A 57,671-nucleotide genomic window follows, 5' to 3' on the forward strand; every position below is an offset into this window, starting at 1 on the left:
GCACCATTTTCCAGAAGCTGCCCTACAACCAACTCCCTTTCATGTTCAGGACACAAGACCAGCAACTTCGCGATGCACACTGCTCATTGGCGACGAGAAGACCTTCGTGCCGGGGGGACAAGCGGACCGTGCTGTCCTTCTTCTCCGTCGGCTGCGGCGAATGCGCCACCGGCGCCAAGTCCCCGGCCAAGGCGGGCAAAGCCCTGAACGGCAAGGCAGGCATCCCCGGGGTGGACATGGAAACGGCCGAGTCGCCGCAGACCATCCGGCAGTACCTCGACTACATCAAAGCCCCGAACTCTCCGCAGCCCTCGACGAAGGGGCCGTCCTCTCCCAGAAGTACAGGATCGCCGCGATGTCCACGCCCGACTGCTCAGGCCCGGCATCCCCAGTGACGATGTAGGCAGAAAGCGGAATCTGACCCAAAATGCGAGCGCCGGGCCTGCGGCAACGCCTCCACTCCGCGCCGCGTGGTGAACCAAAGCCTGCTGCCCCGTAGGCGGCAACCGCAGCGTCGAATGACCGTGGAGGGCTAGTCTGAGCTGGTGATCCCGGTAGATGACACGGCCGCTGCCGCGGAAGTTTCGCCGTACGCATCAGGCGGCGGAGGAACGGTGTTGGAGCACCGCTACGCAGCCGTTCTCCTCGCCTCGCTGCTGACCGGCGATCCTCCGGAAGAGCTCGGCGACCCAGTGCTCGTACCGGTAGAGATCAAGCTCCAGGCGAGCCAGTTCAGCAAGGTCGACGACATTCTGATCACCGCCCGGCCGCGCCAGGGCGGTGAAGAGTTTCGGGTAGCCATCGGAGTCCGGCGCGACCCCAACGTGGTGCCGTCCAGCGACGCGACCGTGGCGTTGGTCGGCTCTTACCTGCGGGAGGTCACCGAACATTGGGGCGAGATCCAGGCGGGCCGCTACCGGGTTGCACTCGCGGTCACCGACCGGAATGCCCATGGCCACGAGGTAGCCAGGCTCGCCCGCATCGCTTCGGGACGGGGGCCGGAAGAGTTCCGCGCTGAGGCTTCTCGCCCAGGTCCCACAAACAGCAAGATGCGGGCCAGGCTGGATCAGTTGGACCACGTTGTGGCTGAAGCCGTGGCCCGCGGTATCGAAACGCACGGGGTGCCGACGCGGGAGTTGACCTGGCGTTTGCTGTCTGCCCTGAGGGTTCATCACCTTCGTCTGGAGGACGGCGACGAGCGGGACTACACCCAGGCGGTCGGCAGCCTGCGCAGTGAGGCTGTGGAGAACACCGCTGGGGCGGCGGAGCAGGTCCTGAGCCGCATCGAGCATCTTGTCGGTGGATGGGCCCCGACTGCCGCTCAGGTCACCGAAGTCATGCTGCGCCGGGAGCTGGCTGCCCGGCTCAAGCCCCGTTTCTCTTCAGTCGGCGCGGAGGTGCAGCCGGTTGAAGTCGAACCTGATGCCCTGATCCGGGGCCCGGTCGCGCACCTTGGGCTGGCCCTGGACTTTCAGGAGGCCCAGAGGCTGGAGGCCGCCGATCCCGCTTCTGCGGCTCGTCTCTTTGCGCGCATCGCGGACGCGCTGGAGACCTCTGTGTGGGCTCCGCTCGCGCTCTCCCTTCGCCAACGGCAGGCCAAGGCTCACCACGATGCCGGTGACCACTCGGAGGGCGTGGCCGCGGATGTGACCGTTCTGGCCGCCGCGCTGCCAATGGGTGAGGTCTGGCGTGCGATGTCGGTTGTCCGCCGGCTCGTCAATGACCAGATCGAGGCAGCTGACGAGCTCATCCGCGCGGCCAATGCCCTCGGTGACCTCGCCGCCTTCGAGTACCACCACGATGTCTCCCTGGATGACATCACCGCCAGCATCGACGCCCTCCAGATCAGTGACCCGCACTGTCTGATGGCCGTCACCTGGTTCGCCGAGCACGCTGTCGCTTCGGGCCGGACGGATCTGCTGCGGTCGCGGGTTGAGGGCTTGACCGATCTCTCCGCCTCGGCAGAACAAAGTGATCAACTATGGCGGGCTCGCCTGCGGGCTTGCCTGGCTGACACCGACCGGTCCGGCGCCAGGTGGATCGCTCTCGCCGGATCTGCTCGATCCGAGTATCCCCCTGCGGTCACGGCGCTGCTTTTCGCGCGCCACGCCCGGTACCTGGCCGACACCGGGCGGGCCCAGGATGCTCTCGATCGATATGACGATGCCATCGAGCGTGCTGTTCAGCGCCGTAATCATGACGACGCTGCGGCATGGACCGAGGCCCACAACCTTGTGCGCATCCGTTACGGCCTGCAAACCGCACGAATCGGTGAAACCTACCCCACCGCCACCGCACTGCGTGCCGCAGGAGGCGGCAGTGTCCTGCCCGAGCCCTTCTCGGCCCGTGAACGCGCTCTTGGACGAGTTGCAAATCACGCTCGGCCAGCCGAGACCCTTCAGGCCCTCGCCCAGTACCTCCGGCAGGCTGTCGTGACGGCAAGCTGGTTGGAGGAACACGAGGCCCACGAGGTACTTGGACGCTTCCACCTGGATCACGACGAGATCAATGCCGCCGTCAACCACCTCGTCGCCGTCGGCGCCCATGAACTCCTCGACACGCTCGACGCCCAACTGCCCGAGGAGCCGTTCCATCTTCCCGTCCCCGACGACTGGGCTGCCCACCCTCGGTGGAGACGGCACAGCGCGCTTACCGCAGTGCGGGCGACGGCAGACCTGCTCCCCGACGAGCAGGCGCGGGCCTGGGTTGACGTCGCCCTTGCCGAGATCTCCGATGACCAGGAAGTACCTTTTGGTACCCGCAATGTGCGTCGAGCCGCCTTCAGCGCCTTCGCCGGCCTTGCTGACGCTGCCGACACGCAGCAGGCCCAGCGCTTCCTCGACCTCACTGGTCTGGTACTCACCGGCCCCGGACGTCGCCACCGCGGTGCGGAGCAGGACTACGCCCAGGCACTCATCCATATCGCCATCCGCCATCCCGGTCTGCAACGCGTCGAAGCAGTCGACCGGATGTGCCAGGTTCTCCTGACGGATGCGTTCTCCGCCAACGTGATCCTCGGCCGTGGCGAAGACGCGCTCCGCCTGCAGCCCTCGGTGGTTAGTGAACGCTGCACCGCGGCGGCGGCCAACGGCAATACCGAGGCTGCCTTGGTTCTCATTCTGGCCAACGCTCCCGCCGACAGCGCCCGGCCTCTGGCCCAGACGCTGCTCGACCGCAGCCTCGGCCGGCATACCGAAACCAATCCGAACATCGATGCATCGCCGTCGCAGGCGGCCCTTCTGATCGGCTGCCTCCTGCCCATGGCCGATGGCGAGTCGTTTGCCGACGCTCTCACTCGGAGAATCCGGAGTCACCATCACACGGCTCAACAGCGGCAGGATGCCCTTGACGCCCTCACCATCCTCAGCGGCTACCTTGGGCCCGAACAGCGCGCCCGCTATCTCGACGTGACGTTGGAGGCGTCCCGGGGACGCCTCGACGGCAGCGCCCAAGACGATCTCAACGCCACACACGTCTACGACCGTTTCCAGCTGGATATGGGGACGACGACCCTCCGCTACCACGGCCTGAGCGCGGCAGCCCACATGGCCCAGACCCCCAGCGACGAAGAGACGATCACCGGAATCACTCTTCCGCTCCTTGCGCAGCCAGAGGGCCCTGCCGACAGTCTCCTCGTAGACGCTCTCGCTCAACTGCCGGGCAGCCAGCACCTGCTTCCGCTGCCGGTACTAGCCGGGCACTCCTCACCCTGGGTCCGTGCCCTGGCCGCCCACCTCTGGTGCGCTACCGGCCAGACAGCGACAACAGCCCACCTCGGCACCCATCTTGCGGCCGATGCCAGCCCGCGCATCCGGTGCACTCTGGCCCGCGAGCTCCCCGATGATGAGAAGCACGCCGCCCTGCGCGAAATGCTCCGCGGCGACTGCCGCCGGTCCGTACGAAGCGCTGCGGGCCACCCAGCGCATCGATAATCCCCGTGACAGTGATTCGGTCCGGAGAGTCAATGCATGGCGTAAGAGCCCACATCGAGTCGCCAGGGAGCAGCTACACGACCATCGAAGTCACGTCCAAAGCAACGTAGTTGATCGGCTTCGCTGGACCGCCCCATCCTCAGGAGCGTCGCCACCGCGGTGTTGCGGTCGTCATGTCCAGCAACGGCAGCACGCCGTAGCCAATCGAGTGCCTCGTCCGGTCGGCCCGCAAGGTCCAGCGCCAAGCCCGCCCGGCTCAGCGCCTCGACATCTCCATGGGCGGCCGCACGCTCGTACCAGAGAAGCGACTCGTCCAGGCGGCCGTAGTGGGACAGCCGCTCCGCTGTCTGTCTAAAGCCGTGGGTGTCACCACCGGCGACGGCACGCTTGAACCAAGCAAGCGCGTCCTCTTCACGGCCAGAAGAGACCAGTTGGTCGGCTATCTCGCTCAAAATTCGGGCTCGGCCAGCAGCAACAGCCCGATCGGCCCATGACCACGCCTCTTCCACACGGTCGTCAAGTAGCAGCAGCTCGATCAACTCCCCCAGGGCGTCATCGTCCCCCGAGTCCACAGCGCGTTCACACCAGGCAACTGCCTCATCCAATCGCCCGGCACCGGCCAACCGACGGGCGGCCGTGCGAAGAGCTGTGGCATCCCCCAGGGCAGCAGCACGGTCGAACCAGGGGAGCGCCTCGTCGATTCGGCCGACATCGACCAGTTGGCCTGCGATGGCCCGCATCGCGTATTTGTCTCGAACCGCCCCGCTGCTCTCAAGGCTGGTCAGCGCTTCTGTCGTGCGTCCGGCTGCCTGCAACCAGTCCGCGGCCATCATCGGAGCCAGCGCGTCGCCGTGCGCAGCGGCGCGCTCGAACCACACCAGGGCATCATCCAAGCGGCCCGCAGCCGCGAGCGACTCCCCTGCGGATCGGAGTGCTCGGGTATCGCCACATGCGACAGCACGCTCGAACCACACCAGGGCATCATCCAGGCGATCCGCAGCCGCGAGGTAGCTCCCGGCTGCGCGGAGTGCGTGCTGGTCACCGACCTGGGCGGCTCGTTCGAACCAGATGAGACTCTCTTCAACGTGCCCAGCGTCGGCCAGCAACTTGCCCACTTCTGTTTGTTCGTTCAGATCTCCAGCCGCTGTCGAACACTCGAAGAAGGAGAGTGCCTCCTTCACCCGGCCCGTGCGTACGAGTTCGCTGCCCTGTCCCAGCAAAGCCTCGCTCGATACGCCCTCCGGGTGAGCCAAGAGTTCATCGACCTGGATTCGGTCGGGCACGCTGCCGCTCGCGAACCGCGCGGCCAGGCGCTCTCCGCTGCCTCGCGCAACCAGCTCTTCGGCCATCTCAGCCGCAAATGGGTCTCCAGAAGCACTGGCGCGCTCGTACCACGCCAACGCTTCTTCGTGCCGGCCTGCCGAGGCAAGCCAGTTGGCTGCGATAAGGAAAGTTCCGGTGTGGCCCACTGCGGCAAGGCGCCCAAGCCACTCAAGGGCCACCTCCAAGTGACCTCCCTGCGCTAGCCGATGACCCACACTCACCAGCAGATAGGGGTCCGCCCTCTGAAGGACCTGCTCGTACCAGACGAAGGCTTCCTCTACGCGCCCGTCCGCCAGGAAACCGTTCCCGCGGCGCACGCAAGCCTGAGGGTCCCCGGCGTCGGCTGCCCGATCGAACCAGGCCCGGGCCTCCTCCTTTCGATCAAGTGCCTCCTCCAGAACCCTGCCGACTTGAGAGAAATCACCGGACTTTGCCCAGAGGCGGCAAGCCATCTCCATGAGGCTTCGATTTTCTGCTGCTCTTGCCAAAGCATCAGCGGCATCGCCCTCGCAGTGCTGCAGGGCTGCTTGCCAGAAAAGCCCGGGGACGGGGTCGAGGCGGCGTGAGGCCCGCCCGTGGGCCTCAAGGAAATCTGCGAGCCGATACGTTTGACCGCTCGTGGCAGCTGAGGCGGACGCGCCCCGACGGCGGCGTTGGGGATGCAGAGGCCCACGTGCGCCCTTCACCGGCTTGGTCAGCTGGGCCAGGGAGAGCTCAAGCCAATTGTCCGGAAGCAGATCCCACTCAGTGTCAGTCAGATACGCCTCGGCGGCCGAGGCGAGAAACGCAAGATTCAGATTGTTGGGGTGCCCGATCCTCCGGGCATCCATTCCGGCGTCGAGCAACGCCCTCGGGCCTGGGGTCGCCGCCGCGTACATGCCCATCAACTCGAAGCCAGCCGCCAAGTACTGGGTGATCTGTCCCTCTTCAGCCGAAGCCGCGGCGGCGGCAAGTCGCGGATCTCCCGCCCCTCTGAGCCCCGCGACCTCGGAAGCGGCGAAGGCGGACGGCACGTGGAGAACCCGCCCTGTCAACAGCACACGAGCCTGGGCGTGCGGATCCGGCGAGCCGGGTGGGGGCGTGATCCTAAGGTCTTCGTAGTAGCCGACACCTGGCCAGATGGTCCCCAGGACCAGGACAGGAGCCCGGCTCACATCGCTGAGCAGCGTGCGCATACCTGCAGCAAGGGGTTCGCCGTGCTGAGGATGCAGCAGATAGTGGTGAGCCTCATTGAGCCAGATCACCGTCTTGGGACCGACCCTGGAGAGATCGGCGAGCGCTGCCTGAGGACGCTCCGGGTCGATCGGGTGCCACAGCCGCCAGTCGTCCGGCAGATGCTGGACGGCTTCGAAGCAGGCGCGGGTCTTGCCGGTCGATGACGTACCGACCAACATCACCAAGCGGCTCGCCCCAGCAGCGGTCTCGGCTACCAAGCTGCGCAGCGCGACGTCATGCGTGCGCTCCACATAGTCGGGAAGCCCTGTCGCGCCGTCCACCGTGATGGCGTGATGCACCTCCAAGTCGTACGCATCAAGCCCCTTGATAGGTCGGCCCAGGCGCTCGGTCAACTGAATCCGCGTCCAAAGTGCAGCCGCGTCCCGGCCTCCTTGCTCGCCGTCACCACCGCTGATCCTGGTCAGCGCCGTGACGAGGGCAACGACGTCCGCCTGCTTCGGGGGAACTGTCGCCTCGCCGATCAACCGGTTGATCGTGTCCCGGGACGGACTGCCGGACAGCGTGTCATCTTCGGACACGGCTCTCGCCATCTCGTTCAGGGTCGGCGCGCCGGCGGCGACGTACACCTCGTAGATCAACGTCTTCAGCGTGCGCAGCGGGCCGGGCGGCAGCGTCGGTCGAGGAATAAGGCGCTTGGCTGTCGTCATCCGCCCACCACCCGAACTGCCCTCCCGTCGCGTCTCATCGCACCATCGTGCCTGCCCCGTCCGTGATGCGTCTCTGAACTGGGAAAACCCCAGCCGGGAATCGGCCCCCATCGCAACTCAGCGCGGGGTGCTCCACGGCGCCAAAGGTGAAACGCAAGCCGGCCGGCTGTCCCAACCGACACGACGTCAGGAGACCACCATGCTCCGACCCGACCCCGAGTCCCAGCGCAAACAGATCCGTGAGGTTCTAATCGGCGCGGCCATCCGCGGTCTGTCCTCCGGCATCGTCCGGTTCCTGCTTGACCGGCTCCACGAGCTGCTCTGACCGCACGCAGTCGGGGGTCACGTTCGCCGAGGTGGTCGTCATTACACCACTGCAGCGGACGTGACCCTGGGGGCACGACGGGGACGCGGTCCTTGGTGATGATGTGGCCGCAGCACTCGGCGCTCTTAGGCACGGTCAGGACGCGGCAGTTCTGGGTAGCGGATGCTCGATGGTCCAGCGGCGTGCGATGTTCCGGTCCGGCGGAAATACCGGGTACTCGATCGCGTACTGCGGAGCCGAGTGCGCTTCTCCGGCCCAGGGTCTTGGCTGGCGGGGGCTATTCGGCTTCCAGTGCAGCCACGGGTCGTGGCGGGGATGATGGACGACAAACTGGTCCGCCACGGTGCCAGCCAAGCTTCGGCGCTCTACTTTGCTCTGTTCGATATCAGAGAGATCTCACTGGGATCCTGGTCGGTTCGAGCCGACGATCCGATTCCAGTACCCGCCCTAGGACGGCCCACAGTCTCACGGAATCCGGCGCCGTGCGGACGGCCGACTCTCGTGCAGGAGTCAGGCGCTCTCTGAGCATGCTTCGCCAGGTGGACGTGACCGTCGGCGCGATACGGACAGCCGTATCGGTCCTCAGAGGGCACAGCCGACACCAGAACGGGCACTTCTGGCGTCACCGCGCACCTGGCGTTCTGGAGGTACAGAGAGCCACTGCTCGCGCGCAGGTAGACGCAGCCGTGGGCAGAGGCGAAGGCGCGGCTCCGCCCTACGGATCCGAGACGCCGACGTCGGTCATCTTCCTGACAGGGCCTTCCACCAAACTGGATAATCGGCGCGGGAGGGCACGGAAGGGGGACACTGTGATCGATGGCCGCTCCGATGTGCAGGTCGCCGCCATCAAGGATCTTGGGGGGCACACCCGTGGAGCCGGCGTTCTGGTCGCTCCCAATCACATCCTCACTTGCGCGCATGTGGTCGCCGCCGCCCTGGGCGCCCCGGCGTCCGGCGACCGTCCTCGGGGACAGGTCCTGGTACAGCTCCCCGCGCTCCCGTCGGACCGTCGCGCGGAGGTCGTACCCAGCGGGTGGATGCCATTACGCGAGGACGGCCACGGCAACCTCGCCCTACTCCATCTCGTGGAGGCCGCCGAGGACGCGCCACGCACGTTGCCCTGGGAGCGGCCCGATACCGGAGCGCGAGTCCACGTGCGGCTCAGCCCAGAGTCACCGGCACAGCGGTGGACGGGGGTCGTACGGCACAGCCCCGAGCCGGGATCGGCCGAATGGGCCCGGCTGGAATTCACTGGGACGGCTCCCGGTCCGGGGGGCAGCGGCGCACCGGTCTGGGACAGCGAAAGCGGCCGTGTGGTGGGCATCCTCGTGGGGAGCGCGGCTCACGGCGGGGACCCGGCGGTGGGCTGGATGGTGTCGGTGGCCGAGGCCATGAACCTCATGCCCGTCACCGGCGTGCAGCTGTTCGGCCGTCCCGAACCACGCGCTAACCGGCTCACTGTGCGGGAACTGGGCGAACTGGTCGAGGCGCTGCTGGCCATGCCTCTCGACCCGTTGGAACTCAAGCTGCTCATGAGCGACTTGGCCGCCCGGAACCCCGCGGTGGCCGATACAGTGACGCGGCATCCCACGCTACGCCTTCAGGCCGTGGCACTGGTACGGGCCTGCGCGCAGTGGCCGGACGGACTGCGTTCCCTGGTCACCACGCTGTACATGCTCATGCCCGGCATCCCGGAGCTGGAGGCGTTCGCGGGACTGGTGGAAAGGATGACGGCCGAGCCGCTGCTGCTGCCGTCCGAGCGTCGCCAGCTGCATCAGCTGCTGGCGTCCGCCTCCGTATCCACCCGCCCTCCCGACACAACCATGCGCGCAGAGGACCTCCTTGACCGCGCGGCCGATCTGGAGGACGCGGCCGTCCTGCCCGGGAAACCACCCGCACTGATGGAGTTCGTCTCCGAGATCGCCGCACTCGCCGAGCCGCCGGTGGGGGACGCCCTGCGTCTATGGCTCCAGCAAACCGCAGCGCGCCTAGGCCCCTACATGCTGCCCGTGCCGCCGACCCGCTCGTCCGGACCACCATGGGTACTCAAATTCGTCCTGGAGGAGGCCGCCTGGGACCGTACTCGGTTCGAACTGTCAGTGTGGCTCCTGCGCGGCACTGACGGCGAGGCCCTGCCGCTGCCGGGCAGCAGCGAGCCTCTGTCGCTGGCGACCGTGCAGGCACTGGTCCGCGAAACGCTCAACAAGGTCGTGCAACGACACACGCTGCATGCCGCACAGCTCCGCATCGAGTTCGAGCTGCCCCGACAGCATCTCGAACTCCCCGTCGAGCGCTGGCCGACGGGCACTCGGCCCCACAGCCCGGTGCTCGGCACGCTCTACCCGGTGACTGTCCGCACCCGGCACCACTCCGCCGCCTCCGAGGAGCGCATGACGCGCTGGCAAGAGCTGATCAGGGCCGGGCAGCTGCGCTCGATGTGGTCCGAGGGCGGCGGTCGGCGTGTGCTGTGCCTGGGTGCCTCGGACGTCGGCTCGACGACCTGTCTGTCGCGGGCCACGGTTTGGGAGGCCGTCCTGCAGACTGGTGCAGCTGTGGCCCTGTGGTCGCGCGACGGCACCGCGGAATGCGACTCCAGGATCGAGGAGCTGGCGGCCCACGCGACCGTGGCGAGCCTGCCCGAGACAGTGCTGGAGCTACGGCGCGACAGGACGGAGTGGGAGTCGATCGCCCTGCTCTACGACGATCCGCGCTCCGACCTGTCCGAATCGCCCCCATTCCCCCTGCACTCGCCATGAGCCGCGCCAGTTCTCCCGGTGAATCGTCCCTGCTCGCGGCGCTGCGGCCATTCGCGCGCGGGTCCTTCAACCTCTATCTCGTCCTGGACGCCGCTCCCTCCATGGAAGTGTGGGACGGCAACACGGCGCAGCTCGTGACCGTGATTCGGGATGCGCCGTTCCTCGGCGTCCGGGTCTACCGTCTGGACACGTCCATGCCCACGGCCCTCCGCTGCGTCGACGACAATGGCACGGTGGCCCCGGCAGCCGATGTCTTCTGCGGTCGCACCGATGGCCGTGTGCTCCTGCTGGCGACCGACGGTCTGGGGGCCGCCTGGCACGACGGAAGAATGGCGGGGCTGCTGCGCGGCTGCGCCGAGCACACCTCGCTGGCCGTGCTACAGCTCCTGCCGCAGCGGCTGTGGTTCCGCACCGGCGCCCCCATCGTCGACGTGGAATGGTGCGCCGACCTCCCCGGCACCCCCTCCCGGTCCTTGCGTCGCAGGCCCCCGGCGGCGCCCGCCACCGGGCCCTGGCCGCCTGTCGACGACGCGGTGCCGCTGATCGGCTTCGGCCTCGGCTCCCTGAAGACCTGGGCGCGACTGGCCGCCCTCGGTGACAGTGTCTGGCGCTCAGGGCTGGGGCTCCGGCTGGAACCCCCGCGGCCACTGCCGGCACCGAAACCACGACCCCGCGAGGACGACCTCGTCCACCGCTTCCTGCGCACCGCCGAATCCGACTCGAAACATCTGGCCGCCCTGCTCGCGGTCGCACCCGTGGTCACGGTCCCGTTGCTGCGCGGCATGCACCGCCGGATGCTCCCCGACCGGGGCGACTTCCCGGTCGCAGAGGCGTTCCTGAGCGGCCTGCTGAGACCCGCCCGCCTCTCCGGCGCGGTCACCGGGCGTGCGTACACCTTCCATCCGGACGTCGCGAAGACCCTCGAAGCAACCCTCACCCCGTCGGCGAAGCAGCGTGCGCTGGCCGTGGCGGAGGAGTTCCTGCCCACCGACGCGTGGGAGAGCACCCGGCTCCAGCCCTCCATACCATACGCGCATCGGCCACCGTCCAAAGGGGCCGAACACGGCCCCGAGTTGGAGGTCAGCTACCAGCATCTCCCTTCCCGTAACAGCTACTTCACGGGCCGGGGTGCCCTGCTCCAGCACTTACGCCGCACGCTGACGGCCCAGGAGTACAGTCCGTACGTGCTGTACGGCACCGGGGGCGTGGGCAAGACCCAGATGGCGCTGGAGTACGCGCACCGCTACCAAGGCACCTACGACTTCGTCTGGTGGGTGGAGGCGTCCGACCCCGCCAAGGTCATGCACTCTCTGGAAGAACTCGGCGCAGCGCTGGGCATCGCGGCCAGGCCGACGGGCGTGCCTCCGGTGGCCGCGGTACTCGACTGGTTGCGTCGCGGCCGGACCCGGAACGGCTGGCTGCTGGTGATGAACAACGCCGAGTCCCCTGACCGCCTCTGCCCGCTGCTGCCGCACGGAAACGGGCATGTCGTCGTCACCACGCGCAGCGTCAGCTGGACCACCCAGCTCCCCTTTCTGCGCATCCCTCCATTCAGCCGCGCGGAGAGCATCTCCCTGTTGCGCCGCCTGGTGCCAGAACTGCCCGCCCAAGACGCGGACGCGCTGGCCGAGCGCAGCGGAGACCTGCCGCTCGCCATCCTGCAGATCGGGCGGTCCCTGTCGGGCGTCGGCCTGGACGTGGCCGCGCATCTGGCGGAGTTCGACGAGCTGTGCGCCACTCTGCTCCAGATGGACGGCCTGCTGGACTATCCCGTACCGCTCGTGGCGAGCTGGCAGGTCGCGCTGAAGGCGCTGGATGAGGACATGCCCGCAGCCGTCGACCTGTTCCGTTTGCTGTGTCACCTGGGCATCGGTCCGGTCCCTCAGGACCTGCTCTTCGCCGGGGTGGGGAGCTCGATGCCACCTGGTCCAGGGGCGGTGCTGTGCCAGGCGGTCGGCCTGCACCGTGCCCTGCAGCGACTCGGTGACGCCGGACTCGCCACTGTGGACAAGGCGATCCACGGGGCAGAGGTCCACCGGGTCCTCCAACTCGTCGCACGCCGCAACTTCATGGATCCCCAGCAGCGCCGCCAGGCCGACGAGGCGGTTCTCTGCCTGCTCGCAGCCGCCGTTCCGGACTCCCCCACCATCCCGGCGAGCCGACGCCGCATGACAGAGATCGTCCGGCGTCTGGACCTGGTCCGCGCCTTGGCCAGCGAACGCCCCGAGGTGCGCGACCTGGTCGTCGCCACCGTGCGCCATCATCACGCCCTCGGTGACCTCGACCTCGCCCGCGGGACGGCCGAACTCGCCGAACAGTACTGGCAGTCCGACCCCCGGGCCCGACCCATCCATCTGGACGCGATCCGCCACTGCCTGGAGCTTCCCCCAAGCCACGCATGACCCGCACGAAGGTCGAGAACACACGTACAACAGGAGAAATCCCTTGCGCCCACTGACCGACAATCCCATCAGCCGCCCTGAGGACGACGCGTTCCACTTCGAGCCGTACGTCACTGTCCTCCACGAGGCCGTCGCACAGGCCACGCCACTGCCGCTCACCGTTGGGGTGTTCGGCTCCTGGGGGGCGGGGAAATCCAGCTTCCTGAAGCTGTGGGAGCAGCGCTTCGAGCAGGAGCAGGTGCCGACCATCTGGTTCAACCCGTGGAAGTACGATCAAAAGGTCGAGGTCTGGGCCGCGCTATTGCACACGATCCTCGCCGAGTTGGAGAAGGAGGAGGGGCTAAAGGACAAGGCACGCCGTCTGGCCAAGGCGGCGACCTGGCTATCCGTCCGGGCGGGTCTGGGAGCCGCGGCGGCACTCGGCACAGGCGGCGTCATCAAGGGTGAAGCCGTGGACAACATGCTCCAGGACATCGCCGTACGGGACTCGGAGCAGTACCGGCAGATCAACCGCTTCGAATCCGACTTCGCCGAGGCGGTCGAGGAGTTCGTCCGCAAGGACGGCAGGGACGGTCGGCTTGTCGTCTTCGTGGACGACCTCGACCGATGCACGCCCGAGTCCGCCATGACCGTTCTGGAGTCACTGAAGCTGTTTCTGGCGGAGACGCGGTGCGTGTTCGTGCTCGCGCTGGACCTGGACGTGCTGGCGGCGGTGGCCACGAACAAGTTCGGCGACGCGCTCAAGGGCGCGCCGTCCGAAGTGGTGTCGGGCATGGCCTACCTCGACAAGATCGTCCAACTGCCGTTCTTCCTGCCGGACGTCGGCTTCGAGACCCTGAGGACCGCCTATACCCCGGCCATTCCCGAGTTCACTGACCTCGACTTCTTCTGGGGGCTGCTCCAGAGCACTCTGGGCAGCAATCCCCGGCGGCTGAAGCGCTACCTCAACGTCCTGAGCATGGCGCTGGCCGTCACCCGCGTCCAGAACGGCAGTGAGCCGGCCTCTCCCTTCGGACTCCAGCTCGCGATGCTCCTTATCTTCCGCACTCGGCACCGGGACTTCTTCCATCTGCTCACCGCAGAGCCGGACACCTGGCGCATCCTGGCGAGTTACTTCGAACGCGCGCAGGCGGAACCGAGGAGCGCCGAGACCCACCGAGCGGGTTTCTCTGCGCGCCTGCGAGAGTTCACGGAGGACGGCGCCCTCGAAACCCTGCTCACCTACGGTGGGCCACAGCGCATCACCCCGCCGGACGGCCCCGCGGTCCTGACGATGATCAGCACTCTACGCAGCACGGCCGGGCCGGACACCGCCGACTGACCACTCCCTACACGAGCCTTCGCTGGCCCTTGCCGGCGCCCCACCACGTCGCCCACGCGAGCGACCGGTTCGTGACGTGGGCGGATCGCGCGGCCAAGGCAGCGTGGCGCCGGACAGCCGCCACTCTCTCGAGAGTGGAGTCCGGCGCGCATCACCAGAAGGAGTCGGCATCGCGACTATCCGGGCGGTCTCCCTGGGCAACGGCACACATCTTCACAGGGAGTGCCTGGGTGTTCGGCCGGATACGCTGCCTCGGGCAGGCATGTTCATTAGCCTGACAGCCGAGTTCATGGGGCGGGGGCAATGGTACGGACCATGACGTACAGACTGGACAGCACAAGCAGGTCCGGAATCTCACATGAGGGGTGAGGCGCAGGGCGGGTTGCGCCCTCGGGAGTCCGTGTGGGTGGCCGCGATCCACGAGACGGCCGACGACACCAGTCCGCTGAGCGCGGGGTTCGTCATCGACTCCGAGCGCGTGCTGACGTCCGCCCTTGCCGTCCACGCGCGGCATGCACGAGGAGAGGAATTGTGGGTTGCCTTTCCCAAGGCCGGTGACCTCATACGGCAGCGAATCCGGGTCCGGAAGGTCGCCCTACCCACCCAAGTGGTCATCAACGACGTGGCCGTCCTGACTCTGGCAGAACCGGTGCCCGCGGAAGTCGCGGCACGGTTGCGGTGCCCGGCACCGGGGGATCTGGTGGGCAACACCTGGTGGTCCTTCGGTTTCCCTGGCGGTGACTGGCGGGGCGGCTCACTGTCGGGGTCGATCGGCGAGGATCTCAGCTATGGGCTGGTGCGCCTGGACACCGACGACCGGACCTTGATGGCCCCCGGTTATGGCGGTGCCGCGTTGTGGTCGTCGGCCTACGGCGCCGTGGTGGGCATGGTGAGTCCGGCTCACGGCGCCGACCCGTGCGCGATGACGCTGTGGCAGATCGACCGGTGTCTGCCGGAGCAGAAACTTCGCACCCTCGCCACCTGGTCGGTGGAGGCGGCCGGTGAGGAGGCGTTGGCCGCGTGGGGCTGGAGCCTGGACACCGATCCGGAAGCCGATCGGCACTGGCGGCCCCGGGCCCGGGGCGTGAGTGTCGAGTCCGAGCGCGGCTTCCGGTTCCGCGGCCGTCGTACAGCGCTCACGGAGATCGTGGCGTGGCTGGAGGACGGACAGGATCGCCGTACACTGGTCGTGACCGGGTCGCCGGGTGTTGGCAAGTCGGCGGTGCTGGGCCGGATCGTCACGACCGCGGACGCGGGGATCACGGCCTGTCTGCCGGCCGATGACGACGCCGTGCGCGCACCGGTGGGCTCGGTGGCGTGTGCGGTCCACGCCAAGGGCAAGACCGCCCTGGATGTGGCGACCGAGATCGCTCGCGCCGCCTCGGCCACCCTCCCCCGGACCACTGAGGACCTTCCAGCGGCTCTGCGGCTCGCGCTGACGGAACGGGCCGTCAGCTCCTTCACGGTCGTCATCGATGCCCTCGACGAAGCCACTACCCCCGAGCACGCGCGCACCGTCATCACCCGCATCGTGCTGCCTTTGATGGAGACCTGCGGCGACGTGGGCGTGCGGATCCTTGTCGGCAGCCGCCGAGTGGACGACGCCGGCGATCTGCTGGCCGTCTTCGGGCCGGCCGCACGCGTCCTGGACCTGGACGCGCGCGACTACTTCTCGCAGGCCGACCTTGAGTCGTACGCCCTGGCCACCTTGCAGCTGCTGGGCGACGAACGCCCCGACAACCCCTATTCAGATCAGGCCGTTGCGCTGCCGACAGCCCGGCGCATCGCCGCCCTCGCCGACCGCAACTTCCTGGTGGCGGGCCTGGTGGCCCGAACTCACGGCCTCTACGACAAGCAGGCCGTGGCCCCAAAGGACGTTGTCTTCACCCCCACTGTGGACGCGGCGCTGGGCGAGTATCTCCAACGGGTCCCGGCCGCGGGCTCGGTGACAGCCGGTCCGGCCTTCACCGCCCTCGCCTACGCCGAGGCGCCCGGCTTCACCCTGAGCCTGTGGCGGGACGCGGTCGCGGCACTCAGCGGCGTAACGGTGTCGGCGGAGGATCTGCGGGCGTTCGCGAGGTCCTCCGCGGCCAACTTCCTCATCGAGAGCAGCCAGACCGACAACACGAGCGCGTACCGGCTCTTCCACCAGGCCCTCAACGACGCGCTGCTCAGGATACGGAGGGACGACGGCCTCCTGACCTCCGACGAGCGGGCTCTCGCCGAGACCATGACGGCGGCGGGACGGGCCTCGGGATGGGACCGCGCCGACCCATATCTGTTGCGCTCCCTGCCGGCACACGCGGCTCGCGGGGGCGTCCTCGACGACCTGTTCCAGGACGAGCTGTATCTCTTGCACGCCGACCTCGGACGGCTGACCCCACTGGCCGATCGGTATGCCTCGGCCGCCGTCCGCTCCCAGGTCCGCCTGCTGCGCAAGACGCCCGCCGCCATCGAAGCCGGCCCGGACAGCAGGGTGGCACTGTTCAGCGTCACCGAGAGCATCGAACGGCTCGGCTCCACGTATGCGGCCCTCCCACATCCCGCGCCCTACCGGGCGGCTTGGTCGGCATGCCCACCCAGTGAGGACGAGGTGGCCCTGGACGGCCACACCGGTAGCGTCAACGCCGTCTGTTCCGTCCGGGTCGAGGGCAAGGAGCTCCTCGCCAGCGGCGGGGCTGACGGAACCGTACGACTGTGGAATCCCGAGACAGGACAGGCAATTCACGTCCTGCGGGGCCACGACGGGTGGGTGCAAGCCCTGTGTGCCCTCCACTCGGGCGACCGCGCTCTGCTCGCCAGCGCTGGCGGTGACGGGGTCATCCGGGTGTGGAATCCCGCCACCCGCGAAATCCTGCACAGCCTTACCGGACACGTCGGCTGGGTGCTGGTGCTGACCCAGGTGCGGGCGAACCACGGCGATCTGCTCGTCAGCGCGGGTTCGGACGGCACGGTGCGGGTGTGGGATCCGTCCAGCGGCGTCGCCCTCCGTTGCTGGCCCGGTGCGGAGAAGATCGACGCCCTGTGCTCGGTACCGGGCGACTCCGATCACGACCTGGTGATCGCAGTGGGCTACGACGGCCGTGTACGCCTGTGGGATCCGGCGGGCGACGGTCCTCCGCACGTCTCACGGAGCACGTATGGCGGGCTGTCCAGCGTCTGCGCCGCGGACGTGGATGGACAGCTCCGGCTGATCGCGGGCGGTGAGAGCGGTGTCCTGTGGGTTCTCCCTTCGCCCGCAGGAGGATTGGCGAAGAGGTGCCTGATCCGGGGAGTCCGGCTGAATACAGTGTGCGCTATCGACATCGGGGAACGGACCCTCGTGGCCGCCGCCGGCTCCGAGGCCACCGTGTACGTCATCGACCCCGCAACGGGAAAAGGAGTCCGTTTCCTGAACGGCCACAGTGGCTGGGTCGAGGACATGTGCACCCTTCGGGTCGGGGACCGGACCATGCTGGCCACCGCAAGCCAGGACGGATCGATCCGGCTGTGGAATCCCACCGAACCGGGGGCGCGTGCGGGCGGTGCGAAGTCGCCGGGTCCCCGGTCCGTGAGCACGGTCCGGACCCCGGCCGGAGAAGTGTTCGCCGTCGCCAACGGCAGCACCATCGCCCTCGTCGATCCCCTCACCGGCGCCACCGTCGGGAACATTCCGTCCAGCACCTCCGAAATGAGGGGCACGGTGCATCGCTGCCGGACAATCGACGGCCAGGACGCTCTTGTCCAGGTCGGTGGGACATGGCGCAAGGGTGAACTGCGACTCATCGACCTGCCAGAGATGGGTAGTCTGCCCGGTCTCACTCACGAGGCGGCGTTGTTCAGCAGTGCTTGCGACATCGAGTGGCACGGGGCAGCGCTCGCCGCCTTCGGCACCGCGGACGGCGAGATCTGGCTGTACGACATCACCTCCCAGCGCGTAATCACCCGCGTTAGGGCACACCTCGGCTCGGTCCGAGCCCTGTGCACCATCCGCACCGCTTCCCGCAGCCCTCGACTCGCCAGCGTGGGCGACGACGCCACCCTCCGACTCTGGGACCCTGTCTCGGCACAGCTGTTACGCGCTCACAAAGGCCACAACCTTGCCGTCCGCGCTGTCTGCCACATACCGTCCGGCCCCACCGGCCTGATCGCCACCGGCGGCACCGACGGCACGATCCGCCTGTGGGATCCGGAAGCCGAGGACGACGCCTTGGTCCGTAACTTGGAAGGCCACGCCGGCTGGGTCACGGCTCTGACCGCCGTCTCCCTGGCCGGACGCACCCTGCTCCTCAGCGCCGGCGGCGATCGCACCGTCCGCCTGTGGCACCCCGAGGACCATACCTGTCTCGCGGTCATCCCCGTGCAGCGCCCCGCGACGTCCCTGGCCGTGTCCTCGCACGACCTCAAAGTCTGCGTCGGTCTGGACGGCGGCCTCGTCGTCCTGCGCCTCGACCCCTACCTGTTCCAGCCACCGATCAGTCCCACCGGACGCCGATTGTCCCGATAGCCCACTCACTCAACGGCACGCCCACGTGCCTGTGGCTACGGACCACGCCGGCCGCCACTCCTTCGCCTCGATCCATGCATCGCCACTGGAAAGTGACCTTGATCTCACCGCCACGGTCGTGGAGGTGGCCCGTCCACCGCGTGGTCAATCACCGACAAGTCCGAACAGGCCCTTCCCAGGTTGTGGGCCAAGGACTCTTCCAAGGCGTACTTGAGCCAGCCCCCCAGCTCCACAGGTACGAGGGGCACCTCGCGCCCATCGGGGAAGGCGTTGTCGATACCGGGCTTGAAGCGGTACACACTCCAGATGCTCTCGTCGATCTGCTCCTGGGTGGGCTCGCCGACCGAGTCTGCGATGGAGGAACAGCACCCCCGCCGGAGCTTGAGTCGCGGCAGGCAGGGGCGCTGCTCACATCTTCAGGCCGCGAGACCTGCGAGGAAGACGAAGGCGCCGCCGATCGCGGCGAGGAGGAAGGAGAGCTGGACGAAGCGGTGCTTGCGCCAGGCGATCTTGCTCATGTTGATGAGCTGGTGCGACAGCACCGGCAGGATGTCCTTCTGCTGCAGAGCGGTCTCAAGATCGTCCGGCTTCCAGAACTGCAGGTGCCCGAAGTAGATGAAGCTCTGTCCGGCCTCGTGTTCCAGAACCGAGCGGGAGCGGAGCCGGGGGGCCACGACGAGGACGGCCAGGACCGCTCCGACCAGGATCAGCACCGACCCGGTCCACAGGAGCGCTCTGGCCCCCCAGCCGTGGAGATTCCCGAACAGGTGGCCGTCATCTGACAGAGCCACGATGCCGGCCACGGCTGCGGACTCCAGCGTGAGTGCGAAGGATGCCTTCGCATCGACGCGGGCCGTCCACTCTCCGATCGCGGCGTGGATCCGCCAGGCCGTCTCGTGCGACTCCGGGGTCGAGGTCACAGCGGCCACGTCCAGCCCGACTTGTAGACGGTCAGGGTCTCGCCGCCCACCTCACGGGTGTACGGGCCGTCCCACATCAGCTTCTTGTCGTCGCCGGTGCCGCTGTATTTCGAGCTGTCCGCCATGTTCTTGAAGACGGCCTCCGTGATGTACGTGTGGTACGTGCCGTTACGGATATCACTGAGTTTCGCGGCCACGTTGGGGGCCCGGCCGATGGATACCAGGTCGTTGCTCCCGCGGACGCCGCCGCGGACGATCAGCGCGGTGCCGGAGTCGATGCCGACACAGTGCTTCACGACGAAGCCCTGGTTCTTGATGGACGGCAGGTTCGCCTCCACTTTGGGCCGCACGATTTTCGTCACGGCGTGGTTGATCTGCAGGGCGCACTTCGCTGCCGAGGTGTTCTTCGTCGAGCCCATGAAGATGGCCATGACGCGGTCGCCGTCGAAGCTGCGGATCTCGCCGCCGCGCGCCTTGATGATCCGGCAGGTGGCGTCGAGGTAAGCACGTATGACCTTCGCCGCCGTCTTCCTGGTGAAGTCGCGGGCCAGGCCGGTGGAGTCAGCCAGGTCCGCGTAGAGATAGACGGCGTCGACCTCCACGGCACCGTTCTTCAGCTTCACATCGGCCGTGGAGGGCACCACAGTGCCCTTGCGGGTGTCCCAGTCCGAGCACACCACATCCGTGACGGCCTGGGTCACTTCATCTGCAAGACCCATCAAGGGCTCCAATCCGCGCATCGGTTCAAGGCGCGGACAAGCTAGCAGCAAGGTCTGACATTCACGCCCCGCCGCCAAGAACCGGCTGGCAGACGTCGGTTGTCAGTGCCCGGTGCTACCTTGCCCCGACTTGACGCGAACGCACTATGGGAGCGGCTATGGGCCTGAAGGGCACGATTGAACAAAGCCTCCGGGACCTGGTCGGATACGACTGGCAGATCCGAATCGGCACCACCGTGCCACAGACGGAAAAAGTCGTCTTGCGCAACGGTGCTGTGAAGCTCGACGCCGTCTATCTCTACGCGGACATGATGGGCTCCACCCAGTTGGTCAGCGACTTCAAGCCGGAGACGGCGGCCAAGGTGATGCGGGCCTTCATTAGCACGGCATGCCGCGTAATCCGGTACTACGACGGCCACATCCGCAGTTTCGACGGCGATCGCGTCATGGGGATCTTTGTGGGCGACAACAAGAACACCCGGGCAGTCAACACAGCCCTGGAGATCAAGCACGCCACAGACACGTACGTGCGACCGGCCCTGGAGAGCCGGCTTCCCTCACTGCCCCAGCAGGGCTTCGTACTCAGCCACGTGACCGGCGTCGCTTCTGGCCCCGTGTTCATCGCCCGGGCCGGAATCCACGAACACAACGACCTCATCTCCGTCGGCACCGCAGCCAACGTTGCGGCGAAACTCAGCGACATCCGCGAGAAACCGCAGCACCGCACCTACATCACTCCGGTGGTCTTCCGGACCATGGGATCCAAGCGGAAGATCTGGAATGGGCAAGAGCTGTGGGAGGCACACACTGCTGACGTAGGCGGCGAAGCAACACCCGTGTACCGGTCGTCGTGGGGCTGGACAATCTCATAGCGCGCCGGGCGCCATCCGACGCCACAGTTTCATCTATCCAGCGGCAACGCATTGATCAGGACTCATGGTTGGGGCATGACATCCTGGTCGACGTCGGCATCAGCCTGGGCCAGAACCTCGGCGGCCGGGGCCAGCACACTGATGAGTCGGCCCGACCGTACGCCGGGAGCACCTCTCGTAACAAGGCACGGAAGAACGGGATCACGATGCGCCTTCGGAAGCCCTGAAGCTCCGTGCTGAAGGACGCACGAGGCCACCTCAAGCAGCCACCAGGCGGACCCGATCGCCGCAGAGCTTGGCCATGTCGTCGATGTCGGACGTCAGCATGACCACCGGACGCTGCTGCCGCAGGGCAGCCACGGCCGCGTCGATGGCGTACTTGTGACCGTGCAGCCCTGCCCCCATCAACAGCGCCGAGGCCGCCTTCGCCTCCTCATCGCCCACCGGGATCACTCGCAGGCCAGACAGCAGCCAGCCGAGCCTGGCCTTGTTCGTACGGGCGCGGACGGCCTCGATGATGGTGAGGGAGCAGATCACCACCTCCATGCCCCGCGACCTCGCCTCCGCGACCAGCGCCACCACCGTCTCGTCATCGGCAAGCAGCTTGGAGAGCCCCTCGCTGTCCAGGACCAGCGTCCCCTCGTGACTCAGCTTGCGGCGGGCCACTGGTCTTCCTCGGCGAACACCTGCCGCGCCTGCTGCCGCGCCTGTTCGGAGACCGCCCCGTTGCGGCTCTCGTAGGAGCCTAGGGGAGTCGAACCCCTGGCATTTGCACGGCTGGACCGTTCCGCCGCAACTTGCCCGCTTCTGGCACGACAGCCCGCAGGCACCGAGCTGACCATTGACCGCATGCCCGTCGCGTAGCCAAACAGCGGTCACGCAATCCTTCCCAACCCGAGGCGCTGAGCCGTCCCGGACGCGAGCTTGCGGGCCCCTTCGACTCGGCGCTTGCCGTACTGGGCCATGGTGTAGCCCGGCGAGTGATGCCTCACGTTCGCGGAGACCTCCACAGGGTTCTCCCCCGCGTCCAGGTCATTGGTGACCTTGCTGTGCCGCCAGTCGTGGATTCGGAACCGCTCGGGAAGGTCCAGCCGCGCCCGTGTGGTCCGCCACCGAGCACTGACCTGGCCGGCGTCCTGCGGCCCTCCAGGGGGAATCCCGTCCTTGCGGATCCTGTATCCGTCTCGCGCGAAGACAAGGCCCTGGTCCACCCAGAGTGCGCCGAGCTCCTCCCTCCACATCTGCTGGCGCTCCCACTGCACCTTGAGCACGCTCATCAGCGCCTGATCGACGTAGATGATCGCGTTGTCGTCACCGTCCTTGGTCAGGCGCCGCAGGACGCTCCTGTTGCCGACCTCGACGACGACCCACTCCAGTTCGATAGCGCAGTCGTCCCAGTGGACGAGGTCCCACATCATCCCCAGGGCCTCACTGCGGCGTACACCCGTTGCCGTGTACGTCGTCCACAGCGGAGCATCACGCGTGCAGAAGTGCAACGGCCCGCAGCCACGCCGCCCGCACGGCGCCCAGATGTCCCCGAGGAACCGGGCCGTTGCCGCGTCGTCGAGAGTCACGAACTTGCGCTGCTGCGACCTGATCTGCCGGCTCGTGGGCGGATTGGCGGTCGCCGCCGGATTTACCGGGATCAGCTTCTTCGCGACCGCGGTCTCGAACGCACCCGACAGGATGTTATGGATGTGACGAACGGACTTCGCTCCCAGCGGCTTTCCTCGGTTCGTCGGACACGGCACCGTCTCCAGCATCCGATACAGGGCATCCAAGTCGTCATCCGTGACATCCTTGAGCCTCTTCGCCCCAAGGTACGGCTTTATGTGGAGACGGATCTTCGGCTCGTACCCTCCCCGGGTCGTGTCTTCGACGCGAAGGCCGTCGAACCACTTGTCCAGCCAATCTCCGAACTTCATGTCGGACCGCGTGACAACAGTCCCGGCTTCGCGTTCCGCCAACCACTTGGCGAGGGCCCTCGCGGCCTGCGTCTTGGTCGCGAACTCGCGGCCGATCCAGGAGCGGACCTGCTTCCCTTGAGCCTCATCGAAGTGGAGCGGCGTTCGCACCCCCCAAGTGTTCGGCTTGCCCTTTCGGGGGATTTCGACAGGGGTACTCCCCTGACCGTTACCTCTTTTGGGCACTCATGACCTCCTTTTCCTGTCAGGCCAGTACACGACTCAGTCCGCCGTGTGCGCTACGGCTACACCGCCCAGCACAGCCATGTGCGAACTCCTCAATGGTCGCGACGATTGCCGGTTTGGCTAACCGGCAATCGTGGTCTATGTTGCGCGCGCCCGGGAGCCAGGAGGGCAGCTGTCGCACCGTCCGCGACGAGCACCAAGAGCCCGTCGCGGTGAGTCGGCCGAGGCTGCGAGCCACTACGGGCCCGGGTGCGCTGACCGCCCGGGAGGTGCTGCGAGTCGCGGCAGCCAAGACGAACGGCAACAGGCGCCGCCCAGTGCCACACACGACCTGATCCGCCCGCAGCCCGCGCATGCCGAGCCAACAGCGTGCCGCATGACCAACGCGTGACCAATAGCGGTCAGGAACAGCCAGAAACACCCAGATGAGGGCCGATCCAGACGGCAAACGGGAACCGACTCCTGGACAACAAAGTGCCTGGTCAGAGGCCCTCTTCGGCTTGGTCCGCCCAGGGGTGGCGGCCCCGGCCGTCTCCGCGGTTTAGCGCTCTGAACTGGGGCTTTGCGCGGATTCCGTGACCAGCGCGACCAGCGCGTGACCAGCGGGCCGGACGCCTCAGGTGATCCTGTCCAGCACGATGCACTGAGCTGCCCTGGGCGTGGGCTTGCGGACCCTTCGACTCGATGCCGACCTTGGTGGGCCATGGTGAAGCCCCGGTGAGTGGTGCCTCGCGTTGGCCGGGACCTTCGCGCGGTTCTCCCCCGCGTCCAGGCCGTTCGTGACCTTGCTGTGCCGCCAGTGGTGGATGCGGCTTCTCGGGGAGGTTCAGCCGCTCCCTGATGGAGCGTCATCGGGCGCTGACCTGGCCGGCGTCCTGCGACGGAGTTGACTTCTCTGAGCCAAAACCCGTGCCCCACGTGATGAGGCGCACAAAGCGTCGTGCCTCCCGACCGGACCGTGAGACGGGCCCGACTGCGGACACCGTTCAGGCAAGGCTCGCGAGAGGGGCGCTCGGGTGCCAGGCGACGGGCAGGACGACGTCGACACCATCGCGGCGGGCCAAGGGCAGCAGCCGCCTCATCGTGGCATCGATGTCGTCCAGGAAGTAGGGCATGGGCCGCAAGGGCCGGTGGAGGCCGACAAAGAAGTCGTCCCAGTGCACCAGGATGACGCGGCGAGCCCCGGTCGCGACCACCACCTCGTCCCAGTAGGTGTCCAGGAACTCGGGCGACTGCCGGCCCAGGCTGCCGATGCCCAGATAGATGACGTCGGCGTGCCGCCCTCGCAGGGCGCCGGGCCGGAAGTTCGCACTGGCGTGCAGCAGGATGCGGCCTGCCGGATGAGCGATCAGCACACTGTAGGCGGTGCCGGTCTTCCAGGCGCCGGCACGGGCCGGGGGAATGAGAGGCTCGTCGACGGTACCGGGACAGCGGTCCCCGGGGCTGTGCACGGAGTTCAGGAAGGTGAGGTCGAAACGGCCGTAGGAGACCGTGGGTTCGTCTGCGACCACGCGCAGGGACGACTCCGGCACGCCCAGGCCACGGCCGATGTTCGCGGTGGAGTGCGAGCCGACCAGCTCCGCGCCGGTCTCCAGGGTCCACACCGGCGCATCCAGGGCGTGATCGTAATGGGAGTGAGCGCAGACCACGGCGGCCAGATCCTCCACCCGCAGTCGGGCGATGGCGGACCGTACGAGGGAGCGGTCAGGTCCGATCTTGCCCGTGGCGACGCGCAGCATCCCGGGGCGGGTAACGAACCCGTCACTGAGCACCGAGGTCTCGCCGTCCGACAGAAGCACGGAACTCGTGCCCAGGAAGTGGGCGACCAGCCCGTCCTGGCCCGCCGTCACGGTCTGCTTGTAGGGCAGATAGGGGCGCAGACTCGGACGACCGACGGGCATTCTCATGCCGGCATTCTGATCTGTCGCATGGGCCTGCGCACGACCGCCCCTGGTAGCCGGCCCACCCACGGCCGCTCCAAGCCCCCGCGTCGAGGAGGCGTGACCAGGCCGACGGCTTGCTCTCCGTGCTCGCGGCCAGCAGCTGCCCGCCACGGGCATACGGTGAGGCGGTCTGCGCCATGAGTCGCTGAAAACGGCGGCGACAGGTGCCCCAGGAGTACCCGGTCTTCGTCATCGCCCGTGACGAGGACACGGTCACCAGCAGATGGCCGTCGGTCCGGAAGGCCGGCACTGTGGGCCAGGGCCGGTCGCAGGTAAGGGGCGGTCCGCTCGTGTCTGCACGTCATTGCTGTTCTGTCTCTCCGTTCCCTTCCAGGAGCGGGAACTGCACTCCGGTCAGTTCCCGCGAGACGGTCCACAGGTGGCGCTGGAGAGCTGCCTCGTACGACTGGGCGCTCGATGTGACGACCGCGGGGCGGCCCCTGAACCCGCCGAATCCGTCCGGGCCGTAGTACTGGCCGCCGACGACCTCCGGATCGGTCGCCGCCCGCAGGGTGGGCAGGGCGCCCATGGCCGCGCTCTGGCTGATGAGCGGCCGGGCCGACGCGACCGGATGGGCGAGGTCACCCTGAGAGAGATCCACCAGACCGCCCGGACGCTCCTGGTCACCAAGGGATCGGCGGCGGTCACGATCAACGCGGTAGCACGCGAGATGGGCATGAGCGGTCCCTCGCTCTACCACTACTACGCGGGCCGGGACGCCCTTGTGGACGCGGTGACCGCGGGCTTCTTCCAGGAACTGGCCGAGGCCATGGAACACGACCGCGACAAACACGCCGACGCCCCACTCGTGGAACGGCTCCCGGCCGTCTGCCGCGCGATGCGCTCCTGGGCCGTGGCCCATCCCGCCGAGTTCGAGTGGATCTTCGCGAGCCCCATGAGCGGCGCGCAGCACGAGCCCGACTCGGCCCGCTTCCAGGCCGGCCTGCGCTTCGCCTACGTCCTGCTCGACATGCTCATCGAGTTGTGGAACACCCAGCCGTTCCCGGTGCCGGACCTGGACGAGCTGCCCGAGTCCCTGCGTGAGCAGCTGCGCACCTACTCCCGCCTGATCGACGGGCGCCTGCCGCCCGAGGCGGTGTACGTGTACGTGACCAGCTGGACCAGGCTCTACGGACTGCTGTGCCTGGAAGTCCTCCACCAGATGGACTTCGTCCTGACCGACATGGAACCGCTCTTCGAACAGTGCCTCGGCGAACTGGCCGTGGCCCTCGGTCTGAGCACGGAGCCCTGACAACTCTCCTGCCGGGGCAGCTGGCCTCAGCTCTCACAGCTCGCTTGGCGTCACGTCCCGTAGAGGGTAGGCAGATCGACCAGGAGGAGGTCGTCACGGCGGTCGGCCAGGTCGACCAGGTCGGGATAGAAGCCGTGCAGCGAGTACAGAGCCAGCGTGGTGGCAGCGGTGTCGTACCCCTGATCGGCGAGCAGGGCACGGATACGGTCCAGGCGCTCCAGGTCACCGGTCCCACGGCGCGCGGCGGTCGCCTTGGCCTCGCCCAGCAGCGCGATCCTCGCGCGGGGAGCCTGCGGGCGCTCGCCGGCCGCCAGGGCGATCACGTCGACCTCGTGCTTCGTCCGGGCGGCCTGGTCGGCGACCTCGGTGGTGCCGACCGGGCCGGGCAGTCCCCCGGGCAGCAGGGTGTGAGCGTAACGACGGGTGAAGTCGCGGGCCAAGTCCTCGAAGTGCGGTCCGAGGATCTTGGAGTTGAAGGTCGGGGTGGCCTGCTGCCACGCCTGCTCGGCGAAGCCCTGCTCCACGGCTGCGGCCTGCGGGAGGGTGATGAGCTGGTTGAAGCGGATGACGGGGTCGGCGAGGGTGATGACGGGGTGTCTGGAGCGGAGGATGTCCTGTTCCCGCCGGATGTAGCCGGTGGATTCCAGCACTCCGAGCGGGTGAGCGACGGCGTTGCGCGGGCGCTCCAGGGCGGCGCCGATCTTGCTCGGGGTAGTGGCGCCCTGTGCGATCGCGGTGAGGATGTCGTAGTACAGCGTGTGCTGTGTGATCCTCGGGTCCTCGCGCAGCAGGTACTCGGTCTCGGTACGCGAGTACACCGCCCGCCCCGGGTCGAGCAGCGTCCGGGCAAGCCAGGTGTCGAAGCCGTCGTCCGGATGCGGCCGGGCGGCCACCGGCCGGTAGCCGGGGGCCCCGCCCAGGACCGCGTGCACCTTCAGAGCGGTCAGCGGGTCGGCGATCTGCCAGAAGGCCCGGCTGCCACGGTAGTCGAAGGCACCCAGCCGTAGATCGACCACGGCTCGTCCCCGCAGCGGCTTGGTCCCCGAGAGCAGTTCGTGCATGACGCTCATCGCGGAGCCGCACAGGATCAGCCGCGGACCCGGCCCGGCACCGGGCAGGGCACCCCGCTGGCGTTCGTCGTAGAGCTGTTGCAGCAGCCCCGGGATCTCGGGCGAGTGCTGGAGCAAGTACGGCAACTCGTCGATCACCAGGAGCGGGTGCGGCGAACGGGCGATCACATCAAGGGCATTGGACAACACGTCACGCCAGTCGGACAGACGCAGACTCCCCGGCCGCAGGCCGGCGTGGGCGGCGACCGCGTCACTGAACCGCTGGATCGCGGGCAGCCGCCCCTCCTCCCGGACCGCTGTGACATACAAGCCGCCGACCTGTTCGGACAGGGCCTGCAGAAGGTACGACTTCCCATGCCGCCGCCGCCCCGACACGATGCCGAGCCGCATCGCCGGATCCGGATCAGTGAGGAACTCCGCGAGCAGATCCCACTCCCGGTCCCGGTCGACCACATCGTCCGGCTTGGCCGGCAGCCCCTTCTTCACTAGCTCTCCCACATCTCGACCACGACGGAATATGTCTAATTCTACTTCGACAAAAATCGTCGCACTGGAATTCACCCCTGAGCCAGGCTCGCACCACCACCCTCACCGAACGAAGCCAAGCCGACGCGGCGCCCCGACGGCCCACAGGGGCTGACCGACGGTTGGACAGGTGACCAGCGCGTGACCAGTAGCGGTCAGGAACAGGCAGAAACACCTAGATGGGGGCCGATCCAGACGGGAAGCGAGAACCTGCACCTGGACAGTAAAGTGCCTGGTCAGAGGCGTTTCATGCTTCTGTCAGGCCAGGGGTGGCGGCCCCGGCCGTTGCCATCGGCTGTGGTCACGTTGCCGTCGCAGACGCCGGGCCATGTTGATCTCCGGACATCTCCGGGCACATCGCCGTTGTTCTCCGGGCGCATCGCCGCACCGATTCAGTTCTTCGGGCCCTTGGTGGGGCCGCCGCCGGGGTTCTTCGCGGGTTCGGCCGCCTTGCCGGGCTTGCTCGGCTCGGCTGGCTTGTTCGGAGTGGTCGGCCTGTCGCCCGTACGGGGGTCCGGAGGGCCCGGCTTCTTGACCGGCCGACCGGAGGGCCCGGCCTCGTGGTCCCGGGCGGACGGCGGACGGTCGGAGGGTGTGGCGGAGAAGCCGTCGCGTTGCCCGGGCGTCCCGGGCGTGGCGCCGGGCTCCTCCGCAGGCCGGTCCGGTGCGCTCTTCGAGGGCCGCGGTACGTCGCTGTCGTCGCCCGAGGTGCCGACCGAGCCGATCGACGCGATGGCCACCCCGCCGAGGGCCGCGCTCGTCACCAGCGCGGCCAGTGTCGCCCGCAGCGAACGCCCGAACCTTCGCCGGTCCCATGGCCGCCAGTCGTCCCGCCGCCGGGTGCGCGCACCGTGGGCTCCCGTCTGCCGTGCGGCGCGGAAGGCGGCGAGGGCCCGGTCCTGGGCGCCGGGATCGAGGGAGTCGGCGCGTACCGCGGCGGCGAGGAGGGCCTCAAGGGAGGGGTCGTCGTGTCGTTCACCCATGCCCGAGTCCGCCCTTGCCTAAAGATCTGTTGCCGTTCATCCCGACTCCCCCAGCGTGCTCGGGCCGTCATCCGTCACACCTTCGGCGCCCAACTGACGGGCGAGGGTCTTCAAACCCCGGTATGCGGCGGTACGTACCGCTCCAGGACGTTTGCCCAGCACGCGCGCCGCGGCGGGGCCGTCGAGGCCGACCACGACCCGCAGCAGTACGGCCTCCGCCTGGTCCCGCGGCAGTCGCGAGACCAGCTCCAGGGCGTACTCCGTGGAGATGGACTCCAGTGCCTGGTCGTGCGTGTCGTGTACGCCCGGGAGTTCCAGGACGTCCTGTTCCAGCACCGACGGCCGCGGCCGGACCTTCTGGCGTCGCAGGTGGTCGAGCGCCCGGTGCCGGGCGATGGTCGCGGTCCAGCCGCGGAACCCGGCCCCGTCCCCGCGGAACCGGCCCAGATCCCGGGCGATCTCCAGCCAGGCGTCCGAGGCCACGTCCTCCGCGTCGTCGCCGACAAGACCGCGCAGATAGCCGAGCAGTCCGGGCTGCACCAGCCGGTACGCGACCGAGAAGGCGTCCTCGTCCCCTTCTTGCGCCCGCGCGACGGCTATGCCCAGTTCCCCGTCGGCCGCCTGCCCGCGGTGGGGTTCCCCTCCCTGGCCCAACACTGTCCTCGTTCGCACCGAGTTCGTACCGAGATCCGCGCCACGCGTCATTGGATCGCCTTGAGGGCGTGCGCTGGGCGTGCCCCCAAGGCGATCAGCGCCGGGACGTCCAGAAGTGTCACAGCTGCACGAACGCGGGGCAGCCTCCTCGGATCCCCTCTCAGACCCGCCCGCGGGCCCGCCGCGACACGACCGCGCGCAACACGCGCCGCCCCTCCGTCGACAGGTCCAGAGCCTGCCGCAGACTCGCGGCGCCGCCACCGGACAGCAGCTCCAGGATGGCGATCTGGCGGCGCAGTTCGACGGCGACGAGGGGCGACATGTCCTGCGTACGGCCCTCGCGGCGGGCCGACACCGAGGCCGCGCCGTCGTCCGACGCGTCCAGCAGCCGGTGCACTTGGAGGGCGGCGACCGAGCAGGCGTCGGCCCATGCGCGCAGGTTCTCGGCGGAGCGCTCCAGGGGCGCGGCGTCGAGCATGCGGTGGGCGAGCGCGGCGGCCTCGCCCTCGGCGGAGACGTCGCGCTCAGATACGTCCGGGGCACCGAGCTCCGCCCGGGCCCGCTCCACGCACTCGCCCCACTCCTCGGCCTCCGCATCCTCGGCGAGGCTCGCCCACAGCGGGCGCAGCACCTCGTCGTCACCGCCCAGCAAGGGCATGCAGCGGTCCAGGCATGCCAGACCGCTGGCGGCAAGACCGCGCTCGTCGGCCTGAGCGATCAGTTCCACCAGGCTCATCCACGCCTCCCTACGGTGGGGCGCCTCTTGTTACGGAGCCCGCACTTCCCCTTACTGCGTCCTCCGTGGCCGGAACGTCACAGTACGGAGTGGCCGGATCTCGACGCCTCTCAGCTGCGCATCACCCCGAGCCGGTCCAGGAACTGGAAGAAGAGCATCTCGGCCGAGGGGTCCGCGTCCGCGGTGAACACCTCGAGAAGCTGCTCCTCCGGCACCGTACGGCCCGACTCGGCGGCCCAGGCCACGGCCCGCTCGGCAGCGTCGCGCGGCTCCAGGAAGTAGTCGTCGACCGTCAGCCCATTATCGGCGCCCCCTAGGTATCCGGCCATCGCGTCCCGTGCCAGGCAGCTCGTCCACGGCCCGCTCTCGGGCGCGGCGGCCTCGACGACCACGCAGTCACTGTCCATGACGTATCCGAAGAGCGCGGGCGCGCCCGTCTCCTCGGCGAGGTGGCTCATGTTCCCCACATCACCGGTGCCGTCCCCGATCGGGTACTCCCACACCTGCCAGCCGTCGTCGGCCCTCTCGTGCAGCGTCAGCCCCTTGGCCTCCGACAACGCGTCCAGCTCGGCGAGCGGCGACTCGCTCCTGCCGACGACGTAATACCCCCAGTAACCCATTCCGGCTCCCCCGGCATCGCGGATCTTCTCAGCCTCAAATCCATCACAGTCGTACGGCCGTTCGCTACCTAAACGGTCAACTCATCCCAACCGCACCGACTCGACATCAGCCCAGCTTCTGAGCCAGTTCGGTGAACTCCGCCCACGACGCTCCCGGTTGCCGCGGATCCCACAGCTTCTGCCCCAGCGCCCGCAGCGGCATCCGGATCCCCGAGGCCACCTGGTCCTGGGTCTGGGAGTTCGCGAGATCGCACCAGACCGCGAAGGAGCCGCCGAGGATCTGGTCGTCGTACTCCTTGGAGACCGGGGTCGTGCCGCGCAGGACGAGGGGGGTCCACTGCTCGTAGATGCGCTGCCCGGTCGGGTAGACGAACTGGTTGGGCTGGCCGAGGACGTAGTAGAGGTACTCGTCGTTGTAGTTGATCACCTTGCGGCCGTCCCGCAGGTACTCGGTGGGCTGGCGGGCGCCGATCTCCTTGCCCGTCCAGTACGCGACCTGGATGTCGTCGGCGGCCTGGACGGCACCCCCGGGAAAGAAGCCGTCGTTCCAGGCCCGCATCGTCCGGTCGTGCCCACGCATCAGCCTGGCGCGGTCGTTGAGCCAGCCGGTCGCCAGGTCCGCGACACCCGCGTTCGCCCCGTACTTCTTCTTCGCGGCGGCGGCCAGCTGCGGATACGACGCCTCGGGGTTCGAGACCATCAGCGCCCGGTACTCGTCGGCGCCCAGGTGCCAGTAACGCCCGGGGAACAGCTCCGCGTACTCGTCCAGGAGCTCGTCCACGAGGTCCGCCGCCGCGGGCTTGGAGATATCGACCGCCCCCTGCGCGGCCACGCCGCTCGCGTTGCGCAGCTGGAGGTCGGGGTGCGCGTCGAGCACCGCGCCGAGGTGGCCCGGCGAGTCGATCTCGGGGACGACGGTGATGTGCCGGCTCGCGGCGAGGTCGAGGATGCGGCGCACCTCGGCCTTGGTCAGGTGCTGCTCCGACACGACCTCCGGATGCTTGTCGGACTCGATCCGGAAGCCCTGGTCGTCGGAGAAGTGCAGCCCGAGCTGGTTGTACTTCAGATCCCCCAGCTCACGGATCCGGTCCTCGATCCACCCGGCCGTGAAGTGCTTGCGCGCGATGTCCAGCATGAACCCGCGCTGCGGCTTCGCCGGGCTGTCGCGTACGACCCCCTCGGGCGCCGTACCGTCCGCCCGCACCGCCTGCTTCAGGGTGCGCGTCCCGTAGAAGACGCCCGCTTCGGCCGGCCCGCTGATTCGCACCCGCCCGTCCTTGACGGCCATCGTGTACGACTCGGCCCCGGCGTCCTCGTCGGTGAGGGCCAGCTGTACGTCCCCGGCGCGGGCGTCGCCCGTCCCCGCGTACCTGAGCTTCAGCTCCCCGGCGAGCAGCCGCCCCTCGTCCGCGAGGTCGGCGTCGTTCACCACCACGCGGCCCGCGCCGGCCGGACGCCAGCCGGGTCCGCGGGCGGGGGTGTGCTCGCGTACGGCCGGGATCGTACGAGGCGTCGTCGACATCGGGTATGTACGACTCGGCGAGGCTGCGGGCGGGTCCGTGGGCTGCTGTGTCATCGGCGCGCCGTTGCCTCCGCTCGGCCACAGAGCGACCGTCAAGGCCGCGGCTCCCGCCACGATCACTCCGGTCCCGACCAACAGAGGCCTCCGGCTCCCGACCAACTGGGGCCTTTGGCCCGTCATCGTCCGGCGCCCACGCCCGTTCACCACAGATCACCCAATCATTTGCCCTGCTTGTCCCCGCGAACCTAGGTCCTCACCTCATCACGCCACCGTCCACCACACGATCCGAAACTCTGCCGTGCGGGTGAATTTCGGGCATCCGACGGACAGCTTCCGTCAGCCTCGATAGCGTGAATGTCACATCTCACACTTGATCCACTCCCGAATCACGCGTGAGGCCCCCACCGGAGCTTCACCGAACCGCCGAGGAACCCACGCTGCCTGCGCACCGTCCTTCTCGCCACTTGGGGCAGGTCGTCTCCCTGCCCGGCCAGACCCGCTCCAGACCGAGCCCCACAGGCCTGGAGCGGTTCAACGCCGCACCCGCCGACGCCGCCGAACGGGCCCTGCTCACCTGCTGCGGCAGCCACCGCTGGGCCCGCCGCCTCGCCGCCCACCGCCCCTACCCGGACCTGGCCGCCCTGCTCGCCGCGGCCGACGAGGCGGCGTACGACCTGACCCCCGCCGACCTCTCCGAGGCCCTGGCCCACGAGCCACTCCCCCGCATCCCCGCCGACGCCCACTCCGCGGCCCACACGGCCCTGAGCGCAGCCCACGCCGCGTACGAGGCTCGCTTCGGCCACGTCTTCGTGATCAGCCTGGACGACACCCCCTCCGAGGAAGCCCTCGACAAGGTACTGACGGCCATCCGATCACGATTGACAAACGATCGTGACGAGGAACGAATCCAGACGGCGGACGAACTGCGCCGCGCGGCAAGAGCAAGACTGAAGCGCCTGGTACGGGAATCGTTTCTCCCAAGCGCCCCTTAGGGCCCTCCAGGGCCCGTCAGGGGCGCGGGGTTGTGACATTTGTGCGGCTCCGCCGCGATGGGGGTCCCCCCGCTCGAGCGCAGCCGAGAGTGGGGGAGCGATCAACCACAAACAACCCGCACCCGGCAACCAACAAGGCGCCCCACCCCGGAAGCCGCGCCCCCCGTAGCCAGACGGTGCCTGTTTGATCACAACTGAAGGGGCCACCGTCATCGTTCCGACAGCACGTCGCTACGATGGCCAGGGCCGGTGGACCGTACCCGGCCGGGCCCGACCGACAGCACAAGCCGGCGCGGCCCCAATCCCCGCTCCCGGAGGAACTTCCGTGCCGGCTGGAACGCTGTACCGCGGCCGGGAAGGAATGTGGTCCTGGGTGGCTCATCGAGTCACCGGCGTCCTCATCTTCTTCTTCCTGTTCGTACACGTGCTGGACACCGCTCTCGTCCGTGTCTCCCCCGAGGCCTACGACGAGGTCGTGGCCACCTACAAGACGCCCCTCGTCGCGCTGCTGGAGTACGGCCTCGTCGCCGCCATCCTCTTCCACGCGCTCAACGGTCTGCGGGTCATCGCCGTCGACTTCTGGTCCAAGGGCCCGCGCTACCAGAAGCAGATGCTCTGGACGGTCGTCGGTGTCTGGGTCGTGCTGATGGTCGGGGCGCTGTACCCGGTTCTCGGCCACGCCGTCCGCGAAGTCTTCGGGAGCTGAGCCTGATGTCCACTACTGAGAAGACCGCCGCCTCCGGCATCGGCCCCATCGAGGGCGATGGCGAACTGTCGTACAGCGTCGACAACCCGGCGCCGTACATCGAGGCCCCGCGTCAGCGCACCAAGAAGACCCCGAAGCCGACCCGTGGCAACTTCGAGATGGCCGCGTGGCTGTTCATGCGGCTGTCCGGCATCGTCCTGGTCGTCCTGGTCATCGGCCACCTGCTGATCCAGCTCGTCCTCGACGGCGGCGTCTCCAAGATCGGCTTCGCCTTCGTGGCCGGCCGCTGGGCCTCCCCCTGGTGGCAGACCTGGGACCTCGCCATGCTGTGGCTGGCGATGCTGCACGGCGCCAACGGCCTGCGTACGGTCATCAACGACTACGCGGAGCGGCCGAACACCAGGCTGTGGCTCAAGGGCCTGCTCTACACCGCCACGGTGTTCACCATCCTGCTGGGCACGCTGGTGATCTTCACCTTCGACCCGAACATCCGCTAGATCCGGGGCTACGAGACTCATGAAGATCCACAAGTACGACACCGTCATCGTCGGCGCGGGCGGCGCCGGCATGCGCGCGGCCATCGAGTCGACGAAGCGCAGCCGTACCGCCGTGCTCACGAAGCTCTACCCGACCCGCTCCCACACGGGCGCGGCGCAGGGCGGCATGGCCGCCGCGCTGGCCAACGTGGAGGAGGACAACTGGGAGTGGCACACCTTCGACACGGTCAAGGGCGGTGACTACCTGGTCGACCAGGACGCCGCTGAGATCCTGGCGAAGGAGGCCATCGACGCCGTCCTCGACCTGGAGAAGATGGGCCTGCCGTTCAACCGGACCCCGGGCGGCACCATCGACCAGCGCCGCTTCGGCGGCCACTCCCGCAACCACGGCGAGGCCCCGGTCCGCCGGTCCTGCTACGCGGCGGACCGCACCGGCCACATGATCCTCCAGACGCTGTACCAGAACTGCGTGAAAGAGGGCGTGGAGTTCTTCAACGAGTTCTACGTCCTGGACCAGCTGATCACCGAGGTCGACGGCGTCAAGCGGTCGGCGGGCGTCGTCGCGTACGAGCTGGCCACCGGCGAGATCCACGTCTTCCAGGCGAAGGCCGTGATCTACGCCTCCGGCGGCACCGGCAAGTTCTTCAAGGTGACGTCGAACGCGCACACCCTCACCGGTGACGGCCAGGCGGCCTGCTACCGGCGCGGGCTGCCGCTGGAGGACATGGAGTTCTTCCAGTTCCACCCGACCGGCATCTGGCGCATGGGCATCCTGCTGACGGAGGGCGCCCGCGGTGAGGGCGGCATCCTGCGCAACAAGGACGGCGAGCGCTTCATGGAGAAGTACGCGCCGGTCATGAAGGACCTCGCCTCACGTGACGTCGTCTCCCGGTCCATCTACACCGAGATCCGGGAGGGCCGCGGCTGCGGTCCCGAGGGCGACCACGTCTACCTGGACCTGACCCACCTGCCGCCGGAGCAGCTCGACGCCAAGCTCCCGGACATCACCGAGTTCGCCCGTACGTACCTCGGCATCGAGCCGTACACGGACCCGATCCCGATCCAGCCCACCGCGCACTACGCCATGGGCGGCATCCCGACGAACGTCCAGGGCGAGGTGCTGGCCGACAACACCACGGTCGTGCCCGGTCTGTACGCGGCCGGCGAGGTCGCCTGTGTGTCCGTGCACGGCGCCAACCGGCTCGGCACCAACTCGCTGCTCGACATCAACGTCTTCGGTAAGCGGGCCGGCATCGCCGCCGCCGAGTACTCCGCGAAGAGCGACTACGTCGAGCTTCCCGAGGACCCGGCGGCGTTCGTGCAGGAGCGGGTCGAGATGCTGCGCGACGCCACGGGCAACGAGCGGGTCTCGGACATCCGCCGCGAGCTGCAGGACTGCATGGACGCCAACGTGATGGTGTTCCGCACCGAGCAGACGATCAAGACGGCGGTCGAGAAGATCGCCGAGCTGCGCGAGCGCTACCTGAACGTCTCGGTCCAGGACAAGGGCAAGCGGTTCAACACCGACCTCCTGGAGGCCATTGAGCTGGGCAACCTGCTCGACCTCGCCGAGGTCATGGCCGTCTCCGCGCTCGCCCGCAAGGAGTCCCGCGGCGGTCACTACCGCGAGGACTACCCGAACCGCGACGACGTCAACTTCATGCGCCACACCATGGCGTACCGCGAGGTGGGCGACGACGGCACCGAGACCGTCCGTCTCGACTACAAGCCGGTCGTCCAGACCCGCTACCAGCCGATGGAGCGTAAGTACTGATGGCAACCCCGACCCTCGACAAGGAAGACGCCAAGCCTGAGCCGGGCTTCGCCGACTCCCCGTACATCACGGTCACCTTCCGGATCCGCCGCTTCAACTCGGAGGTCTCCGCGGAGGCGACCTGGGAAGACTTCCAGGTCGAGATCGACCCGAAGGAGCGCGTCCTCGACGCTCTGCACAAGATCAAGTGGGACATGGACGGGACGCTGACGTTCCGCCGCTCCTGCGCGCACGGCATCTGCGGCTCGGACGCCATGCGGATCAACGGCAAGAACCGCCTCGCCTGCAAGACGCTGATCAAGGACATAAACCCCGAGAAGCCGATCACGATCGAGGCCATAAAGGGCCTTACGGTCCTCAAGGACCTGGTCGTGGACATGGAACCGTTCTTCCAGGCGTACCGCGATGTGATGCCCTTCCTGATCACGAAGGACACGAACGAGCCGACGCGTGAGCGGCTCCAGTCGGCGGAGGACCGGGAACGCTTCGACGACACGACGAAGTGCATCCTGTGCGCCGCCTGCACGTCCTCGTGCCCGGTGTTCTGGAACGACGGCCAGTACTTCGGCCCGGCCGCCATCGTCAACGCCCACCGCTTCATCTTCGACTCGCGCGACGAGGCCGGTGAGCAGCGGCTCGAGATCCTCAACGACAAGGACGGCGTGTGGCGTTGCCGTACGACGTTCAACTGCACGGACGCCTGTCCGCGCGGTATCGAGGTCACCAAGGCGATCCAGGAAGTGAAGCGGGCGCTGATCACGCGCCGCTACTGAGTTCCTGCCGAGTTCGCCTGCTCGGCCCTCGCGTGTTCGGCTGTGGCGGGTGTCAGCCTCGCAGGACGCGGCCCTGCTTGTCGGTGCGGTCGTTGCTCGTGAAGAACAGGATCGCGTCGATCAGGGCCCAGAAGCCGAGGCCACCGCAGGTGAGGAGCTGGGCGACGCCCACGCCGACGGAACCGACGTAGAAACGGCCGATGCCCAGCGTGCCCAGGAAGAGCTGGAGGATGCCCGCGATGACCTTGGACTTGTCGGAGTACGGGCGGCCCTGCGGGTCGTAGCCGAACGGGGCGTCAGGGGTGGGGACAGACATGCGTGTTGCTCCTGGCGTACAGAGGATTTGGAACGGAATGTTCCGAGCGGTCGCAGGAGGAAACCCGCGACAAACTGCATGCCTGCGCTCGTCCCCCCTGCGGATCATGAAGCCTAGGGGGACGGAGGGGGCGGGAGGAGAGAGGTGAGGCGATCGTATCGATTCCGTGACCCGTTGGCCGAAAGCTCACTAGACAAACGAAATCGATACGTGCACTGCTGTGCGGGCCTGGCGACCGGGCCCCTTTAGGGGCGCGGGGAACTGCGCGACCAGCCACGACGCACCCGCAGTCGAACTGCATGCCCGGCGGAGCGCTCAGTGAAGGTTGCGGACCACAGTCCAAGCAACCGCCACGACCAGCACCAACGCCTGCGCAGAGCGGCGGAGTTCGGGCCGCCAACGCCGGCCGCGCAGGCCCTCGAGGGCCCACCGGCCCAGCAGGGCCAGCGCAAACGGCGAGGCCAGCAGCAGGAGCCGGTTGTCCTGCCAGGCGGCACTGAAGTGGCCGTGCATCAGGTCGTACACCATGCGGGTGCCGCCGCAGGCCGGGCAGAGCAGCCCGGTGACGAGGCGGAAGGGGCACTGGGGCAGCAGATGCCCCGGCTCGTGCGGATCGGTGCCGTAGAGATAGCAGGCACCGGCGGCCCCGGCGACGAACACGGCAAGCGGTGCCGTCGCCGGGTGCCGCAGAACGGATCCGGGCGCGGATCCGGACTCAGCCGCCACGCAGGACCCGCCCTTGGGAGTCCGTGTTGTTGCTGCCGGTCAGCAGGATAATGCCGTCGATCAGCGCCCAGATGCCGAGGCCGCCACAGGTGAAGAGCTGGGCGAGACCGATGCCCACGCTGCCGATGTAGAACCGGCCGATGCCCAGCGTGCCCAGCGTCAGCTGGAGCACTCCGGCCACGATCTTCGACTTGTCGGAGTACGGCCGCCCGAAGGGGTCGTAGCCGTACGGGGCGTTCGGGTCACCCGTGTACATGCCGGGCTGCTGCGGCACAGCACCCGGCGGCGGGTAGGCGCCGCCCTGCGGGTATCCGTAGCCGGGCTGCTGCTGGTACGGGCCCTGCTGCTGCCCGCCGGCATAGGGGTTCTGCCCCTGACCAGGATTGGGGTTGGCGTTCGGATACCCGTACCCCGGCGGCTGGTTCGGGGGCTGCGGGGGCTGCTCACTCAAGGCGACGACTCCTGTGTTCCGGTGCTCCGGTTGACCCGGCACGCGAGAAAATAGACACGACCGCTCGTCATGTTGTCAGGCTGGACCGGGCGAGGGCCAGCCTGGGTTGTGACTTGCCCGTACAAATGGCTACGTCCTGCCTGTACGGGCGGCTGTGTCGGCCTCTCAACTTCCGTTCGCACGGGTCCAGTTGCTGTGACTGACGGGACTCTTGTTACAGACTGGGCCCATGGCATCCCTGAGGAAGACCGCCGCCGCGCTGGCAGCCGCCGCCGCGGTGCTGTTCGCGATACCCCCCACGGCCTCGGCAGGCCCCGCCCCGCACGACACGCTCGTACGGGAGAACTTCGACCGCCTCCCCCTCGGCCCGGTCACCGCGGGCCGCGGCTGGACCACCGACGCGGAGGGGGGCGCGCTGACCGTCGCGCCCAGCACCACAGGCCACGGCCGCGAACTCCGTATCCGCACCGAAGGCAACGGCCGCGCCTTCGTCGTCTTCGACGACCTCGCCCCGCCCGGCAACAGCTTCTGGGCCCGCCTGCGCCTGCGCGTGGACGCCTTCCCCTCCGCCCCCGACTGGGCCCACTGGACCATCGCGGAGGCCTCCGGCTCCGACTCCCCCACGCTGGTCCGTCCGCTCGGCGGCCAGTACGTTCCCACCGAGAACGCCAACTTCTTCGGCGTCGGCTCGGACCTGGGCCCCACCGGCGACTGGACCTCCTGGAAGACCTCTTCCCCCGCGACCGCCGGAAAGTGGCAGTGCGCCGAGTTCCACCTGGACGCCACCGACAACCGCGTCACCGTCTACCTGAACGGCGTCGAACAACCCGACCTGACGGTCTCCACCAACAACCACGGCGGCACCGAGGACGACTTCGTCTTCCCGACCTTCGACAAGCTGAAGCTGGGCTGGCAGCTCTACCAGTCCGACCCCACCCCGTCCTCGTACGACGTCCGCCTGGACGACATCGCCGTGAGCACGCAACGCGTGGGCGGCTGCAGGTCCTGACCCCTGGCGTCGACTTCCCGATGGAGCAGGCCGCGGGCTGACCTTCCCGCGGCCGGCTCCGCTCGAGCGGGGACCCCCATCGGGGCGCGACCAGCCACGACGGACCCGCGGCTTCGAACCGCATTCCAGCGGAGCGCCTAGGCTCTGTTCCCGTGCCAGCAGCGAAAGACAGTACGAGCGAGGATGGCCGCGCGGACTCCCCGGGCCTGGAAGGCTCCGCGGGGCCGGTGGGGCCACAGGTCCCGGGGGCATCCCGTACGCCCGCGAAGAGCGAGCAGACGCGGGCCCTGATCCTGGAGACGGCGATGCGGCTGTTCCAGGAGCGGGGTTACGACAAGACGACGATGCGGGCCATCGCCAAGGAGGCCGGGGTTTCCGTCGGCAACGCGTACTACTACTTCGCCGGCAAGGAGCATCTGATCCAGGGCTTCTACGACCGGATCGGCGCCGAACACCAGGTGGCGGTCCGGTCCGTGCTGGAGGGAGAGACGGATCTGGAGGTCCGGTTCGCCGGGATCCTCAAGGCGTGGCTGGACGTCGCCGAGCCTTACCACGAGTTCGCGGTGCAGTTCTTCAAGAACGCCGCCGACCCGGACAGCCCGCTTAGTCCCTTCTCCCCGGAGTCGGAGCACGCGCGCGTGGAGGCCATCAGCGTCTGCCGGGAGGTGCTCACCGGCTCCAAGGCCAAGGTCCCGGCCGAACTGCGGGACGTCCTTCCGAAGTTGCTGTGGCTCTCTCAGATGGGGCTCGTCCTGTACTGGGTCTTCGACCGCACCGAAAGCCGCGAACGCAGCTACCGTCTCGCCGAACGCGGCGCCCGCCTCATCGCCCTGGGCATCTCCCTGGCCCGCTTCCGCGCGCTGCGCCCCCTGGTCCGCGAGGTGCACGAACTGTTCACGGACTTCCTGCCGGGGATGACGAACGCACTGCCCGACCCGACGAAGAGGCCCAAGGCCTGAGCGCCTTGGGCCTCCTCATCGAGCAAGCGGACAGCTCGTCAGTTCACCGCGTCCATCTCGTCCTCCGCCAGCTCCACGTCGTACACCAGCGGCCCCTCGCCGACCGTCACAGAGCGGGCGCGGGTGGCATGCCCGGGAGCCGTGGCCGACAGCAGGTAGGAGCCCGGCGCGGGCACCGAGACGATGTACGAGCCGTCGGCCAGGGAGGTCACCTGGTCGAGCCGGAGGCCACCGCCCTGGGAGTGCAGGGTCAGTACGGCCCCCTCGACCGGCCCCCCGTCCGCACCGCGCACGAAGCCGTGGACCACCGTGGAGTGCCCCTTGTCGTCGGGCACGCGCGCGTGGGGCACGTTTTCGACAGCCCCGCCGGTCCCGCCGACTTCGGCGGCCTCCTCCCGCGGCTCCACCGCGAGATGCGGCAGCCGCTTCTCCAGCCAGTCCGGCAGCCACCAGTTGGAGTTCCCCAGGAGGTGCATCGCGGCCGGCACCAGTGCCGTACGCAGGATGAACGCGTCGAGCGCGACCGCCGCGGCCAGCCCGATGCCCGCCATCGCGCCCTCCAAGTCACCGCTGAGCACGAAGGCCGAGAAGACGCAGATCATGATCAGGGCAGCGGAGTTGATGACCCGGCTGGTCTCGGCGAGGCCCACCCGGACCGCCCGCGCGTTGTCCTTGGTGTGCACCCACTCCTCGTGCATACGGCTCACCAGGAACACCTGGTAGTCCATCGAAAGACCGAAGAGCAGCGACAGCATGATGACCGGCAGGAAGGCGGTGATCGGCCCCTCCTTGCCGATGCCGAGGAGTTCGGTACCCCAGCCCCACTGGAAGATCGCGACCAGTACACCGAACGACGCGGCTGCCGCGATCAGGTTCATCAGGGCGGCCGTCAGCGGCACCACCAGGGAGCGGAAGGCCACCAGGAGGAGCAGGAAGCCGAGCGTGATGATCGCCGCGATGAAGTAGGGCAGCCGGTCGCCGGTCACGGACGCGAAGTCCTTGAAGACGGCGGTCACTCCGCCCACATGGGCCTCGGTCCCGGACTCCGGGATCACGTCGTCCCGAAGCCGGTCGATCAGCTGGTCCGTCTGTTCGGACTGCGGTGATGTGGTCGGCACGACCTGGATCACCGTGATGCCCTGGGCGGGTGGCGCGGCGGCGACCTGCGCGACACCCTCCGTCGAGCGGATGGCCGAGACGAGCGCGTCCGTGTCGCCGCGTTCCGCGACCACCTGGAGCGGGCCGTTGAAGCCGGGCCCGAAGCCCTCGGCGAGCAGGTCGTACGCCTGTCGTGTGGTCGTCGACTCCTGGTGGTTGCCCTGGTCGGTGGCGCCGAGCCGGAGCGACAGGACGGGCAGCGCCAGGACCACCATCGCGACCAGTGCCATGACGGCGACCGAGCGCGGGCGCCTCTCGACGAACCCGGACCAGCGTGCCGCAAGCCCGCTCGCCTCCTCGGACTCCGGTCCCGCGGCGGCGAGCCGGCGCCGCTGCCTGCGGCTGAGGACGCGCATGCCGAGCAGTCCCAGGAGCGCGGGCAGCAGAGTCGTCGCGGCCAGGACGCTCAGGACGACAGTCAGCGAGGTCGCGATGACAACGCCGTCCAGGAAGCGCAGGTTCATCACCAGCATTCCGGCGAGCGCGATGCACACCGTGCCGCCCGCGAACAGCACCGCCCGGCCCGAGGTGTTGAGGGCCGTGACGGCCGCCTCCTCGGGTTTCATCCCGCGCAGGATGCCCTTCCGGTGCCGCGTCACGATGAACAGCGCGTAGTCGATACCGACGCCGAGGCCGATCAACGAGCCGAGCAGCGGGGCGACTTCGGGTACGTCGGTGACATGGCTGAGCAGCGAGGTCGCCATCAGCCCGGTGCCGAGCGCCGCGATCGCGACGACGAGCGGCAGCAGCATCGCGAAGAACGAGCCGAAGGCGACGAAGAGGACCACGGCCGCGGCCACGATGCCGACCAGCTCGGCGATGCCGGTGGGCGGCTCCTGGACGCGGGTGATCGCCTGACCGCCCAGCTCCACCTGGAGACCGGCGCGTTCGGCGTCCTGCGCCGTGTCGACGACGTCCTCCACCAGCTCCTTGGGCACGCTGTTCGCCTGCTCGGTGAAGGTCACCTGGGCGTAGGCGATCCGCCCGTTCTCACTGATCTGTGCGGCCCCCTGGGCGGCGTACGGGCTGCTGACCTCGCCGACGCCCTCCATCCGCCCGATCTCTTCGAGCGCGGGCTCGATCCGGGAGCGTACGGACTCGTCCCGTACCGTTCCGTCGTCGACCTTCCACACCACCGTGTCCGTGTCGCCCGAGCTCTGCGGGAAGGCCTTCTCCATCAGGTCGTACGCGCGTGTGGAGTCCGTGTTCGGGAGGGAGAAGGTGTTCGCGTAGTCCGTGCCCGCGGCGGAACCCGCGAAGCCCACACCGAACAAGGCCCCCACCCACAGCAACAGGACCACCAGCCGGTGCCGATAGCACCACCGTGCCAATGTCGCCACGCCTCAACGCTCCTTAGTCGTCGGTCGGTTGGTCCCCCAGGTCCTGCGGCTCAGCATCGACTGCGCGGCGCGGGCGTGGACACGGCAGGGCCATGACTCTCAAGGAACTCCAAAGAGCGCGGCGGCCCCGATGTCAGTGCCCCGGCCGATACTGGGGACATGACCGCTCACATGGGGCACGAGGGGGAGGCCGGGGACATGGGCGCGCACGAGGGGGCCACCGTCCTGGTCGTCGAGGACGAGCCGAGCATCGCCGACGTCCTGGCCATCGCCCTGCGCTACCACCGCTTCGAGGTGATGACGGCGGGCACCGTCCGCCAGGCGCTGACTCTCGCCGAGCGCACGCGCCCGGACGCCGCGCTCCTCGACGTGATGCTTCCGGACGGCGACGGCCGGGCGCTGGGCCGCGAACTGCGCCAGCGCCAGCCTGACCTGGCGCTGGTGTTCCTGACGGCGCGCGACGCGCCCGCGGAGATCGTCGGCGCGCTCGGCTTCGGCGACGACTACATCACCAAGCCGTTCAACATCGACGAGGTCGTCGCCCGGATCACCGCGGTCCTGCGCCGCACCCGCCCTGCCGACGTCCTCCCCCAGCGCCCGCCCCTGCGCTACGGCGACCTGGAGCTGGACGAGACGACGTACTCCGTGCACCGCGCGGGCCGCTCGGTGGAGCTCACCCCGACGGAGTACGCACTGCTGCGCTTCCTGGTGCGCAACGACGGACGGATCGTGCCCAAGGAGCAACTCCTGCGCCATGTCTGGCAGTACGAGCACTCGGCGGAGTCGACGGTCGTGGAGACGTACATCAGCTATCTGCGGCGCAAGCTCGACTCCCTCGGCGCGCCCGTGATCACGACCCGCCGAGGCGTGGGATACGGGCTCGCGTGACCAGCAGGGGCCGTTGCCGCAAAGGCATCCACTCGCTGCGCGGCCAGCTGACACTGGCGAACGTGGCGATGCTGGCGCTGGGCATCGTCGTGGCGACCGCGGGGGCCCTGATGGGCATGCGGACCTACCTGCTGGACAGCGTAGACACCCAACTGAAGGCGACCCGCGACTCGATCGGGGACTCCAGACTCACCCTCAAGCAGGTCGACTCGCTGAGCGCCCTGGCCGCCGTACGAGCCCGGGTCTCGCCCACCCCCTCCGACAAGGAGGCGGACGCCGACTCGTGGGTGCAGGACGGCATCTTCGTGGCGGTGGACGATCAGGGGCGTCCCACGGCCATCGGCCCCTTCGCGCCCACCGAGACCCAGCGCGCGCTCGCCGCGGCGGTGGACGACCCGGCCGCCCTCCGCGGCGACGAGGAACCGCACGACCTCAGACTGGACGGCACCCCCTACCGGGTCACCGCCGCGCCCCTGACCGACGGCACCACGGTGCTGATGGCCAGGTCGACCGGCTCCGTGCACGAGGTGATCCGCAAGGCGGCCGTACTCGACTTCACCGTCGGCGCACTGCTGCTCGCGCTGCTCGGCGTACTGACGATGCTCAGCGTGCGGCGCCGGATGCGCCCCCTGGAGGACATGGTGGAGACCTCGTCGGCGATAGCCGAAGGGGATCTGACCCGCCGGGTGCCCTCCAGCCGGCATCCCACCGAGGAGGTCGAGCAGTTGCGGCTCGCCCTCAACTCCATGCTGCACCAGGTCGAGTCGGCGTACCGCACGCGCGAGCACAGCGCGGCCCAGCTGCGCCGTTTCGTCGCGGACGCCTCGCACGAGCTGCGTACGCCGCTGTCGGCGATCCGCGGCTATCTCCAGCTGTACGACAAGGGGATGCTGCGCGAACCGGGCGAACGCAAGCGGGCCTGGGACCGGATGAACGGCGAGGCCGACCGCATGGGCCGCCTCGTCGACGAGCTGCTCATCCTGGCACGCCTCGACCAGCAGCCCGAACTGCGCTTCAAGAACGTCGACTTGAGCCGTCTCGTGCGCGACGCCGCCGAGGACCTGCGGGCCCAGCAGCCGGACCGCCCGGTGACGGTGGACGCCGACGGTGCCCTGCTCGTACAGGCCGACGAGTCGGGACTGCGCCAGGTCCTCGGCAACCTCGTCGGCAACATACGCACGCACACGCCCGCCGACGTACCGGCCACCCTCGCTCTGGAGCGCCAGGACGGAGTTGTACGGCTGTGTGTCGCGGACGAGGGGCCGGGGCTCGCGGAGGAGGACGCGGCGCGGATCTTCGACCGGTTCTTCCGGGCGGGCGGCGGTGCGGGCAGCGGCCTGGGGATGGCGATCGTGCAGGGCGTGGTGACCTCGCACGGGGGCGAGGTCACGGTCCGGACGGCTCCGGGCAAGGGGCTTGCGGTGACGGTGACACTGCCGCCCGGACATGCAACTGACGGCTGACGGCTGGGAGCCCGGACCCCGGGGCAGTCAGGCCTGCCTGGAAGCCAGTTCCACGACCGTGATGTCGGACGGCGCGCCCACCCGCGTCGGCGGCCCCCACGCGCCGGCGCCCCGGGAGACGTACAACTGCGTGTCGCCGTAGCGCTCCAGGCCCGCGACGGTCGGGTTGGCGAGGGCCGCGACGAAGTTGCCGGGCCAGAGCTGACCGCCGTGCGAGTGGCCGGAGAGCTGGAGTTCCACGCCGTGGTCCACGGCGTCGTGGATCTGCACCGGCTGATGGGCGAGCAGCACGCACGCGCGTGCCCGGTCGCGGTCGCCGAGCGCCTTCTCGTAGTCGGGCGCCTGCCCCTCGTCCTCACCCGACACGTCGTTGACACCGGCGAGGTCGAAGCCGGGCATCTCCGTACGCACGTTCTGCATGGGCGTCATCCCCAGTTCGCGTACGTGCTCGACCCACTGTTCGGCGCCGGAGATGTACTCGTGGTTGCCGGTGACGAAGTACGAGCCGTGCCGCGCCCTCAGCTGGGCGAGCGGCGCGACGGCAGGACCGAGGTCCTTCACGGTGCCGTCGACGAGATCGCCCACGACCGCGATGAGGTCGGGCTGAGTGGAGTTGATGGTGTCGACGACCTTCTGGGTGAACCCACGCCCGAGCACGGGCCCCAGGTGCATATCGCTGACCACGGCGATCCGGAACCCGTGCGCGCTCCGCGGCAGTTTGGCCAGCGGCACGGTGATCCGCTTCACCTTCGGCCCGCGCAGCACGCCGTACGTCCCGTACCCGACTGTCCCCAACGCGGCGGCGGCAGCGGCGCCACCGACGACACGCGACACGAACAGACGCCGGGAGGGACCACTGGCGGCAGGACCGGACGTTGCCGCGGTCTCCGAACCGTCGTCAGGAGTGTCCTCGCCCTTGCCCTTGCCCTCGGAAACGGGCTCCGTGGCGCCGGAGCCGGGCTCTCCCGCCCCCGCCCCCACGACGGCGTCAGGCGCGGCAACGGCCACCGGCTCGCGCTCGCCCACTGCTTCAGGTGCGTCAGGCGCCTCAGGTGCGTCAGGTGCTGAACGTCGCTCGACAACCCACCGTACGAGGGGCCGTACGACCTCTCCCACGAGCAACGCGAGCGTGAGATAGAGCATGATGGCCAGCCACATGAACCCCGGCCACCCGAGCACCTGTTTGAGCCAGAACGGCGCCCCGGCCCGCCCGACGACCATCGCCGCGACGAAGAGCAGCGGCCCGGCGATGAACACGGCGGCGCCCACGCGCCGGGCGAGCCCCGGCCCGGTGGTCGTGTCGCGCACCAGGCGACGCCACATGTACCAATGCAGCCCGCCGAAGAGGGCCAGAACCAGCAAGATGATGAGCACAAAGACGATGGTCACGCGGAGGCTCCTGTTATGACGTGCGGTGAATGGCGCGAACTCCGCGCAACCCGATGAACCCGACGACCGTCCCAAGGACAAAGGAGACAACGGCGAGCGTCAGGTGCACCCAGAAGTACCCAGTCGGATCGCCCACGTCGTCGAAGGCGAGCCCACTCCCGTCCGCCCAAAGATTCTTGACGAAAGTGATCCAGATGACCCAGCTCCACACCCCGAAGGCGAGCAGGAACCAGGAGACGGGACGGCTGAGCTTCATACGTTCAGTATCGCTGTCGTCGAGTGGTGGCCGCGTCCGGGGTGAGGAGAGCCTCAGCACAGAGGGTCGCAGTGGAGAGGGCCGCGGCAGTGGGGAGGGCGGTGCGGCTCCGCGTCCGGGGCCAGGTACGTTCTCGACCGTGTCCGCCACGAAAAAGACCACCAAGTCCTCCTTGCTGGTCACTTCCGCCACCTTGCTGACCTTGTCGCTCACCGCGACCGCGATCGCCACCGCGCCCGCTGTCGCGGACGGAACGCCGACACCGAGTCAGAAGGCGACCCCCAAGGCCAGCGCATCGCCGAGCGCCACGCCCCCGGCGGACATGTCGACCGTGGGCGGTGCCCAACTCGGCAAGGCGGGCACCCAGGTGAACCTCGGCACCGGCGCCCCGGTGCTCCCGAAGGACCTGAGCGCGCGCTCCTGGATCGTCGCGGACGCCGAGTCCGGCGATGTCCTGGCCGCGCACAACGCGCACTGGCGGCTGGCCCCGGCGAGCACCCTGAAGATGCTGTTCGCGGACACGCTGCTGCCGAAGTTCAACAAGGAGGAGAAGCACAAGGTGGTGCCCTCCGACCTGGCGGGCATCGGCCCGGGCTCCAGCATGGTCGGCATCAAGGAGGACGAGACGTACACGGTCCACGACCTGTGGCTCGGCGTCTTCCTTCGCTCCGGCAACGACGCCGTACGCGTACTGTCCGCGATGAACGGCGGCGTCGAGCAGACCGTCGAGGACATGAACGCGCACGCCGAGGAGCTCCAGGCCCTCGACACGCACGTGGTCAGCCCGGACGGCTACGACGAGGTGGGGCAGGTGTCATCGGCGTACGACCTGACCCTTATCGCCCGCTCCGGCCTGCAGAAGAAGGACTTCCGGGAGTACGCCTCGACCGTGCGCGCCAAGTTCCCGGGCGAGACGAAGAAGAACAAGAAGGGCAAGACGACCCGTAAGCCCTTCGAGATCCAGAACACCAACCGGCTCCTGACCGGCGACTACGGCCTCGACGTCTACAGGGGCATCGCGGGTGTGAAGAACGGCAACACCTCGAACGCGGGCTCCACCTTCACCGGGGTCGCCGAACGCGACGGCAAGGTGCTTCTCGTCACCATCATGAACCCCGAGAAGGAGGAGGCCAACGAGGTCTACAAGGAGACCGCCCGCCTTCTCGACTGGGGTTTCCAGGCGGCGGACAAGGTCGAGCCGGTGGGTGAGCTGGTGCCGCCGAAGGGCGTGGACACGGGTACGCAGCCGGATGCGGAGGCCTCCGGTGAGGCGGGCGGGTCCGGTGACGGCAGCCCCGTCGCCGCCTCGGCGCAGGAGACGAGTACGGGCGGCGTCGGTGTCGCGCTGGGGATCACCGGGGGCGTGCTCGTGCTCCTCGCCGGCGGGGTGTTCCTCGTCAACCGCCGCTGGCCGCTGCCCGACCTGGTGCGCCGCCGGCCGCGCCCCTGACGTCCGCCCCTTCGGTGCCCTCGGAAGAGTCGCTTGAGGAGTCGTCGGAGGAGTCCTCTGCGGGAGCGTCCGGGGAGTCGTTCTTCCGCGTCGCCGTCCAGGCGGCGCAGAAGAGCACCAGTTTCGCGGTGAAGTTGATCCACAGCAGCAGCGCGACGGGCACCCCGAAGGCGCCGTACATGCTCTTCGAGGCGACGCCCTTGATGTAGCCGCTGAGCAGCAGCTTCAGCAGCTCGAACCCGGCGGCGCCGATCAGCGCCGCGGTGAACAGCCGGCGGCGGGTCGGCTCGACGCCGGGCAGCAGCGTCAGGACGTACAGGAGGAGCAGGAAGTCGGCGAGGACGGCGATGGCGAATGCGGTGGTCTGCAGCAGCGCGCCGCCCCAGCCGCCTTCGTCGATGCCGAGCTGCCGGGAGGTCCAGCCGACCATCGTCGCCGCGACGGTGGACACGGCGATCGTGACGAGCACGGCGCCGCCGAGGCCGACGAGGACCCCGGCGTCCTTGGCCTTGCGCAGTACGGGGTTCTCGTCGGGCTCGGGCAGCTCCCACACCGCCCGCAGGCACTCGCGCATGGAGCCGACCCAGCCGATGCCGGTGAACAGCAGGACAGCGCCCGCGATGACGCCGACGGTGCCGGCGTTGTTCACCAGTCCGCCGATGTCCAACTGGTCGGAGATGCCCGGGATCTGCTCGGCGATCTTGTCCTCGAGCTCTCGTTGCCCCTTCTCGTCGAGGGTCGCGGCGGCCACCGCGGCGGCGACGGTGATCAGCGGGAAGAGCGAGACGAAGCTGATGAAGGTCATCGCGGCGGCGAGCCGCGTCCACTTCACGCGATCCAGGCGTTCGTACGAGCGCCACGCGTGCGTGGCCATCAGACGCGTGACAACCGGCCCGATGCCGGGGAGCTTTTTCAGCCAGTCCATGATCCGAACCTGCCCTCTTTGCCGAGGACCCATGTCCGGGGTACCCCGAAAGAGCAGATCAGTGCGTGGGCAACGTGGTGTCGCCCTGCGTGGGCGCGCTCGTCTGCTCAGGCAGCACCGCTCCCCCGAAGACGAAGTCGCGGAGCCTGCGCCACACGCCGTCGGCGCCCTGCTCGTAGAGCGCGAAACCGGTGCACGGCCATTCGGCCTCGTACTCGGACAGCTCCTCGTACGCCCGGTCCATCGCCTCGTCGTCGATGCCGTGCGCCACCGTGACATGGGGGTGGTACGGGAACTGCAGTTCGCGTGCCACGGGCCCGGATGCGTCCCGGACCTGCTTCTGCAGCCACGTACAGGCCTCGGCACCCTCGACGACCTGCACGTACACAACAGGCGACAGCGGGCGGAAGGTTCCTGTGCCGCTCAGCCGCATCGGGAAGGGACGCCCGGCCGCCGCGACCTCGACGAGATGCGCCTCGATCGCGGGCAGCGCCGAGTCGTCGACCTCCGTCGGCGGCAGCAGCGTGACATGGGTGGGGATGCCGGAAGCGGCGGCGTCGCCGAAGCCTGTGCGCCGCTCCTGGAGCAGGCTGCCGTGTGGCTCCGGGACCGCGATCGACACACCGATCGTTACGGTCCCCACGTCGTCTCCTGTCGTTGTGCTCGCTGTTGCGCTTGCTGTTGTGCTTGCCGTTGTGGTGCTTGCGCTGTTGTTCCGGACGCTTCCGGCGAACAGGGACGGCCCCTGGTCCTGTGTGTCCCCTGTTTCCGTACGGCTTACGACTGTACGGCCGTCGGGCCCGATCCCGGGTGTCAGTGCCTCGGTCAGTGCTTGGCGGGCAGGAAGCCCACCTTCTCGTACGCCTGGGAGAGCGTCTCCGCGGCGACGGCACGCGCCTTCTCCGCACCCTTGGCCAGGATCGAGTCGAGCGTCTCCGGGTCGTCCAGATACTGCTGCGTACGCTCCCGGAACGGCGTCACGAAGTCGGTCATGACCTCGGCCAGGTCCGTCTTGAGCGCACCGTAGCCCTTGCCGGCGTACCTCTGTTCCAGTTCCTCGATACCGGCGCCGGTGAGGGTGGAGTAGATGCTCAGCAGATTGCTGATGCCCGGCTTGTTCTCTGCGTCGTAGCGAATGTCCGTGCCGGTGTCGGTGACCGCGCTCTTGACCTTCTTGGCGGTCGCGTTGGGCTCGTCGAGGAGGTTGATGAGGCCCTTCGGAGTCGACGCCGACTTGCTCATCTTGATCGACGGGTCCTGGAGGTCGTAGATCTTCGCCGTCTCCTTGAGGATGTACGGCGACGGGACCGTGAACGTCTGCCCGAAGCGGCCGTTGAAGCGCTCGGCGAGATCGCGTGTCAGCTCGATGTGCTGCCGCTGGTCCTCGCCGACCGGCACCTCGTTGGCCTGGTACAGCAGGATGTCCGCGACCTGGAGGATCGGGTACGTGAACAGGCCCACGGAGGCCCGGTCGGCGCCCTGCCGCGCGGACTTGTCCTTGAACTGCGTCATACGGGACGCCTCGCCGAACCCGGTGAGGCAGTTCATGATCCAGGCGAGCTGCGCGTGCTCGGGGACATGGCTCTGGACGAAGAGCGTGCAGCGCTCCGGGTCGAGCCCGGCGGCCAGCAGCTGGGCGGCGGCGAGCCGGGTGTTGGAGCGCAGCTCGGCGGGGTCCTGGGGAAGGGTGATCGCATGCAGGTCGACGACCATGTAGAACGCGTCGTGGGTCTCCTGCAGGGCCACCCACTGACGGACGGCGCCGAGGTAATTGCCGAGGTGGAACGAGCCTGCGGTGGGCTGGATTCCAGAAAGCACGCGGGGACTGTCAGAAGCCATGACGTCATTCTCTCAGGTGTCAGGAGTCGCTCCGGAACTGGTCGGAAACAGGTGGGAACCGATCTGTCTCCGGCGGTGTAACAAGAGTGTGAGAACGCGGGAGGGGGGCCGCATCGTCGATGAGGCCGCGGTGATCGCACGCGTACGCGCCGGAGAGCCGGAGGCGTATGCGGAGCTGGTGCGTGCCCACACGGGCATCGCACTCAGAGCGGCCGTGGCACTGGGCGCGGGTGCGGACGCGGAGGACGTGGTGCAGCAGGCCTTCTTCAAGGCGTACTGCACGTTGGGGCGCTTTCGGGACGGCGCGGCATTCAAGCCGTGGCTGCTCTCGATCGTCGCCAATGAGACGAGGAACACAGTGCGGACGGCAGTGCGCCAGCGGACCCTGGCCGGCCGCGAGGCCGCACTCGTGGAGGCGGAGCCGGTGATACCGGAGTCGGCGGACCCGGCGGTCGCGGCGCTGGAGGTCGAGCGCCGGGCGGCGCTGCTGGCCGCTCTGGACCGGCTGAGCGAGGAGCACCGGCTGGTCGTCACGTACCGCTATCTGCTGGAGATGGACGAGCCGGAGACGGCCCAGGCCCTGGGCTGGCCGCGCGGGACGGTCAAGTCCCGGCTCAATCGTGCGTTGCGCAAGCTGAAGCGGCTGCTGCCCGATTTCCAGCCTCGGGAAGGAGGTGATGAGCATGAGTGAGTCGTACGAGCACGGGGGCGCGGAGTCCCCGGGCGGTCGTACCTCCGGGGAGCCGGGGCGTGCGCGCGGGAGCTCGGACCGGCTGCCCGAGGAGTTGCGCGCGCTCGGACGGTCACTGAATCCGCCGGGTGCGAGCGGGACCGAGTCGATGGTCGAGCGGGTGCTGGAGCAGATACTGGCCGAGGAGGTGCCGGTGCCGGTGGCCGAGCCGACGGGACCGGCGACGCGGATCCGGTCGGCTCGGCGGTGGGCGCGGCAGCGCTGGCGTTCGCTGACCGCCGCGCTGTGCGGACTGCTGACGGTGCTGGTGCTCACGCCTCCGGTGCGGGCGGCGGTCGTCGACTGGTTCGGCTTCGGCGGCGTCGAGGTGCGGTACAAGCCGGGGCCGCACGCTTCTCCGTCTCCGGTGCCGGGCTGCGAGCAGGGCCTGACGGTGGCCGGGGCTGCGCGGCGGGCGGGGTTCGAGCCGCTGCTGCCAAGGGAGTTGGGGCGCCCGTCGGCCGCGCAGGTGTCGGCCGACCGCCGGGTCCTCTCGCTGTGCTGGCACACCGGGGGCGGCGAGGTGATACGGCTCGACCAGTTCCGGGCGACGCTCTCTCCGCTCTTCTGGAAGTCGACGACGGTGCCGTACGAACCGGCCACGGTGAACGGCGACTCGGGCCTGTGGTTCGCCGAGCCCCACCGCCTCGAGCTCGCCCTGGTCGACGACCGGGGCCACGAGTACGCCAGGACGGTCCGCACGGCGGGGCCGACGCTGCTGTGGCAGCACCGGGGGGAGCAGCGGACGCTGCGGCTTGAGGGGGTGGACTCGCGGGAGCGAGCCGTGGCTGTCGCGGAGTCCGTGGAGTAGGAGCCAGTGGATTGGGGTCCGTGGAGTGGGGAGCAGGGGCGTGGAGTGGTCTGAACTCGTGCGGGACAAGTGGGAACCTCGGCGGGTCGAGCGGTGTACCAGAAGTGACAGGGTGCGGACGGGCCGCATCCGGGATCGACTGGGGGTCCGATGCGCAGGGTTCGTGAACTGGCGGCGGCAGCCGGGGCGTTGGCGGCTGCGCTCGCTCTGGTGCTGACGGGCGCGTCGGCTGCGGTGGCGGGCGGGCCGACGAGTGTGCTGCTGGCATCGCCCAGCAGCGGGGAGACGGCGTCGTTGTACAGCAGCGACGAGGAATACATGCGACTGAGGGACCTGCTCCCCCAGGAGGGCGGCGACCTCAAGAGGTTGCAGGAGAAGCCGCCGGACCTCGACTCCATAGGCCGTCGGATCAACATCACATGGATGATCCATGACGTCACTCCCTGGCGGGTGGACATGGTGCACCCCGACGTGACCGGCTCCCGGAGCGTCTGGATCCTCACACAGCTCAAACTGGCGCCTGATGGGTCGAAGCCGCCGAAGGAGGTCTGGCACCGGGCGGAGAAGCCCGACGAGCTCCGGTCCCTGCTCACCGACCTCAGCGTCATGAGCAAACACCCAGAGGGGACGAACCCGGATTCGGGACCGAAAGATGCGTCGGACGACACATCGGCCGCGGTTCCGCCCGACGCCGAGGAGACCTCCGCGACTACGGCCGCCATAGGGGCAGACGACGGAACCGACTGGTGGTGGGCGATACCGGGTCTCGCGGCGGGCCTGGCCCTGGGCTCCGGCGGCGGCCTCCTGATACGCCGCGCACAGCACGACTCCGGGCCGCCGCGGGAACCACGACAGGAACTGATCGACTTGTGAGACGAGCAGTCGCCTCCCGGTGGCCTCAGCCCAGGTCGATCTCCGGGTACAGCGGGAACGCGGCCACCAGATCCGTGGCCCGGTGGGAGATCTCGTCCGCGACCTTCGGGTCGAGCACGTGCTGGGCCTTGGAGGGAGCGCCCTTCGCGGTCGTGCCGGGCTCCGTGGTCGTGAGGACCCGGTCGATCAGGCCGGCGACCTCGTCCATCTCGGCGGTTCCCAGGCCACGCGTGGTGAGGGCGGGGGTGCCGATGCGAATGCCGGAGGTGTACCAGGCGCCGTTGGGGTCGGCGGGGATGGCATTGCGGTTGGTGACGATGCCCGAGTCGAGCAGGGCGGTCTCGGCCTGGCGGCCGGTGAGGCCGTAGGAGGAGGCGACATCGATCAGGTTGAGGTGGTTGTCGGTGCCGCCGGTGACGAGGGTGGCGCCGCGGCGCATCAGGCCCTCGGCGAGGGCGCGGGAGTTGTCGACGACGGCCTGGGCGTAGTCGCGGAACTCGGGGCGGCGGGCCTCGGCGAGCGCGACGGCCTTGGCGGCCATGACATGCGGAAGGGGGCCGCCGAGCACCATCGGGCAGCCGCGGTCGACCTGGTCCTTGAGGGAGTCGTCACACAGGACCATGCCGCCGCGCGGGCCGCGCAGCGACTTGTGGGTGGTGGTCGTGACGATCTGGGCGTGCGGGACGGGGTCGAAGTCGCCGGTGAGGACCTTGCCGGCGACGAGGCCGGCGAAGTGCGCCATGTCGACCATCAGCGTCGCGCCGACCTCGTCGGCGATCTCACGCATGATGCGGAAGTTCACAAGACGGGGGTACGCGGAATAGCCGGCGACGATGATCAGGGGCTTGAACTCACGGGCGGAGGTGCGCAGGGCCTCGTAGTCGATGAGGCCGGTGGCGGGGTCGGTGCCGTAGGAACGCTGGTCGAACATCTTGCCGGAGATGTTCGGGCGGAAGCCGTGGGTGAGGTGGCCGCCGGCGTCCAGGGACATGCCGAGCATGCGCTGGTTGCCGAAGGCCTGGCGGAGCTCGGCCCAGTCGGCCTCGGAGAGGTCGTTGACGTTACGGACACCGGCCTTCGCGAGCGCCGGGGCCTCCACGCGGTCGGCGAGGACGGCCCAGAAGGCGACGAGGTTGGCGTCGATGCCGGAGTGCGGCTGGGCGTAGGCGTGCTGGGCGCCGAAGAGTTCGCGGGCGTGCTCGGCGGCGAGGGCTTCGACGGTGTCGACGTTGCGGCAGCCGGCGTAGAAGCGGCGGCCGACGGTGCCCTCGGCGTACTTGTCGCTGAACCAGTTGCCCATGGCCAGCAGGGTGGCCGGAGAGGCGTAGTTCTCGGAGGCGATCAGCTTGAGCATCTCGCGCTGGTCGGCGACCTCCTGGCCGATGGCGTCGGCGACCCGGGGCTCGACGGCACGGATCACTTCGAGGGCGCTGCGGAAGGCGGTGGATTCGGTGGAGAGGGGCGCAGAGTGGTCGGACATGAGGGACCTCCGGACGTGGCGTTCAGCGTTCACGGTTCGGCCCAGGCGCACGGCACTTGTTCGTCACGGGCCGCTCCCCGATGGTCGGTCCCATCCCAGCGCGCCAGTCACGGCCCGCCGGTCAGCCTACCGGCCCCGCCTGATCGCCAGGTCCCCGAGTCCACCATGCGAGCGACGATGCAGGCGACGATGGGAAGGGGCCACAAACCGCCCGGTGCCCTGAGAGAAACGTGCCGTGAGGAATGGAGATCCCATGGATCCCGTGACCCGTACGGAGGCGCTGATCGCCTCGGCCGAAGCGCACAGCGCGCACAACTACCACCCGCTGCCGGTCGTCGTGGCCACGGCGGACGGGGCGTGGATGACGGATGTCGAGGGGCGCCGTTTTCTCGATCTGCTGGCCGGATACTCCGCGCTCAATTTCGGGCACCGCAACAGACGGCTGATCGACGCGGCCAGAGCGCAGCTGGAGCGGGTGACGCTGACGTCGCGGGCGTTTCATCACGACCGGTTCGCCGAGTTCTGCGCGCGGCTGGCGGAGCTGTGCGGCATGGAGATGGTGCTGCCGATGAACACGGGCGCGGAGGCGGTGGAGTCGGCCGTGAAGACCGCGCGGAAGTGGGGGTACCGGGTCAAGGGCGTGCTCGACGGTATGGCGAAGATCGTCGTGGCGGGCGACAACTTCCACGGGCGTACGACGACGATCATCAGCTTCTCCACGGATGCGGAGGCGCGGGCGGACTTCGGCCCGTACACGCCGGGCTTCGAGATCGTGCCGTACGGCGATCTGACCGCGATGCGCGAGGCGATCACGGAGAACACCGTCGCCGTGCTGCTGGAACCGATCCAGGGCGAGGCGGGGGTGCGGGTGCCGCCGGCCGGTTATCTCGCGGGCGTACGGAAGTTGACGCGCGAGCGGAATGTCCTGTTCATCGCGGATGAGATCCAGTCAGGGCTGGGGCGGACGGGCCGGACCTTCGCGTGTGAGCACGAGGGTGTGGTGCCGGACATGTATGTGCTGGGCAAGGCGCTCGGGGGCGGGGTCGTGCCGGTGTCGGCGGTGGTGTCGAGCGCCGAGGTGCTCGGCTTGTTCCGGCCCGGAGAGCACGGTTCGACGTTCGGCGGGAATCCGCTGGCCTGTGCGGTGGCGATCGAGGTCATCGCCATGCTGCGGTCCGGTCAGTTCCAGGCGCGGTCCGCGGAGCTGGGTGATCATCTGCATCGCGAGCTGGAGGTGTTGCGCGACACGGGCAGGGTGACGCAGGTCCGGGGGCGCGGGCTGTGGGCGGGGATCGACATCGCGCCGGCGTACGGCACGGGCCGTGAGGTCTCGGAAAAGCTGATGGACCGGGGTGTGCTGGTCAAGGACACCCACGGTTCCACCATCCGGATCGCGCCGCCGCTGGTGATCAGTAAGGAGGACCTGGACTGGGGGCTGGCCCAACTCCGGGCGGTACTGGGCGCCTAAGCGGCCTCGGGGAGGTGAGGCACGCCCCCACGCCTCCCCCACTGCCTTAAAGGCGTGGGAGGTACCCCCAGGCACGGCACCTCGCCGCACTGCCGCATCACCCAAGTACGTCCAGTACGAGGGCGATGCGGCAGCACGCCGATGCTCCCCCAGCTACCTCCCCCAGCTACCTCCCCCAGCTACCGCTGGGGGTGCCCCCAGAGGTGCCCCCAGCACCGGACGACGCGGGAACGCACCCCACCTCCCCGAGGCCGCTTAGAGATTCGCCGGATTCAGAGGATCACCGGGACTCAGAGAATCACTGACGCTCAGAGGATCACGTGCGGCAGAAAGCGGGCGTACTCGTCCGTGATCAGGCCGGAGGACTCGCGGATGCCGAGGCCCGCCGACTCGTGCTCGACGACCCAGGCGCCGAGGACGACACGGTTGCCGTCGAAGGAGGGAAGGGGGGCCAACTCCTGGTAGCAGCAAGGTTCTTCACGGATCACCGCGGCGTTTCCGGGGTCGTGGACCGTGACGCCGGCGCCCTCGCGGCCGAGGAGGGGCTTGGCGACGTAACCGGTGGTGGTGGCGAGTTCGCGAGGGCCGTAGAGATGGGCGGGGAGGAGGGCGGTGAGTGCCGCCGCCAAGAGCCCCATCCCGCCGAGTACGACCGTGCCCGACCGCAGTTGCCGTCGTGAGTCCGCCATGTCCGCTCCCCCGTGACCGTTCACCATCAAGTTCTCGGCCCTCAGCTTATGGATCATGACCGTGGCCGCCGCATTCGGAGCTCTTAAGGCAGCACCCTGCACAAGGCGTCCAGTGCGCCCGTCCAGGCGTGGTCCGGTGGTGTGCCGTAGCCCACGACGAGGGCGTCGTACGGGTCGGTCGCGGTGTCCGCGTGGCGGTAGCGGGTCAGGCCGTGGACCGCCAGGCCCTGCCAAGCAGCTGCCTGGACCACCGACTGCTCGGTGCCGGGCGGGAGTTGGAGGACGGCGTGAAGGCCGGCCGCGATGCCGGTGGCC

The 57,671-nt window shown here is 68.7% G+C and carries 46 protein-coding genes, 2 pseudogenes and 1 riboswitch (1 of these 49 running past the window's edge); of the genes and pseudogenes, 23 read left to right on the forward strand and 25 right to left on the reverse strand.

What is annotated here, in order from left to right; all coding sequences use genetic code 11:
• Positions 1 to 395, forward strand: a pseudogene (locus tag ACYVO6_RS41880) (hypothetical protein); the annotation flags it as partial.
• Between the two features lie 150 nt (positions 396 to 545).
• Entirely contained in the window at positions 546 to 3,932 is a 3,387-nt protein-coding gene (locus ACYVO6_RS41885) for an ATP-binding protein (protein WP_461070889.1), read from the forward strand.
• Positions 3,933 to 3,961: 29 nt separating this feature from the next.
• Here the strand turns inward: ACYVO6_RS41885 and ACYVO6_RS41890 are convergent, their stop codons facing one another.
• Positions 3,962 to 7,138, reverse strand: coding sequence for a hypothetical protein (locus tag ACYVO6_RS41890; RefSeq protein WP_461070891.1), 3,177 nt, complete (start codon positions 7,136 to 7,138; stop codon positions 3,962 to 3,964).
• A gap of 199 nt (positions 7,139 to 7,337) precedes the next feature.
• Between ACYVO6_RS41890 and ACYVO6_RS41895 the strand changes: the two genes are divergently transcribed.
• The 5 genes from ACYVO6_RS41895 (at position 7,338) to ACYVO6_RS41915 (ending at position 18,428) form a co-directional block, all read left to right on the forward strand.
• Complete coding sequence (locus ACYVO6_RS41895; protein ID WP_461070893.1) at positions 7,338 to 7,463, forward strand: hypothetical protein; 126 nt, start codon at positions 7,338 to 7,340, stop codon at positions 7,461 to 7,463.
• An 809-nt stretch (positions 7,464 to 8,272) separates the two neighbouring features.
• Positions 8,273 to 10,219, forward strand: a complete 1,947-nt coding sequence (locus ACYVO6_RS41900) for a VMAP-C domain-containing protein (RefSeq protein ID WP_461070895.1) — start codon at positions 8,273 to 8,275, stop codon at positions 10,217 to 10,219.
• Positions 10,216 to 12,621, forward strand: a complete 2,406-nt coding sequence (gene fxsT / locus ACYVO6_RS41905) for an FxSxx-COOH system tetratricopeptide repeat protein (RefSeq protein WP_461070897.1) — start codon at positions 10,216 to 10,218, stop codon at positions 12,619 to 12,621. Before ACYVO6_RS41900 ends, fxsT begins: the two co-directional genes overlap by 4 nt.
• Before the next feature lie 43 nt (positions 12,622 to 12,664).
• Complete coding sequence (locus tag ACYVO6_RS41910; RefSeq protein WP_461070899.1) at positions 12,665 to 13,942, forward strand: KAP family P-loop NTPase fold protein; 1,278 nt, start codon at positions 12,665 to 12,667, stop codon at positions 13,940 to 13,942.
• 358 nt (positions 13,943 to 14,300) lie between these two features.
• Positions 14,301 to 18,428 carry a P-loop domain-containing protein gene (locus ACYVO6_RS41915; RefSeq protein WP_461070901.1) on the forward strand — a complete coding sequence of 1,376 codons (4,128 nt, stop codon included), beginning with the start codon at positions 14,301 to 14,303 and terminating at the stop codon, positions 18,426 to 18,428.
• 416 nt (positions 18,429 to 18,844) lie between these two features.
• On the opposite strand, the gene ACYVO6_RS41920 is transcribed toward ACYVO6_RS41915, so the two are convergent.
• Together ACYVO6_RS41920 and ACYVO6_RS41925 are read right to left on the reverse strand one after the other, a co-directional pair.
• The gene (locus tag ACYVO6_RS41920; protein WP_461070903.1) at positions 18,845 to 19,348 is read right to left on the reverse strand and encodes a Pycsar system effector family protein; all 504 of its coding nucleotides are present in this window, start codon (positions 19,346 to 19,348) and stop codon (positions 18,845 to 18,847) included.
• Positions 19,345 to 20,067: an adenylate/guanylate cyclase domain-containing protein gene (locus tag ACYVO6_RS41925; protein WP_461070905.1), complete on the reverse strand. Its 723-nt coding sequence runs from the start codon at positions 20,065 to 20,067 to the stop codon at positions 19,345 to 19,347. Before ACYVO6_RS41925 ends, ACYVO6_RS41920 begins: the two co-directional genes overlap by 4 nt.
• Positions 20,068 to 20,225: 158 nt before the next feature.
• Here ACYVO6_RS41925 and ACYVO6_RS41930 point away from each other — a divergent pair, with 158 nt between their 5' ends.
• Complete coding sequence (locus ACYVO6_RS41930; protein ID WP_461070907.1) at positions 20,226 to 20,939, forward strand: adenylate/guanylate cyclase domain-containing protein; 714 nt, start codon at positions 20,226 to 20,228, stop codon at positions 20,937 to 20,939.
• Between the two features lie 258 nt (positions 20,940 to 21,197).
• Here ACYVO6_RS41930 and ACYVO6_RS41935 read toward each other — a convergent pair whose 3' ends face one another.
• From ACYVO6_RS41935 to ACYVO6_RS41950, 4 genes are all read right to left on the reverse strand, one after another.
• Positions 21,198 to 21,605 carry a DNA-binding protein gene (locus ACYVO6_RS41935; RefSeq protein ID WP_461070909.1) on the reverse strand — a complete coding sequence of 136 codons (408 nt, stop codon included), beginning with the start codon at positions 21,603 to 21,605 and terminating at the stop codon, positions 21,198 to 21,200.
• A gap of 209 nt (positions 21,606 to 21,814) precedes the next feature.
• The gene (locus tag ACYVO6_RS41940; protein WP_461070911.1) at positions 21,815 to 23,014 is read right to left on the reverse strand and encodes a tyrosine-type recombinase/integrase; all 1,200 of its coding nucleotides are present in this window, start codon (positions 23,012 to 23,014) and stop codon (positions 21,815 to 21,817) included.
• 1,061 nt (positions 23,015 to 24,075) lie between these two features.
• Positions 24,076 to 24,996, reverse strand: coding sequence for an MBL fold metallo-hydrolase (locus tag ACYVO6_RS41945; RefSeq protein ID WP_461070913.1), 921 nt, complete (start codon positions 24,994 to 24,996; stop codon positions 24,076 to 24,078).
• Positions 24,997 to 25,333: 337 nt separating this feature from the next.
• Positions 25,334 to 25,633 (reverse strand): hypothetical protein, encoded by a 300-nt coding sequence (locus ACYVO6_RS41950; RefSeq protein ID WP_461070915.1) that lies wholly within the window; start codon positions 25,631 to 25,633, stop codon positions 25,334 to 25,336.
• Between ACYVO6_RS41950 and ACYVO6_RS41955 the strand changes: the two genes are divergently transcribed.
• Positions 25,604 to 26,284 carry a TetR/AcrR family transcriptional regulator gene (locus ACYVO6_RS41955; protein WP_461070917.1) on the forward strand — a complete coding sequence of 227 codons (681 nt, stop codon included), beginning with the start codon at positions 25,604 to 25,606 and terminating at the stop codon, positions 26,282 to 26,284. The two genes, ACYVO6_RS41950 and ACYVO6_RS41955, sit on opposite strands and share 30 nt — an antisense overlap.
• 50 nt (positions 26,285 to 26,334) lie before the next feature.
• On the opposite strand, the gene ACYVO6_RS41960 is transcribed toward ACYVO6_RS41955, so the two are convergent.
• The 6 genes from ACYVO6_RS41960 to ACYVO6_RS41985 all read right to left on the reverse strand — a co-directional run bounded on the left by ACYVO6_RS41960 (position 26,335) and on the right by ACYVO6_RS41985 (position 32,448).
• Complete coding sequence (locus ACYVO6_RS41960; protein ID WP_461070919.1) at positions 26,335 to 27,840, reverse strand: AAA family ATPase; 1,506 nt, start codon at positions 27,838 to 27,840, stop codon at positions 26,335 to 26,337.
• Positions 27,841 to 28,271: 431 nt separating this feature from the next.
• A complete protein-coding gene (locus ACYVO6_RS41965) occupies positions 28,272 to 28,862 on the reverse strand; it encodes a hypothetical protein (protein ID WP_461070921.1) in 591 nt (196 codons plus the stop codon).
• A gap of 36 nt (positions 28,863 to 28,898) precedes the next feature.
• Positions 28,899 to 29,516: an RNA polymerase sigma factor gene (locus tag ACYVO6_RS41970; protein WP_461070923.1), complete on the reverse strand. Its 618-nt coding sequence runs from the start codon at positions 29,514 to 29,516 to the stop codon at positions 28,899 to 28,901.
• Positions 29,517 to 29,676: 160 nt separating this feature from the next.
• Positions 29,677 to 30,252: a hypothetical protein gene (locus ACYVO6_RS41975; RefSeq protein ID WP_461070925.1), complete on the reverse strand. Its 576-nt coding sequence runs from the start codon at positions 30,250 to 30,252 to the stop codon at positions 29,677 to 29,679.
• Positions 30,253 to 30,362: 110 nt separating this feature from the next.
• The gene (locus tag ACYVO6_RS41980; protein ID WP_461070927.1) at positions 30,363 to 30,872 is read right to left on the reverse strand and encodes a hypothetical protein; all 510 of its coding nucleotides are present in this window, start codon (positions 30,870 to 30,872) and stop codon (positions 30,363 to 30,365) included.
• Positions 30,873 to 30,978: 106 nt separating this feature from the next.
• Positions 30,979 to 32,448: a beta-N-acetylhexosaminidase gene (locus ACYVO6_RS41985; protein WP_461070929.1), complete on the reverse strand. Its 1,470-nt coding sequence runs from the start codon at positions 32,446 to 32,448 to the stop codon at positions 30,979 to 30,981.
• Positions 32,449 to 32,858: 410 nt separating this feature from the next.
• On the opposite strand from ACYVO6_RS41985, the gene ACYVO6_RS41990 reads away from it, so the two are divergent.
• The 5 genes from ACYVO6_RS41990 to ACYVO6_RS42010 all read left to right on the forward strand — a co-directional run bounded on the left by ACYVO6_RS41990 (position 32,859) and on the right by ACYVO6_RS42010 (position 37,136).
• Entirely contained in the window at positions 32,859 to 33,386 is a 528-nt protein-coding gene (locus ACYVO6_RS41990) for a 2-oxo-4-hydroxy-4-carboxy-5-ureidoimidazoline decarboxylase (protein WP_461070931.1), read from the forward strand.
• Between the two features lie 325 nt (positions 33,387 to 33,711).
• The gene (gene sdhC / locus ACYVO6_RS41995; RefSeq protein WP_461070933.1) at positions 33,712 to 34,092 is read left to right on the forward strand and encodes a succinate dehydrogenase, cytochrome b556 subunit; all 381 of its coding nucleotides are present in this window, start codon (positions 33,712 to 33,714) and stop codon (positions 34,090 to 34,092) included.
• 5 nt (positions 34,093 to 34,097) lie between these two features.
• On the forward strand, positions 34,098 to 34,589 hold the full coding sequence (locus tag ACYVO6_RS42000) for a succinate dehydrogenase hydrophobic membrane anchor subunit (protein WP_461070935.1): 492 nt from the start codon (positions 34,098 to 34,100) through the stop codon (positions 34,587 to 34,589).
• A 19-nt stretch (positions 34,590 to 34,608) separates the two neighbouring features.
• On the forward strand, positions 34,609 to 36,363 hold the full coding sequence (gene sdhA, locus ACYVO6_RS42005) for a succinate dehydrogenase flavoprotein subunit (protein ID WP_033325311.1): 1,755 nt from the start codon (positions 34,609 to 34,611) through the stop codon (positions 36,361 to 36,363).
• The gene (locus ACYVO6_RS42010) at positions 36,363 to 37,136 is read left to right on the forward strand and encodes a succinate dehydrogenase iron-sulfur subunit (protein ID WP_461070937.1); all 774 of its coding nucleotides are present in this window, start codon (positions 36,363 to 36,365) and stop codon (positions 37,134 to 37,136) included. The genes sdhA and ACYVO6_RS42010 overlap by 1 nt, the downstream gene beginning before the upstream one ends.
• 52 nt (positions 37,137 to 37,188) lie before the next feature.
• On the opposite strand, the gene ACYVO6_RS42015 is transcribed toward ACYVO6_RS42010, so the two are convergent.
• The 3 genes from ACYVO6_RS42015 to ACYVO6_RS42025 form a co-directional block, all read right to left on the reverse strand.
• Positions 37,189 to 37,452: a TM2 domain-containing protein gene (locus ACYVO6_RS42015; RefSeq protein ID WP_461070939.1), complete on the reverse strand. Its 264-nt coding sequence runs from the start codon at positions 37,450 to 37,452 to the stop codon at positions 37,189 to 37,191.
• Between the two features lie 315 nt (positions 37,453 to 37,767).
• The gene (locus ACYVO6_RS42020) at positions 37,768 to 38,178 is read right to left on the reverse strand and encodes a DUF2752 domain-containing protein (RefSeq protein WP_461070941.1); all 411 of its coding nucleotides are present in this window, start codon (positions 38,176 to 38,178) and stop codon (positions 37,768 to 37,770) included.
• Positions 38,168 to 38,629, reverse strand: a complete 462-nt coding sequence (locus ACYVO6_RS42025) for a TM2 domain-containing protein (RefSeq protein ID WP_461070943.1) — start codon at positions 38,627 to 38,629, stop codon at positions 38,168 to 38,170. Before ACYVO6_RS42025 ends, ACYVO6_RS42020 begins: the two co-directional genes overlap by 11 nt.
• Positions 38,630 to 38,858: 229 nt before the next feature.
• Between ACYVO6_RS42025 and ACYVO6_RS42030 the strand changes: the two genes are divergently transcribed.
• Both ACYVO6_RS42030 and ACYVO6_RS42035 read left to right on the forward strand, forming a co-directional pair.
• Positions 38,859 to 39,638, forward strand: a complete 780-nt coding sequence (locus ACYVO6_RS42030) for a hypothetical protein (protein WP_461070945.1) — start codon at positions 38,859 to 38,861, stop codon at positions 39,636 to 39,638.
• A 206-nt stretch (positions 39,639 to 39,844) separates the two neighbouring features.
• On the forward strand, positions 39,845 to 40,597 hold the full coding sequence (locus ACYVO6_RS42035; protein WP_461070979.1) for a TetR family transcriptional regulator: 753 nt from the start codon (positions 39,845 to 39,847) through the stop codon (positions 40,595 to 40,597).
• A 38-nt stretch (positions 40,598 to 40,635) separates the two neighbouring features.
• Here the strand turns inward: ACYVO6_RS42035 and ACYVO6_RS42040 are convergent, their stop codons facing one another.
• Positions 40,636 to 43,086 (reverse strand): MMPL family transporter, encoded by a 2,451-nt coding sequence (locus tag ACYVO6_RS42040; RefSeq protein ID WP_461070981.1) that lies wholly within the window; start codon positions 43,084 to 43,086, stop codon positions 40,636 to 40,638.
• A 207-nt stretch (positions 43,087 to 43,293) separates the two neighbouring features.
• Between ACYVO6_RS42040 and ACYVO6_RS42045 the strand changes: the two genes are divergently transcribed.
• Positions 43,294 to 43,983, forward strand: coding sequence for a response regulator transcription factor (locus tag ACYVO6_RS42045; RefSeq protein WP_461070983.1), 690 nt, complete (start codon positions 43,294 to 43,296; stop codon positions 43,981 to 43,983).
• A gap of 68 nt (positions 43,984 to 44,051) precedes the next feature.
• Positions 44,052 to 45,446 carry a sensor histidine kinase gene (locus tag ACYVO6_RS42050; protein WP_461070985.1) on the forward strand — a complete coding sequence of 465 codons (1,395 nt, stop codon included), beginning with the start codon at positions 44,052 to 44,054 and terminating at the stop codon, positions 45,444 to 45,446.
• 27 nt (positions 45,447 to 45,473) lie between these two features.
• On the opposite strand, the gene ACYVO6_RS42055 is transcribed toward ACYVO6_RS42050, so the two are convergent.
• Positions 45,474 to 46,835, reverse strand: coding sequence for a metallophosphoesterase (locus ACYVO6_RS42055; protein WP_461070947.1), 1,362 nt, complete (start codon positions 46,833 to 46,835; stop codon positions 45,474 to 45,476).
• A 13-nt stretch (positions 46,836 to 46,848) separates the two neighbouring features.
• Positions 46,849 to 47,091 carry an SCO4848 family membrane protein gene (locus ACYVO6_RS42060; protein ID WP_461070949.1) on the reverse strand — a complete coding sequence of 81 codons (243 nt, stop codon included), beginning with the start codon at positions 47,089 to 47,091 and terminating at the stop codon, positions 46,849 to 46,851.
• A 139-nt stretch (positions 47,092 to 47,230) separates the two neighbouring features.
• On the opposite strand from ACYVO6_RS42060, the gene ACYVO6_RS42065 reads away from it, so the two are divergent.
• A complete protein-coding gene (locus ACYVO6_RS42065) occupies positions 47,231 to 48,541 on the forward strand; it encodes a D-alanyl-D-alanine carboxypeptidase family protein (RefSeq protein ID WP_461070951.1) in 1,311 nt (436 codons plus the stop codon).
• Here the strand turns inward: ACYVO6_RS42065 and ACYVO6_RS42070 are convergent.
• From ACYVO6_RS42070 to trpS, 3 genes are all read right to left on the reverse strand, one after another.
• On the reverse strand, positions 48,489 to 49,466 hold the full coding sequence (locus tag ACYVO6_RS42070) for a YihY/virulence factor BrkB family protein (protein ID WP_461070953.1): 978 nt from the start codon (positions 49,464 to 49,466) through the stop codon (positions 48,489 to 48,491). The genes ACYVO6_RS42065 and ACYVO6_RS42070 overlap by 53 nt on opposite strands.
• Positions 49,467 to 49,524: 58 nt before the next feature.
• Positions 49,525 to 50,109 (reverse strand): 2'-5' RNA ligase family protein, encoded by a 585-nt coding sequence (locus ACYVO6_RS42075; protein ID WP_461070955.1) that lies wholly within the window; start codon positions 50,107 to 50,109, stop codon positions 49,525 to 49,527.
• A 182-nt stretch (positions 50,110 to 50,291) separates the two neighbouring features.
• Entirely contained in the window at positions 50,292 to 51,305 is a 1,014-nt protein-coding gene (trpS, locus tag ACYVO6_RS42080) for a tryptophan--tRNA ligase (RefSeq protein WP_461070957.1), read from the reverse strand.
• Between the two features lie 130 nt (positions 51,306 to 51,435).
• Here trpS and ACYVO6_RS42085 point away from each other — a divergent pair, with 130 nt between their 5' ends.
• From ACYVO6_RS42085 to ACYVO6_RS42095, 3 genes are all read left to right on the forward strand, one after another.
• Complete coding sequence (locus tag ACYVO6_RS42085; protein WP_461070959.1) at positions 51,436 to 51,996, forward strand: RNA polymerase sigma factor; 561 nt, start codon at positions 51,436 to 51,438, stop codon at positions 51,994 to 51,996.
• Positions 51,989 to 52,846: a hypothetical protein gene (locus ACYVO6_RS42090; RefSeq protein WP_461070961.1), complete on the forward strand. Its 858-nt coding sequence runs from the start codon at positions 51,989 to 51,991 to the stop codon at positions 52,844 to 52,846. Before ACYVO6_RS42085 ends, ACYVO6_RS42090 begins: the two co-directional genes overlap by 8 nt.
• Before the next feature lie 150 nt (positions 52,847 to 52,996).
• Positions 52,997 to 53,719: a hypothetical protein gene (locus tag ACYVO6_RS42095; RefSeq protein ID WP_461070963.1), complete on the forward strand. Its 723-nt coding sequence runs from the start codon at positions 52,997 to 52,999 to the stop codon at positions 53,717 to 53,719.
• A 25-nt stretch (positions 53,720 to 53,744) separates the two neighbouring features.
• Here the strand turns inward: ACYVO6_RS42095 and ACYVO6_RS42100 are convergent, their stop codons facing one another.
• Positions 53,745 to 55,199, reverse strand: a complete 1,455-nt coding sequence (locus ACYVO6_RS42100; protein WP_461070965.1) for a glycine hydroxymethyltransferase — start codon at positions 55,197 to 55,199, stop codon at positions 53,745 to 53,747.
• Positions 55,200 to 55,231: 32 nt separating this feature from the next.
• A riboswitch (ZMP/ZTP riboswitch) is annotated at positions 55,232 to 55,320 on the reverse strand.
• Positions 55,321 to 55,452: 132 nt separating this feature from the next.
• Here ACYVO6_RS42100 and rocD point away from each other — a divergent pair.
• Positions 55,453 to 56,667, forward strand: a complete 1,215-nt coding sequence (rocD, locus tag ACYVO6_RS42105; protein ID WP_461070967.1) for an ornithine--oxo-acid transaminase — start codon at positions 55,453 to 55,455, stop codon at positions 56,665 to 56,667.
• Between the two features lie 308 nt (positions 56,668 to 56,975).
• Here rocD and ACYVO6_RS42110 read toward each other — a convergent pair.
• Both ACYVO6_RS42110 and pdxR read right to left on the reverse strand, forming a co-directional pair.
• Positions 56,976 to 57,275 (reverse strand): annotated as a pseudogene (locus ACYVO6_RS42110) (glutathionylspermidine synthase family protein); the annotation flags it as partial.
• 164 nt (positions 57,276 to 57,439) lie between these two features.
• Positions 57,440 to 57,671, reverse strand: partial view of a MocR-like pyridoxine biosynthesis transcription factor PdxR gene (pdxR, locus tag ACYVO6_RS42115; protein WP_461070969.1) — the end only. It continues 1,202 nt past the right edge of the window; the window shows 232 of its 1,434 coding nt (coding positions 1,203-1,434); its start codon lies beyond the right edge, outside the window; its stop codon occupies positions 57,440 to 57,442.

It is taken from the genome of Streptomyces pseudoechinosporeus (assembly GCF_054783935.1).

Excerpts from the sequence above, each read along its gene's own strand:
- ACYVO6_RS41890 (WP_461070891.1), bottom strand. The coding sequence starts at position 7,138 with ATGACGACAGCCAAGCGCCTTATTCCTCGACCGACGCTGCCGCCCGGC.
- ACYVO6_RS41895 (WP_461070893.1), top strand. The coding sequence starts at position 7,338 with ATGCTCCGACCCGACCCCGAGTCCCAGCGCAAACAGATCCGTGAGGTT.
- fxsT (WP_461070897.1), top strand. The coding sequence starts at position 10,216 with ATGAGCCGCGCCAGTTCTCCCGGTGAATCGTCCCTGCTCGCGGCGCTG.
- ACYVO6_RS41915 (WP_461070901.1), top strand. The coding sequence starts at position 14,301 with ATGAGGGGTGAGGCGCAGGGCGGGTTGCGCCCTCGGGAGTCCGTGTGG.
- ACYVO6_RS41925 (WP_461070905.1), bottom strand. The coding sequence starts at position 20,067 with ATGGGTCTTGCAGATGAAGTGACCCAGGCCGTCACGGATGTGGTGTGC.
- ACYVO6_RS41930 (WP_461070907.1), top strand. The coding sequence starts at position 20,226 with ATGGGCCTGAAGGGCACGATTGAACAAAGCCTCCGGGACCTGGTCGGA.
- ACYVO6_RS41945 (WP_461070913.1), bottom strand. The coding sequence starts at position 24,996 with ATGAGAATGCCCGTCGGTCGTCCGAGTCTGCGCCCCTATCTGCCCTAC.
- ACYVO6_RS41955 (WP_461070917.1), top strand. The coding sequence starts at position 25,604 with ATGGGCGAGGTCACCCTGAGAGAGATCCACCAGACCGCCCGGACGCTC.
- ACYVO6_RS41965 (WP_461070921.1), bottom strand. The coding sequence starts at position 28,862 with ATGGGTGAACGACACGACGACCCCTCCCTTGAGGCCCTCCTCGCCGCC.
- ACYVO6_RS41975 (WP_461070925.1), bottom strand. The coding sequence starts at position 30,252 with ATGAGCCTGGTGGAACTGATCGCTCAGGCCGACGAGCGCGGTCTTGCC.
- ACYVO6_RS41980 (WP_461070927.1), bottom strand. The coding sequence starts at position 30,872 with ATGGGTTACTGGGGGTATTACGTCGTCGGCAGGAGCGAGTCGCCGCTC.
- ACYVO6_RS41985 (WP_461070929.1), bottom strand. The coding sequence starts at position 32,448 with ATGACACAGCAGCCCACGGACCCGCCCGCAGCCTCGCCGAGTCGTACA.
- ACYVO6_RS42000 (WP_461070935.1), top strand. The coding sequence starts at position 34,098 with ATGTCCACTACTGAGAAGACCGCCGCCTCCGGCATCGGCCCCATCGAG.
- sdhA (WP_033325311.1), top strand. The coding sequence starts at position 34,609 with ATGAAGATCCACAAGTACGACACCGTCATCGTCGGCGCGGGCGGCGCC.
- ACYVO6_RS42010 (WP_461070937.1), top strand. The coding sequence starts at position 36,363 with ATGGCAACCCCGACCCTCGACAAGGAAGACGCCAAGCCTGAGCCGGGC.
- ACYVO6_RS42015 (WP_461070939.1), bottom strand. The coding sequence starts at position 37,452 with ATGTCTGTCCCCACCCCTGACGCCCCGTTCGGCTACGACCCGCAGGGC.
- ACYVO6_RS42030 (WP_461070945.1), top strand. The coding sequence starts at position 38,859 with ATGGCATCCCTGAGGAAGACCGCCGCCGCGCTGGCAGCCGCCGCCGCG.
- ACYVO6_RS42045 (WP_461070983.1), top strand. The coding sequence starts at position 43,294 with ATGGGCGCGCACGAGGGGGCCACCGTCCTGGTCGTCGAGGACGAGCCG.
- ACYVO6_RS42050 (WP_461070985.1), top strand. The coding sequence starts at position 44,052 with ATGCTGGCGCTGGGCATCGTCGTGGCGACCGCGGGGGCCCTGATGGGC.
- ACYVO6_RS42060 (WP_461070949.1), bottom strand. The coding sequence starts at position 47,091 with ATGAAGCTCAGCCGTCCCGTCTCCTGGTTCCTGCTCGCCTTCGGGGTG.
- ACYVO6_RS42070 (WP_461070953.1), bottom strand. The coding sequence starts at position 49,466 with ATGGACTGGCTGAAAAAGCTCCCCGGCATCGGGCCGGTTGTCACGCGT.
- trpS (WP_461070957.1), bottom strand. The coding sequence starts at position 51,305 with ATGGCTTCTGACAGTCCCCGCGTGCTTTCTGGAATCCAGCCCACCGCA.
- ACYVO6_RS42090 (WP_461070961.1), top strand. The coding sequence starts at position 51,989 with ATGAGTGAGTCGTACGAGCACGGGGGCGCGGAGTCCCCGGGCGGTCGT.
- ACYVO6_RS42095 (WP_461070963.1), top strand. The coding sequence starts at position 52,997 with ATGCGCAGGGTTCGTGAACTGGCGGCGGCAGCCGGGGCGTTGGCGGCT.
- ACYVO6_RS42100 (WP_461070965.1), bottom strand. The coding sequence starts at position 55,199 with ATGTCCGACCACTCTGCGCCCCTCTCCACCGAATCCACCGCCTTCCGC.
- rocD (WP_461070967.1), top strand. The coding sequence starts at position 55,453 with ATGGATCCCGTGACCCGTACGGAGGCGCTGATCGCCTCGGCCGAAGCG.